Origin of the sequence: Nostoc sp. (assembly GCF_036916735.1) — a bacterium.
GTDB lineage: Bacteria > Cyanobacteriota > Cyanobacteriia > Cyanobacteriales > Nostocaceae > Nostoc.
Map to the genome: position 1 here is coordinate 1 of NZ_JBALFV010000069.1, position 57671 is coordinate 57671.

Consider the following 57671-nt stretch of genomic DNA (forward strand, 5'->3'; position numbering starts at 1 on the left):
TTGAGTCCCAATAGAATTATCAAAGTACTCTAAGACAAATTGATCTTTACCCGCACCACCGTACAAGGTATCACTTCCAGTACCACCTGATAATTGATCGTTTCCACCTAGCCCAGAAAGGGTATCATCACCGCCTGAGCCTTCAATAGTATCATTTCCAGAAGTGCCAACTAAATTATCGTTCTTGTTTGTTCCTTGAATAGCCATAGTTTTACTGTGCTTTTTTTAGGTTTAAAAGGTGCAGACAAAATTTGACATATCATGCAATATCTATTACATGATTTTTGTGGATTCAATAATTAATATTTAATATTAATTATGATATTGTTCTTCACTCTCAATCAATCTATTTGAAAAAAGTACGACAAAATGCAGGGTTAAACTTTACTCGTTTAACCCATGAAAACTATAAAGCGATTGCTTGCTACTGAATTGATCCTGATATTTAATTGATCCTGCTATTTAATTGATGGTATAATGAGCCTATTAATTAACTAGGTTAAGTATACAGATAATGGAAAAATAAAAATAAATTTCAGTATTTATTTAATACTTGATCATTTTCGGTATTTGACTAAAATTTAACCGAACATGATATTACTAATATTAAACTTGCCGTTTTCATAAGCAAATCGCCCACACCTGAATAACAAGTGTGGGCGATTCGTTACTACAAAGAATTAACTAAACAACAGCAGATACTTGCTGCTTAAAAAAAGCTTGCAACACTCTATCTGCTATTTGATGGCTAGTTAAACCTAGTTCTGTTTTAGATTCATTGGGTTCAGCATGATCTACCAACACATCTGGAACACCGAACCGCTTGACAGGAACGAAAATATCTGCATCTAGTAAAGCTTCAGCGATCGCAGAACCAAAGCCACCCATGACACAGCCTTCTTCTAAGGTGACAACGCGGCCGATTTTCTTAGCTAAAGGTAAAATCAACTCGGTATCCAAAGGTTTAACAAAACGCGCATTAATTACAGTTGCTTCAATGCCGTGTTCACTGAGAATTTCCGCAGCTTGCATTCCTGGATAAACCATTGTGCCATAGCCAACGATTAACACGTCATCGCCTGTACGCAGAATTTCTCCTTTGCCGATTTCCAAAGGTTCCCAACCTTCTTCCATCAAGGGGACACCATAGCCATTGCCACGAGGATAACGCATAGCGATCGGGCCACTGGTATGGTTAACGCCAGTTAATACCATACGTTGCAATTCTGCTTCGTCTTTGGGTGCCATTATTACCATATTGGGAATGCAACGCAGATAAGCAATGTCATACATACCTTGGTGGGTGGGGCCATCAGATCCGACAATTCCTGCCCTATCCAAACAGAAGAATACTGGCAAGTTTTGGATGCAGACATCGTGAATTATCTGGTCATAAGCGCGTTGCAAGAAGGTAGAATAAATGGCGGCTACGGGGCGCATTCCTTGAGTTGCAAGTCCTGCTGCTAGGGTAATTGCGTGTTGTTCAGCAATGCCGACATCAATATATTGATTGGGCAGTTTGGCTTGAAGTTTATCTAAGCCTGTCCCCGTTGCCATCGCTGCAGTAATCCCAATGATTTTGGGGTTTTGTTCGGCAAGTTTCACCAGAGTGTGAGAAAAGACTTTGGCATAAGCTGGGGGTTTAGGTTTGCTGGAAGGAATGGCTTTGCCAGTTGCTACGTTGAAGGGGCTTTGGGCGTGGTAGCCAACTTGATCTAGTTCGGCAATTTCATAACCTTTGCCTTTGACTGTTGCTACATGTACCAAAACTGGGCCTGGTATTTGATGTGCTTGTTGAAAGGTGGCAATCAATTCTTCGAGATTATGCCCATCGACTGGCCCAATGTAGGTAAAGCCGAGTTCTTCAAAAACTGCACCTACCTTGGGAACAGCCAAGCGTTTCATACCTTCTTTGATTCGTCCGAGTTCGGGAGACAGGGATTCACCCACGAAGGGAATTTGTTTTAATTGTTCCTCAAGATTATCTTTAATAAATTGCACCGGCTGGCTGAGGCGCATTTTGTTCAGATAGCGAGGAATCGCGCCGACGTTGCGAGATATAGACATGTCGTTGTCGTTGAGAACAACCAACAGGTTAGTTTTTGGCAGGTGTCCAGCATGGTTGATGGCTTCTAAAGCCATACCCCCAGTCAGCGCCCCATCCCCAATCACAGCAACGGCTTTAAATTTTTCCCCTTTCAAGTCTCGCGCTACGGCCATGCCCAATGCTGCTGAAATACTTGTAGAAGCATGTCCCGCCCCAAAGTGATCAAACTTGTTTTCACAGAGTTTGAGATAACCTGCAACTCCGTCTTTTTGTCTGAGGGTGTGGAAGCGATCGTAGCGTCCTGTAAGCAGTTTGTGGGGATAAGCCTGGTGTCCTACATCCCAAATCACTTTATCCCGATCTAAATCTAGTGTCTGGTAAAGTCCTAGTGTTAATTCTACAACACCCAACCCTGGTCCCAAGTGTCCACCATTAACTGCTACGGTTTGGAGATGCTTATCTCGAATCTGACGGGCAATCTGTTGTAGTTGGCGAACAGATAAACCGTGCAACTGATTAGGATGGGTGATTTCGCTCAGATGCATATTATAGGGTTTTCCTCTCTAACTTCAGGTTTTCGGTATTTTGATTTTCCCACGGTCGGGTTGTTCACATAATTCAGACTCTTACATTGTTACTAAGTTGTATCGGAAAGTATAACTTCGTAATTGATAATGGTAAAAAATTTGTTAACCGTTAACAATTCGTGCAAATGAGATTGCAATGAGTTAAAATATAGCCTATTTGTCAATAAGTGATGCTACTTAAATAAATGTACGGATCGTATAAAAAATAAGTTTTCAGAAAAGGTTGCGGAAATTCCTTAACTAAATCGCTCGCTTTTGCCATTTCAAGCTAGTAGAAAATAAAGTTAAATATCTTATTATATGTTCAGTATGATTTCGGGCAAATATTTAGCAATTATTTCTTATTTTATTAAGTAACAGCAGCTAATTTCCTCAGCGATCGCTATTTTATGTAGCATTATAAATATGTACTTAATGCTACTTTATTTATTAAGGAAATTCAGTATTTATTTAATAAATTGAAGAAGAATTCAGAAGTCAGAATGGGCTAAACGCCCCGCTACCGCTAACAGGAGCAAAGCCGGAAATGCTCAGTTCCTAAATTCTATTTTGATAATCTTTAACAACAAGATTACCGACTTCTTAGAGAAGTCGGTAATCTAAGCCTTTGGATTTTTACAAATCCAATAGGATTGTTATATATCTATACTACAATACAGTTCAGTTTACGCTAAAAACCTTAAACTGTGTAGGTTGGGGAGCCACTGCACCCTTGCGGTTTCCCAACTTGTTCGCTCTTAGCGTTCCCGTAGGGTAGCAAGTCGCGTTTGAGGAACGTAGCAAGATTTTGCAGGGTAACCCAATATTTCCAGGGCTTTGCTTAACCCAACCTACACTTTTTCTTAACCTAAGCGTATTGATCTATACTCTATTTACCAAAAGCATCTTTGATAGTATCAACAGTACGTTCAACAACATTCTTTGTGTTATCTACTGCTTCTTTAGTCCGAGCGGAATCTTCGTCTGCTCTTCTCTGAATTGTAGCTGCATCTTTCTTGGCTTTGCGCTCTACAAAACTACCATTGTCTGTTGCTTGATCAACTTTACTGGCATTGCTCTTTGCAGCTTCCTTAACTTTATCTGCCGTATCATCGATGAAATTTTTGGCTCGTCCAGCATCTTTACTGGTTTTTTCTTGAACTTTATCGCCTGCGTCTGCTGATGCGATCAAGGTTGCAGTAGGAGCAGCCATTGCTGAAGTGTTCGATAAAAATGCCCCTTGCCAAACGAAAGCGATCGCTAACATACAAAACAGTGTTGTAGCCATCCAGCGTTTTACGGTAGAAAGCTGTTTTGTAACATAATTCAATTTCATACAATACAATCTCATGTGACTTAGTATACTCTTTTTACTTCATTTAGCTTATTTGCCATATCGTTCCCTAGATATAATTTCTTGCGTCATTAGTAATGAAATGAATTCACTATTTTGATAGATTGAATTTTGAGTAAAGATTTTTTTTGCTGATAATTAAGAAGCGAATTAAACAATTTACAAGTTGGGACGCTTGCGTTTTGATTTTTCTTAAGTCTAACTGCTTGAGCTAGATCGCTATCTGACCGATATTGTCCGTGAGTTAATTGCAGGTTGATGCAATGGCACTGTCAGCCACAACAATCGCATTGTTAGTCAAAACAATGGCATTGTCACCTGCAACAATGGCATTGTCAGCCAAAACAATGCTATTGCAAGAGATTACATTAGATAATGTGACGATGCAATTAGTATTGTATTATTCTGTAAACTTCCTGCACACACAACACTAAAAAACCATTAAGCTGACATTAATTGCTGGAGGCGCTGTGGTTCCTCTCCCAGCCAATCTGGATTTTGGGCAGTGCTATCGAAAATTGATGAGGTTTTGAAAGGCTCAAACTGACCGCGTGATGCCGCTTCTGCCGTTTTTGCTAAAAGCGATCGCACCTGCTGGTCATTCATTGGCTGGAACGTTCGCACTGCTTCAAAGGCTTGTTCTAGAATCTCCATGCTGTCAATTCCGGTAATCACAACCGATGTAGGCAGATTCAAAGCATAGTGTAAACATTCGATTGGCGTTACAGTATTTGACCGTAAAAGAATACCGTTTGCCAAGCTTTTCATACCTAGAACACCGATATTTTGTTTAACCAGTTCTGGCACAACCAGTTTTTCAAAGCTTCGATAGTGAGCATCCATTACATTGAGCGGCATTTGCGCTGTATTAAATTTAAACCCGTTAGTGGCTGCAACTTCGAGCATGTGCAGATGAACATAGGGGTCTTTATGTCCAGTGAAGCCAATATATCGAAGTTTGCCAGCTTCCCGTGCTTCAATCAAGGCAGCATTCGCCCCTTCTTCGTCGAAAACTCGATGTGGGTCTTCGTGCCGAAGGATTTCGTGGTGCTGAACGAGATCGATGCAATCAACTTGCAGGCGTTGGAGTGATTCGTCTAGCTGTTTTGCTGCTGCTTTTTTAGAGCGACCATCGATTTTTGTCATCAATAACACTTTGTCTCGATAACCATCGCGCAGCGCTTTTCCCATGCGAATCTCGCTGGCTCCACCGTTGTAATCCCAACTGTTATCCATAAAAGTGATGCCACGATCAATGGCTGTTCTAACAATTCGGATCGCCAATTGCTCATCAACATGCTTCAAGGCGATATGCCAACCACCCAATCCGATGGCGGAAACTTTCTCTTCTGTATTGCCGAGAACTCGATATAGCATTTCTGAATTTGACGTAGTTCCTGCCATCTATTCTCCAAATCTTTCAACTATTACTTATTTACATACAGCTATGTGCCAATTCAAACACAACGGCAAGTTGACAATATCTTGCTGAAGATACACTTTTCAACCTGATCGGGAAATTATCGAAGAAGCCAAAATACCGATGGCAATTTGGGATGTGTGAGATAAAAAATTGAATGGGTGAATTTCGTTTGAGAAGCGACTTCACACCAATAATAGCTATGTATCCCTAAGAACCTGTTTGTATTCAAAATAAAACCGTTACATAACAAGTACTAACGGTTATAACATATTCAAGTCTTGTCTCAATTCTAAATTTTGCACTATTACCAACTAGTTTTGGCAACAAGAGAAACTATTGGAACCTGTTTTAGGATCAGAATCTACTGATCTTTTTTGTTGTAATATTACCCCGATATGAGCGATCGCTTTGGATCAAAATCCCATTAATGGGGCACGGTTTGCCGTGCCCGTATTAGGGCTTCATACCAGTAGCTATGGGGTGTCTAGTAAATTAGCTGTTGCTGGTGAGTCGGTACAGGGCGTTTCTACTGTAGAGTGGTGGAACAAAGTTTCCAGATAGACTCGAGCAGCACGGCGATCGCTATCTCCATTTTGGAGTAAAAACAATGATAGCGCTGCCGTCAATACTCTGTTTTCATCCCAATCAGGATGGGTTTCTAAGTAGTTTTTTAAGGATTCGTGGAGTGTTTCGGGAATTTCTGTAAATATGCTAACCGTTGCTTTCATGAGATTTTCCTCCTATGAGGATAATCAAGAGGGACAAGTTGCTTGCGCTGAAGCGGCTTAGGGCTACTTCACACGCTCTTTCGCCAGCCCGCCAATCTCCGCTTACATCTGGTGGTAATATATTTTACACATTGGATGCTAACGGTTGAACGGATTACAAAAGCAAGCCGCATCATTGTGCGCCAAGAGGGGGTGGGTTTGTCAATGCTGCGAAATGTTAAAAAAGAGTGTATAAAAAATAAACCAAAACGGTAAAATAGGTATTTGAAGCCATTTTTCGTTACCTAACTTTATAATAACTCAGTCCTTTAAGTTCCTTGCCACTGTTAATCAACAATCCCCAATAAGAGAGTAAGAAGCCCATTAGTTCGTAGAGCGCCTGTGGAAAACTGTTAAAATCCCTGTGGAAACCTTGTGGAATGAGTGAGGAAAATAGCAGCCAATGATAAGAATTACAAAAATGTCATCAAATCATGACATTTAAACTTATGAAATTAGCTTCTCAATCGCAGTTATCATCGTGGTTGCCTTCGATACATCCCCAGATATGGATTTTTGCAATTGGTAGATTTCTATCGGAAGTTGGTACTGGCTGCACCCTGTTTTACGCCCCGATCTTTTTTGTAAATCAAGTTGGTTTATCTGCAATCAGTGTTGGGGTGGCCTTGGGTAGCGCTTCGATTTCCGGCGTTGTAGGGCGGATTGTAGGTGGTTCTTTGGCTGATTCTGAACACTGGGGACGCCGCCGCACTTTGTTGCTAGCCACGGCGATTTTAGCCATTGGTTCTCTTGTTTTAGCTGCAACCAGTAATTTTACTATTTTGGTAATTGGGAGCTTGATTAACGGTTTAGGGATAGGTTTTTATTGGCCGCCTGCTGAAGCTGTTGTTGCTGACGCCAGCCAGATTGAGAATCGCCGGGAAACTTTTGCGATCGCTCGACTAGCTGATAATCTTGGTTTAGCGATCGGAATTATGCTGGCTGGGTTTTTGATCGCGATAATTGGGAGTTATCGATGGCTATTTGTCATTGATGCCATCTCTTTTTTGATGTTTTTTGGGGTTATCTATGTGGGAATTAGTGAAACTGAACAGCAGCAAATAAAGGAATCTGAAAAGACAGAACTTTTTGCTTCTTGGATGGCAGTATTAAGAGATGGGCGTTTCCTAGTCTACATAGCAGTTAATATATTCTTCACAATCTATATTTCTCAAATCCATAGTACCTTGCCACTTTACTTCAAAAACTTTGTTATAAAAAGTACTACCGAAGGATTTGCTCAAACTACGATTAGCGTTCTATTTGCTTGGCATCTGGTGTTCGCCATCATCTGCCAGTTGCCTGTTACTAGCATTTTAAAAAGCTGCTCACACACACTTGCGCTTACAGTTTCCGCTATTTTCTGGGCAATTGGTTTTGGCTTAATTTGGATAAGCGGCAATGCCCCATCTCATCATCTGGTTTGGGTAATATTGGCATTGGCAGTATTTGCTGTGGCGATTGTCTCCTATACCCCATCTGCTGCTTCTTTAGTCACTAAGTTAGCCCCAGAAAATCAACGCGGCGTTTATTTTTCCATCAACGCTTTGTGCTGGGCTGTTGGCTCTTTTATTGGTCATCCCTTGGGTGGATGGGCATTAGATCAACCACAAATTATTACCAGTAGTTACTGGCTATGCTTTATCTTGAGTGTAGCGATCGCTGTAGCAATTTTACAATACCTGAGTCGAATTTTAGCTGAGTAGGGGCGCACATCTGTGCGCTTATTCTTCCCTCTATTGCCGACGTTCTTGCAACTTACGATATACAGATTTTAAATCAACTTGATGGTGAGCTAAGGCGACCAAAGTATGATATAACAAATCAGCCACTTCACCTGCGATCGCATCTGCTTCATCATCCTTAAAAGCCATTACCACCTCAGCAGTTTCTTCACCAATCTTTTTCAAAATTTTGTTATCGCCACCTGCAAATAGTTTGCAGGTATAAGAATTTTCAGTTGGATGATCACGGCGATCGCATATTATTTGAAACAATTGCGACAATGTATCCCCTGGTGGCGGGACAATTTTTCCTTCTATTTGGTGAAAGCAACTACGTTCTCCAGTATGACAGGCAACATCTCCTAATTGCTCTACCCCGATGAGTAGGGCATCACTATCACAGTCATAACGGATACTCTGCACTTTTTGAATATGTCCAGAAGTCGCCCCCTTATGCCAAAACTCTTGCCGGGAACGGCTCCAAAACCAAGTTTCTTCAGTTTCTAAAGTCTTTTGTAACGACTCTTGATTCATCCACGCCATCATTAGGACAGTACCATCCAAATAATCTTGGATAATTGCAGGGACTAGACCTTGTTCATCGTAGCGAATTTGTTCAACAGGGATAGCGTTATGCAGTGAGTGCGAATCGTTAGAAGACATACCAGCTAGTTTGCTCTAATGAGAATAAATCATGGATTCACGATATCATTCTCAATAGGGCAACTGGCATGTTTTTTTGAATTCAATTATCTTATCTAGCTCTAAACAAGAACATTCCGTTCCATAGCAGACTGCATCTTTACAGCACTCAACGCGACTTTGTGAGCTTTTGATGCCTCACCATACCAATGGATGGCCGAGTTAAAAGCTGCTCGGTAAAGATCCTGGTATGTTTCAGATAATCGAGTTTGAATATCTAGAGGCAAGTCTTTATTTGACTTGTATAACATATTGTTATTTTTTGGTTTAGCTATTTTTATAGGATAGAAATTCTAAGCACTTTTTGACCCTATCCTAAGATAGAGCTTTTTATTACCCACTATTTAGGAGAGAACCTTGGTAAATAGCACAATTAAAACAACAAAATCACAAGAAGTCTTTGCGGCTGCTCAAAACCTCATGCCCGGAGGAGTAAGTTCTCCAGTTCGTGCCTTTAAATCTGTGGGCGGACAACCCATCGTTTTTGACCGTGTTAAAGGCGCATATATTTGGGATGTAGATGGCAACCAATACATAGACTATGTAGGCACTTGGGGCCCAGCTATTTGCGGTCATGCTCATCCAGAAGTAATTGCAGCCTTGCATGAAGCTTTAGAAAAAGGCACGAGTTTCGGCGCTCCTTCAGTCTTAGAAAATGTTTTGGCAGAAATGGTCATCGATGCCGTTCCTAGCATCGAAATGGTTAGATTTGTCAACTCGGGAACTGAAGCCTGTATGGGAGTTTTGCGGCTGATGCGGGCTTTCACAAAACGAGATAAAATTATCAAGTTTGAAGGCTGCTATCACGGACACGCCGATACCTTTCTAGTGAAGGCAGGTTCTGGAGTTGCTACACTTGGCTTGCCAGACTCACCAGGAGTTCCAAAATCGGCAACTAGCACCACTTTAACCGCGCCTTTTAACGACTTAGAATCCGTCAAAGCCTTGTTTGAAGAAAACCGCGACGAGATTGCTGGTGTAATTCTTGAGCCAGTTGTCGGCAATGCTGGATTTATTGCACCTGACACTGGCTTTTTAGAAGGATTACGAGAACTTACTCACGAGCATGGAGCGTTATTGGTATTTGACGAAGTAATGACAGGCTTCCGTATTGCTTACGGTGGCGCTCAGGAAAAATTTGGTGTGACTCCCGACTTAACAACCTTGGGTAAGGTGATTGGTGGTGGGTTGCCAGTAGGAGCTTATGGCGGTCGCCGAGATATTATGTCAATGGTTGCCCCCGCCGGCCCCGTATATCAAGCTGGGACTCTTTCTGGTAATCCTTTGGCGATGACTGCTGGTATTAAGACTTTAGAATTGCTGCAAAAGCCAGGTACCTACGAGTATCTCGACCGGATTACTAAAAAGTTAGCAGATGGTTTGGTGCAAATTGCCAAAGAAACTGGTTATGAGGTATGCGGTGGTCAAATCAGCGCCATGTTTGGCTTATTCTTTACCTCTGGTCCAGTTCATAACTACGAAGATGCCAAAAAGTCTGATACAGCCAAATTCGGACGCTTCCATCGGGGTATGTTAGAGCGTGGTATTTACTTAGCACCCTCTCAATTTGAAGCTGGGTTTACGTCTTTCGCTCATACTGAAGAAGATATTGAGCAGACTTTAGCAGTTGCACGGGATGTAATGTCTAGCCTATAACCTGTTAAGGGATTTATAAATAAAAAGTATCCTGTTATACCATTTCATTAAATATCTGATACAAATGATTAGTCTCTAATTCTTTCCCCCTGCTGCCTATTTGTATCAATTTTAAAGTGAAACGGTATTACCTCTTGTGGGATGGGCATCTTGCCTGCCCCACTGGATGATTTATTTGCAAAACTACTCATCTTGGGAGGTCGGCATTAAAGAAATTTTTTAATAGGTTTGCCCTGGGCCGTCATCATTCAAGGAAGGTCACATCTCTGTCATAATTTCGCAATAGCTTTGTCAAGAGAATGTGCAATATTTAACCTACATTAAGGGGTGGCTGCTTGCGCTATAAATAGCAAAGATGCAATCATTCTCTGGTTATTTGACTTTGTAGACTATTCTGGTCCTGCTGTACCAAAATTAATAATGTGTTCAGGAAAGCCAAACCAAGTGAGATTGTGCTGATGCATGATGGTGGTGGAAATCGCTCTAAAACTGTGTAAGCTTTACCAGAAATTATTGCCAACTTTCGGAAACAGGGCTATAGCTTTGTTACTATCCCTGAACTGTTATAAATACAAGATAAAGAGCAAAGGCTGATTGCAAAAAATAATTGTTATTTCGATGGAAATCAGCAGCTCTATCAATCGCCATTTTGCAACTAAAAATAAGTTGAATTTTCTGGCGATTTTTAGTTTATTTATTTAAACTCAACTAATTATAAGGTTTAGCACTTTGGGAAATCATGAATAAAATTGTAATGGCTTTGCTTTGCTGTTCTACCTTTTTTGCCTTGACGTTCCTAACTGTGAATCCAGCTTTTGCCAAAGAGCTTTCTCTTCAGGATTTAACCTCTCCCAAGCTGAACTCAGACAAGACGCCGACAGTTAATACATCTATAACCAAAAAATCCCCCGAATTTTCATCAATCATCTCTACTCAATCACTGGAAGAGCTTGCTATACAGCAGTTTGGCTGTGACTGCCCTGCCTGTCAAGCTCGTGTAAGTCAGATGGTCTTGCAAGGTAGTTTTCCCCAGCTTAAATAAAACTGGTGTGTGAAATGACATTACCACAGATGATATTGAGAATTTTTATGGCAATTTATAGTTTTTTCGTCTAAGCTCAACTTCAAGATCAAGTCTACTATTAGTGTAAATCATGAATAAAATTATCATGGCTTTGCTTTGTGGCTCAAGCTTTTTGGCTTTACCATTACTAACTGTCAATCCAGCTTTTGCTAAAAAGCTTTCTCCCGAAGATTTAGCGAATCCTACCTTAACACCCACTGACACACAGACAGTTGCTACACCCGTTTCACAAGAATATCACCAATACCCATCAATACGTGCTAATGAAAGAGTTAAACAGCTTGCCATGCAGATGTTTGGCTGTGCCTGCGCTAGCTGTCAAGCTAAGGCAAGTCAGATGATACTACAAGGTAGTCTACCTATACCTCAGTGATTTTTCACCATTGTTACAAAAAAACCGTCCAAAATTAACATCTGAACGGAATTTTCTTATTAATATTTAATGCCAACCTAGTGGTCTGTTAGCTTTGAATTGAAGGGTAAACAAGTTTTTAGTCAGGACTTTAATCTTTGTTTTATAAGCACGCTTTGTGCTTACCACAAACCCTCAAAACTAGCTTAACAGACTACTAATCTGTTACAGATTGTACTTGTACCTAAAAACTACAAGTCGGGAGGCAAAATAACTTGATCAATTGCATGGATTACACCGTTAGTAGCTGTGATATCTGCCTGTGTCACTTTAGCTTCATTGACAGTTACACCAGTTGCAGGATCAACTTTAACGTTGATGGTGCCACCTTCAAGGCTTTTAACTTCACCAGATTTCAAATCAGTGGACAATATCTTACCAGATACTACATGGTAATTTAAAATCTTAAGCAATACTTCTTTATTGGCTGGGTTTAATAATTCTTGCAAAGCATCTTGTGGCAACTTAGCAAAAGCTGCATCAGTAGGTGCAAAAATGGTTAAGTTATCTGTGCCTTGCAAAGCTCCGGTCAACCCTGCTGCTTTCAAAGCCTTGGTTAAGGTTGTAAAGGAAGGGTTTGACTCTGCCAACGCTAACAAGTTTTTACCTTGATTGTCGCTTGCCCCTGGCCCTGGTGGAGTTATAGGTGGAGTTGTAGTAGGTATTTCAGTGGGTTGAGTTTGCGCCGGGGTAGGAGGGATAGGACGTGGGGTGCGGCGTGGAACTTCACTAGGTGTAACACTACCACCACCACGGTTATATGGCGGTTCATTGAAAATACTTGGTCTGGGATTTGTTACACCACCTGTCTGTGCTACTTGTTTGCGTTTGGTATTGCCCTTTTCTATTTCGGAAGCAGCTTCAACAGGTGTGTATTGAGCGTTTACTTGCAGACGTTGACCCTTGTTATAGGGGGCTTCGTTGAAAATACTGGGGTTAGGATTTAGTGCCTCTTTCGCTTCAGATGGTAAAGTAATAACGAGGCTGAAACTACTAAATCCTGCCATGCCTGCCAACGCGATCAGCAATTTGCTGTAATTTGTCTTCATAAATTTTGTTTGTCTTTTTGTCCACACATTACATAAAGATTTATAACATTTTGCTATGCACAAAATCTAACTTAACAGGTAAGTAAAGTTTTTCCCAGAACAGTTTGTGCTGGTCAGGTAAAATATCAAACGTCGGCTCACGCTGACAATTATGAAATATATTTAGCACATATTTTATGTAATGAGTATATTTTTATGAGGCCAAAAAGAGTTAAAAAGCTTCACTTGCTCTAGCGTCAACTTTCAGAAAGTGTGAAAATCTTACATCTACAAGGTTTGAGTCATAATAAGCTGTGAGAAATATTTTATTTACTTAAAAGCAAATTTATATACAATATTATACTGAAAAATAAGTGATTCAAAAGCGCTGAATCCCATAATGAATAAGGGAATGTCTCTGAATTAAGTATTAATTATTCAGCAAAAGCACAGAAATTAATTACTTAGATATCTTAAGGAATTTCAAATAAAAAAATAATCAATCGTTTTGGAGAGCAAGGGGAGGAGGGGAGGCAGGGGAGGTCAGGGGAGCAGAGGGAGAAGAAATCTAATACTTGTATTTAGATGCAGAAATTGAGTAATTTAATTTTTGGATGTCCCTAACGTAGTCTAAACAGTGAAGAAATTAAAGTTACTGCTAAAGACTTACAACTGAGCAGTTAAGTTATTTATGTATGCCAAAGTATGCCAAATTCAATTATTTTAATTTTAATATTTTAATTAAAAAATAAGACTTTTTAAATCGATGATTTTACTAAAAATCAGGCATAAGTTCAACCACAATCTCAATTAGATAGACAAAAAGCAACTAATGTAAAGAAAAATTACTTTAACTGAAGATACAATTGTAAAGTTAAGAAGTTGGCCAGTTATAAGGTATACAACATGCTGGAATTATACCAATGGGAACTATCTCAATACTCAGAGAAAGTGCGCCTAATTCTAGATTTTAAAGGACTAGATTACCGCAAAATAGAGGTTACGCCTGGGATTGGACAGGTAGAACTATTCCGGCTGACTGGTCAGAAACAAGTGCCAGTATTAAAGGATCGTAATAGATATATTGCGGATTCTACGGAAATAGCTAAGTATTTAGACTTAGAGTATCCTGATCGCCCAATCATACCACAAGATCCCAAAAAACGGGGTTTAACTTTATTAATAGAAGAATGGGCGGATGAGTCTATAGGCATCAAAGGTCGGAAAGCACTATTTGCAGCTATAAGTCAAGATCAAAATTTCCGCAAGTCTTTATTACCCACTTCAACACCAGATATATTTAAAAGTCTGGTTGGAGGAGTACCTAGTGATTTCCTGTCAGTGCTGGGTTTTGGCGTAGGTTACAGCCCAGATATAGTAAAGTCAGCGATCGCATCTTTAAAACAAGACTTGGAAGCGGTAACGTTATTATTGGCAGATAGTCCTTATTTAACAGGAGATGAGCCGACTTTAGCTGACTTGGCAGTAGCTGGGTTATCGATATTGTTGAAATTCCCTCCTGGTCCCTATTTGGATTTACCAGCTTCTATTAGAGGTAAAGGATTACCAATCTTTTCAGAAAATATAGATTATGAACCATTCTTTACCTGGCGCGATCGCCTTTACGCCCAATTCCGCAAACCATTAATCAGTACCACTCCACCAACGGGAAGTGCGCCAACGTCGATTCAGATTGACTAGTACCGCAAGGCAAAAGTCAAAAGTCAAAAGTCAAAAGTCAAAAGTTTTGTATATCAAGGCTTTTGTAAGTTTTAAAATGGTAGCTTGATTTACGCCAAGCTGTACTAGGTAGTGGGGCATTATTGGGCATGGTGGAAAATAACTAATGACTAATGACAAATGACTAATCAAATGAATTCGGCACAGCCATTAGGTTCGGTCATTCAAGGTTCTTTAACTGAAGGTTTAGAAGTACGATTGCATCCTGACATTTCTGTGGAAGATATGCGGGTAGGTAAGTTTCTTGTTGTGCAAGGGATGCGATCGCGCTTTTTTTGTATGCTGACAGATGTAGCATTGGGGGCTGCTAATGCCCGAATTATTGCAAATCCCCCTAGTTGGGAAGACACCTTTTTACGAGATGTTTTAGCCGGAAGTGGTACTTATGGTACTATTAACCTCGCGCCGATGTTGATGTTCACTCCCGAACCTGAAGAATCTTTCTCTTCAACAAATGGCAAATCGACAAATCCCTTCCTCCCATCCGTGACAGGTTTGGCTTCATTTGTGCCACAAACCAGTACTACAATGGAATTGTTACCTGTTAAAACTATTCCTAGCCACTTTAGCCAAGTTTACGATGCAAGTGTTGACGATTTTCGCCGGGTATTTGGTTGGGAAGATGACCCCCAAAGGCGGAATTTTTCTATCGGCAAACCTTTGGATATGGATGTGCCCGTTTGCATAGATTTAAACCGCTTCGTAGAACGGAGTAACGGGGTTTTTGGTAAATCTGGTACTGGTAAATCCTTTCTAACACGGTTGCTTTTAGCTGGTGTTATCCGTAAAAGTGCGGCAGTAAATTTGATTTTTGATATGCACTCTGAGTATGGCTGGGAAGCCGTTGCAGAAGGGAAGAATGTAAATACAGTTAAGGGTTTAAAGCAACTTTTCCCTAGCAAGGTAGAAGTTTACACCCTCGACCCGGAATCGACAAAGCGCCGGGGTGTGCGTGATGCTCAAGAACTCTATTTGAGTTATGAGCAAATTGAAGTTGAAGATATTAAGTTATGTAGCCGAGATTTAGGACTCTCTGACGCAGCCCTAGATAACGCCAATATTCTGTATAGCGAGTTTGGGAAGTCTTGGATTGTTCAGTTGCTGAACATGACTAACGAAGAAATTGAGATGTTCTGCGAGGAGAAGCGTGGACACAAAGGCTCGATTATGGCATTGCAGCGCAAACTCTTGCGGATGGATAGCTTGAAGTATATGCGAGCGGTTTGCCCTCAGAATTATATTAGTAAAATTGTCCAGTGCCTGGAATCTGGGAAGAATGTTGTGATAGAATTTGGTTCCCAGTCTAATATGCTCTCTTATATGTTGGTGACGAATATGATCACCCGACGTATTCACGAGCATTATGTCAAGAAAGCAGATAAATTCCTGCAAAGCAAAAATCCGAACGATCGCCCCACGCCATTGATGATTACCATTGAAGAGGCGCACCGTTTCCTTGATCCAGGAGTAGTACAAAGTACTATCTTTGGGACTATCGCCAGGGAACTACGAAAGTATTTCGTCACACTTTTGGTAGTTGATCAACGTCCATCGGGTATTGATAATGAAGTCATGTCCCAGATTGGGACTCGGATTACCGCTTTGCTTAATGATGAAAAAGACATTGAGGCGATTTTTACGGGTGTATCTGGTGGTGGCGGACTGCGATCGGTATTGGCAAAGTTAGACTCTAAGCAACAAGCTTTAATCTTGGGTCACGCTGTTCCTATGCCAGTAGTAGTACGTACTCGTCCTTACGACGCAACTTTTTACGAAGAAATTGGGGAACCAGCCTGGGAAGAAAAACCCGATGCAGAAGTATTCGCTGCTGCTGAACTAGCCAAAGCTGACTTGGGATTCTAGTACCGCAAAGCAAAAGTCAAAAGTCAAAATGCTTTAATTTTAGGCTTTATGGCTGTAATGAAATGGTAGATTTATTTTTGCGCTGACCTGTACTAGATAGTTATTTGTCATCTTAAGTTATTGTCTTCCAATGCCCCATGCCTAATTCGTAACATCCCTCCATTCTCACCGCAAATTAAGTTCGGTTATCCGGCTAGTTTTGGGCAACAGAAGAGGGGTTTTTAGCGTCACTATAGATATAGTCAGTAATTTCAAGGAAGTTTATTTTTTTGGCGAATCGGCAATTTTGAATTATAATTAAAGGTTTTATCTTAAATTACTTTACTATTTGCCTGATTTATCGTAATATAAAGATAAATGGAACTCATACCGACTTCGGATTTACCTGGCGATCAGTAACTACCTAAAAGAAGAATTCTCAAAAACAACCAGTGTGCTTATATAGAAATTGAAAATTTAAGAGATTGAAAATTTAGGGAAGGTAGGGGAACCTATCATTGGGAGTTTACGTCTCAACAACGGCTAGATCAATTGACTGATTACTTTTGATAGCTCCCGATATTCCGTGATAGATGTACTACCTTTCTCCAGTGATTATAGTAAGAAAAAATACATTGTGTTTACGGAGTAAAGGATAACACATCAATGCCTACTGTCAACACCCAAACGGAAAACCTCAACACTAAATTCACGGCTGATATGGTGCGAACCTATCTGCGAGAAATTGGTCGTGTACCACTGCTAACCCGAGAACAAGAGATTGTCTATGGGAAGCAGGTGCAACAGATGATGAAGTTCATCGACGCCAAGGAAGATTTGGCAAAGAAACTGCACCGCGAACCGAATATGTCAGAGTGGGCTGACCACGTTAAAGAATCGGAAACCGAGATTCAACAAACGGTGGCACAAGGAAAGCGGGCAAAGCAAAAAATGATCGAAGCGAATTTGCGCTTGGTTGTTGCAATTGCCAAAAAGTACCAAAAACGGAATATGGAGTTTCTGGATTTAATCCAGGAAGGAACACTGGGATTAGAGCGGGGTGTGGAGAAATTTGACCCAATGAGGGGTTATAAGTTCTCAACCTATGCTTACTGGTGGATTCGCCAAGCGATTACTCGTGCGATCGCTCAACAAGGCCGCACCATCCGCTTACCGATCCATATTACCGAAAAACTGAATAAAATCAAAAAAGTGCAGCGCGAATTGGCACAAACCTTGGGGCGATCGCCTAGTCCAGCCGAAATTGCCAAAGAATTGGAAATAGAACCTGCTCAGATCCGCGAGTACCTGAACATGGCGCGTCAGCCAGTATCTTTGGATGTTAAAGTTGGCGATAACCAGGATACTGAGTTGCAAGAAATGCTCGAAGATGATAGCCCATCACCAGAGTATTACACCAACCAGGAATTCTTACGCCAAGACTTGAACAACCTGTTAGCCGAACTAACTCCGCAACAGCGACAAGTTTTAGCCCTGCGCTTTGGTTTAGAAGATGGTAATGAAATGTCATTGGCGAAAGTGGGTGAGAGATTGAATCTCAGCCGGGAACGTGTCCGCCAGCTAGAGCATCAAGCTTTGGCTCATCTGCGTCGCCGTCGTGCCAATGTCCAAGAATACGTTGCTAGTTAAAATGAAAGACGCGAAATGCCGCGTCTTTCCACCACCTTGGTGATGCGCCTCCTGAATTCAGGAGGCTATTTTTTTAGATTAAGAAAATTAATGAAAAGTGCAGTAATTTAACAAATTTTCCCAATTTGGGACGCAAACGTGATGAACTTTTATCTTTGTTACGTGGCTTTGCTGTAGATGATTATCTGATTTTCGACGAGCTACGCCTACGCACTCAGAAGTCAAATTTTACTATGCTGGGGGGAGGCGATCGCGCAAATCTACTAAATTTTCACGAACAGTAACAGTATTAGGATGATTCACCCCTAACTGTTGCTCACAAATATCCAAAGCTTGTATATAAAGGGGTTCGGCTTCGCTGTATCTGCCTTGGGAGTAGTAGAGTAACGCTAGGTTGTTAAGGCTAGTGGCGACAGATGGATGTTCATTTCCGAGCAGTTGACGCCAGAGTGCCAAAGCTTGGATGTAAAGAGGTTCGGCTTCGCCGTATCTGCCTTGGGATTCGTAGAGTCCCGCTAGGTTGTTGAGGCAAGTGGCGACATCTAGATGTTCATCTGCGAGCAGTTGACGCCAGAGTGCCAAAGCTTGGATGTAAAGGGGTTCGGCTTCGCTGTATCTGCCTTGGGATTCGTAGAGATAAGCTAAGTTGTTGAGCCTAGTGGCGATATTTTCCTCTAACCTTAATTCTTTTTGCAATTCCAGCGCTTTATAAGTATACTTAATTGCTAAATCTAATTCTTGTTGATAGTCCTGGGCTTCACCTCTATTTAATCTTTGTTTGTAAATATTTGCCAATGTAGTATACAAACTTGCTAATTTCGCGTCTTTAATTTCGCTTTGCTGTTCTATTTGCTGAATTAATCTTTGTAAATCTTCAATGGGTAAAAAATAGTCATTATCACTATTAAAGTTTTCTAACTCCGTATTTATTAACCCAAAACGTATCGCCTCAACTTCTCTCGCAGAAATTACATTTTTAGCATGGGAAAAAAACCGAAATACTCCATTACGCCAACTCCAAAAATCCGGCGCTTTTTTGATTAAATTAATCATCAATTGATGCGTCACCCATAGGACAATCGCAAAGGTAAATTTACCCAAACCTTCCCTTGTCCACTGCAAATAACCAAAGAACTTTTCTTGTGCTGATTGTTCTTCCCCCACCCTGAGAAAAAGCAACTTTTCTGCACCCGTGACAGTTATCACTGCTGGTTGATACTGTTGTAGACATTCTTCCTTTTCTAAGAGTGTTGAATAGCGGCTTTTAAATTAGGTTTTTGTTCGTCTAATGTAACAGTATAAATACAAAAACGAGGTTTTAATTCTGTTTCATAACGGTCAATTATTTGATTCCGAAAATCAGCATGCTCACAAACACTAATAAGTAAATTAAATTTACCTTCTCCTGCTTCAATAGAGACAATTAAATCATCAAAAGCATCTTGATTTTTTTATCGGGGTTAATATTTTTATTCTGATTATTCGCTGTTATCAATTAACCCCTCCTCATGCAATAATTCGACAACAATAGGATGAACATCATACCAATTTTGACGGTTGCGATATTCAAGGACATAAAGCCCATGTAAGAAATCGATAAATTCTTGCTGTTTTGGGTCTTCTGGTTTAAAATTTTGATAGGTTGTTTGCAATATTCGATAATCTACACTACCTAAAGGCAAAGCAAAATCATTGCGAATATTATTAATTGCTTGGTCTATAATTTCATCATTGATTATTACTTTATCTTCTGGCTTCCGGCGAATTAGCCGCAGACAAATCCGACAACATTCATTAGAAACGCGAATTAATTACCGCAACACACCACCACTATTTAAAACTATTTTTTCTGCTGTTAATGATTCGAGTAAATTATTTGAGATTCGTTTAGTCAATATTTCACAAAGAATATTCAAATTTTTTGTAAATTGTGTAGCATTTGCTAAATGACTCTCTCCTTTTTTAAATAACTTTAAAACAGGCATTGCCACAACTTGGTCATTAGTTTCATTTTCAATAGTTGGTTTGAGTGCTGTTTCCCGCAAAGCCGCAATGGGGATAATATAAATAATCCTATAATTATCACCCATTTCTCCACAGATGGAAATCCAAACTGATCGTTACTGGGCAGAGGCATAATTTTATCCAAACTCCTACAAACTATCAAGATTGCGATTTAATTTGGTCACGATATTTACACCATTCAACTCTTTTTCAATCTGACGCACTTTCACGTCTAAACGCAGTCTTCCTCGATGTACGGAGCTAGCCGTAAGTATCATAGTTGCTTTGACTGTAGAACTATTGCTCATAATAGAGTAAAAAAGTTATCATTAAGACTCAGTACTCAGCTAAGGGGCTTTTCTATAAAAGCAACAAGGGAGCGATGCCTACGGCGGGCTACGCCTACGCAGAAATTGACCAGAAATAAAAAGGCCTCACCCAATGGCATGAATCTATTGAATGAAGAGTAAAGACTCTAAGTGGTGCTAATCTAAGGTTGTTGAGCTAAATTAAGTAAAAATTTCAATTTTTGACAGTTTTATTTTTTGGACAATAGTAATATAAGTTGTGAAGAAAGTCTTTAACAATTAAGACTTGGTGATAAATTAAGTAAGTTATAAAGAAATTAGTTCGTTTTTTAACAGGAGAAGTAGGGTGCTTAACAACTTTCATCAGTTCTTATCTCCCCGTCAATGGGGAATTTCTCTCGCAGGCTTAGGCTTACTTCTCGGTTTGGGCTTTATAGCCAAGCAGACTCAAGTAGTACCAGTTACAAATTCTTCATTATCATCGGCTCAAATTCAGAAAACCACCGACAACTCTCTTTTATCGCAGCTAAAAAGATTTCAAGAGCAGAGAAGTCAACTGAATGCGGCTTCTGGAGATAGAGGATTTTTTGCTCATAAGAGCCCAAAAACATTACCTACAACCACAGCGTTGGTTCCAGATTCTCAGGGAGCGACAAAAGACGCTAGAGTTTTACCAAAAGCGGATTTTCCTGTAAAAGATGGGATTTACCTCTATGGTCAATCCCCAAAATCAAACCAACTTGGTCAAGGTTACATCATATTTCAAAAGCAGCAGGATAAGGTAACGGGTGCATTATTTATGCCCCACTCAGAGTTTAATTGTTTTCAGGGTACACTCAACCCATCAGGAGAGTTGGCGATGACGGTTAATAGTTCGTCAAATGAAGCCAGTTCTACTCAGTCGAATCAGGTAGCTGCAAGCAATAGACTACCTCAAGTCAGTGAAGATGAGTTAAGTAGTTATCCTTACTCAGTGGCTCTGCAAGACTTTTATCATTTAAATTCCATCACTGCTAGCGATCGCCGCACGTTGCAAATGTGCAAGTAATCTTCAATTTAATACTCAATTCCTGGTTGCGCCTTAACGCCTTGATCGCGGAAAGGGTGCTTAATTAGGGTCATTTCAGTTACGAGGTCAGCACGCTCAATTAAAGCAGCAGGTGCGCCTCTACCTGTAAGAATAACGTGTTTGTTACGTGGTTTTTGCGCCAAACCCGCCAAAACATCCTCTACTTCTAAGTAAGACATTTTGAGGGCGATATTGATTTCATCTAACAACACCATGTGAAAGTCTGGGTTGCGAATATATTCTAATGATTTTTGCCAAGCGGCGCTAGCTTTATCGAGATCGCGATCGCGGTCTTGAGTTTCCCAGGTAAAGCCTTCGCCCATTGCGTGAAATTCTAACTGATCTTCCCAATTACTAAAAACCCGTTTTTCTGAAGGTTCCCAACTACCTTTGATAAATTGGATGATCGCTACTTTATACCCGTGACCTAGCGATCGTAACACCATCCCCAAAGCCGCAGTAGTTTTACCTTTACCATTACCAGTATTTACAATAATTAATCCTTTTTCTGGTACAGCTTGTGCTATGCGTTGATCCTGCACTTCTTTGCGTCGCTGCATCTTTTTGCGGTACTGTTCATCAGTCAGAGATGAAGACATTACCTGATCAATCAAGCGCCCAATCTCTTGATCTGCATTCAATTCTTGTGGTGTGTCGTTTGTCATCAACTTTATCTAGAAATAACTGTTAAAAGTGTTGAGAATGAACCAAAATCGTCTTACTTACCTAATTTCACTTAAATCACTTGATTGGAAATGTCCAGTAAGTTTTCATGTGAAATATTAATAGTGTGTTAGCTGGATTAACATGATTTATAGACAAGTATGGAAATCTATATGATATACAAACTCAACTTATAATTTGAGTTTACTATTACTGTTTTAAATAATTTAATATGTTCATTAAAGCACTTTACCACTAAACTTTTGTCATTCTCTGGTTTGGTATAGTCATGAGTTAGACTACCAACTGAGGGCGTTGGTTTAAGTGTCAGGGGTACAATGTTTAATATCGGGAGTTGTGCATTTATGGATGCTGTTGTTTCCATTTTTCCCATAAAGGCTGCATATCCTCTGGTTGCCCATCATAGTTAAGCAATTGGTCTGAAATTATCACCCATGACTGGGCACTGCGTGTCCAAACGTTACCTACTGGGCGTAACCAACTTGTATCATCTAACGTTCCGGGTTTGACGTTGATAGTATTTGGGTTGTAAGTCCGTTCATGGAACAATCGTGTTCCGCAGTCACCGCAAAACAAATTGTTTATTTCACGCCCGCTATCAGCTTTGCGAGTCCAAGCTTTTGGTTGTCCCTGAGCAATCACAACAGCATCTCGTGGTACGGTGAGAGACATTCCAAAGGCACTAGACGATTGTTTCTGACACTCCTTACAGTGGCATACGTAGAGGGTTAACGGTTCGACATGAATTTCATAACGAATCTGTCCACATTGACAACCTCCAGTATATGGAAGACTCACAGGTTTTATCTCCTTAAAATTTGTGTTGCTTCATCATATTAACTATAAATATGGGATAAGAGGAAGCAGGGGGAAGAAGACACAGGGATAGGGGGACATGAAGACATTTTCATTGTCCACATCTCTCTAAATCTCCCTCATTGTTCATCTTTATCCGATTCATCATCCTCACTCCAATACTGTTGAGGTGCATTCCCGTGAACTTCTAAAATCTTTGCTTTTTTGATTTTGTTATCAGGTGAATTAATAGCTTCTAACTGCACATCAAATTTCCAGTTATCACCAAAATCATAAAGATAGGTCATTTTAGCACCCGGTTCTAGAGACAAATCACCTATCTGCACTTGGTCAGCAAATGGGGGTGTTTCCATGTATGGATGACCTATTTTAATTGTGCGACCAAAACGGTCTTTATAACTAAACTCATATAAATGGTCGTAGTCAAAATCAAAAGCATCAAGAATTGTTTCTGCTAGCCAGCCTAATGGTTTTTTTGCTGGTATGGCAATGCGTCTCCAAGCCTGATAAATGGACACTTTAAAAATATAAATACCATCAGTAAAGCTTTGCTGTGGAACAAATAAGTTATGCTCCCATTCTGGAAAAAATAGTTGTAAGTGTGACTGCAATTTTCCAAAATTAACATTTATATCATCCTGTAATTCTCCTCGTATACCTAGCGGGAATAATAATTGCAACAGAGCATCACCAAAAGCCAAGCGCTGTAAACTGGTAATACGCCATCCTTTACCTTCTTGCGGTTTTCCCTGCTTGATAGATAACAATCCAAACAACTCTAACAGGGCAACGTTATGCAAACCTGGGTAATAACTAATATTGTGTTGGTCTTCATATTTAGGAAATTTTAAACCTTTATCTGGGACGCGAGACCAAAGTTGAATACATCTAAATAAATTTCCGAATGAGTCTTGATGTTCACCCAAAATTTCGTTATTTCCCCAAATCAACCAGGCTTCTAATAAGTTGAAATAGCGTTCTGTTGGGTTGAGATTTGACCATGATTCCAAGGTAGCTGTGTCTAATACTAAAATTTGCTTCTTACCTTGGGATCTAATTTGGGCTATCCCAGAACTGCGTAATAACAGATATAGTCCATTTATGTAGGGGTATGATTTCTGTACAGGGCGTTTGAGTTTAGTTTCAATTGGTTGACTTAACTGAAAATTAACTTCTGAGAGTACTTTCAGTGGTAAAAGGTTATTAACACTACTAACTTCCACTCCATTTGGTTGCAAGAAATCTATTAGGGTTTGAAAGTCATGCAGAATCGTACCAGGTTGATTTTCATCAATGCTGAGTTCTTGTAGAAGTTGTTGTTGTGAGTCTGTTAGGGAAGGCAGTTCAGGATTGAATGTGCGTTCTAGCCGCGCAAATAAATCTTCCATAAATAAAAGTTATAAATTCACAATTTAACCTGCCGTAAAACCCTGTTCTCTATACTATGACTTCAGCAGTTACCCTAATAAACCTTTACCTGTTAAGTATTATAGTAGGTCTATCAAGACCGTAAGCTTAATGAGATGTGAATAATAATATTTTCATTTTCTAGTTGATAATTCCAGGAATTTGATATGAATAGTAATACTTGTCTACAGATGATTTTAGCTGATACACCTATTGATACAGTATTAAGAGCGATCGCTCAACTAAATTTACCTAACTGGTGGTTAGTCGGTGGTGCAGTCCGCAACACCGTTTGGTCTGCAATTTTTGGCAATGAGTGTAAATTAGGTATTAAAGATTTTGATATTGCATTCTTTGATAGAGAGGGAAATCGTTCTCAAGAACTAGCAGCAAAGACAACTCTCACAGAACAATTTCCTCATGAACAGTTTGATGTAAAAAATCAAGCTAGTTTTGCTCGTTGGCGGCTTGGTAGCAGACTCTACACTAGTACAGAGGATGGCATTACAGATTGGCTGCACACTGCTACTGCTGTCGGAGTTCGGCTAGATGTACAAGGCCAATGGCAATTTTTTACTCCCTACGGGTTAGATGACCTATTTAGTGGCATTATTCGACCTACGCCAGCACATATTGATAACCTGGATGCCCATAATAAAGCAGCTACATTCTTGCATAAGTGTCCTTATCTGCGGTTGGCATAAAAGTTACAGTTGGGTTGTAGCTACCAGTTTTCTTTACAAGGTAAATCAGCTTTTTAATTTATAATCTAAGGGTTGTGAATCCCAATGTTAATAATTTTCTCCCACTGCAAATAATTAAACTAAAACCCTTTTACAACAAAACTAGTGGTCTGTCCCATTAGTTACGCCACTTAACCAAACTATAAATTTAAAACTTTCGCACTGTACGAATGCATCGTGATGTGAATTAACGATGCTCCCGGAAGTAAACAGGCTTTTCTTATACCATTTCTTTGTGAGGCTGCGCCAAATTTTCTTTCTTCCTTTGTGTCCTTTGCGCCTTTGCGGTTCGTTCCTTGTATAATTTGGCGCATCATTATACAGAATTGGTATTAATTACTCTGCGATTGGAAATAGACCATGCTGTAGGGGCACAGCATTGCTGTGCCCTTACGAAAGATGTGGTTTTTAAACTTATCCAGATTTGGCATTTCTTATCAATGGGTAAGTCCTAAAATCATTCTTTATTCTGTTTGATGCGTGAGTAGAGAAGTTCGCGATCGCTTTGAGGATTTACAATCAAGCATGGACTATTCCCGCCACTTGAATTACTTACAATAACTACAGTAATAGCGGATTTTGGACAAACCCCTAAACAACTGGTGCTAACAACCCGAATTTCTCCCCATAATCCCTCAAATTTTAAACGAGATTTTAACCAATTCTCTAAGTCTTCGGAAGCTGTTGAGCTTTTGCTAGTTGGATGAAAACTATTTGAGCGTTCGTTTGCACATTGTGAACACACAAGTACTAAACCAGATTTCCATCGGGGAGAAACACTCTTGATAGAAGTTTCTAAGGGACGAGAATTTATTAAAGGGGATGTCTGCTGAGAATTGGATGCAAACCTCTTGAAGATACGTTGCAGCAATTTTTTAATACGCTGGATCAGTTTTTTCATGGTTGAACTTTAGTTCAAGGAAGGGAGAGGTTTATTGAACAGGATAGTGTAAATTTCGTATTTAGTCTGTTCTACTAAATCATTAAATAATCAGCGTTTCTGAGCAATTTGCTGCAAGTATGCAATTAGCTGTTCTCCTGCGGTGTCTATGTGTCGTTTCAGTAATCTGACAGCAGCTTTTGTATCCTGCTTTTTACAAGCCTCTAAGAGTTGATAGTGTTCTTTTTGCGATCGCTCTTGGTAATCCATCTGCGCTAATTGTACGCGGACATAGCGATCGCAATTAACGTGTAAAGTTTTAATCATTGTCAGCAACCGGGGACGTTCAGCAGTGGCGTACAGCGTCGCGTGAAATTCCCAGTTGAGTTTCGCCAACACACCTGCATCAGTTGCTTGATCTGTCGCTTCCAGAATCACAGCAGCTTTTTCTATATCTGTTTCCTTAAACTTGGGTATTGCTAACTGCATCGCTTTTACTTCCAAGGCGCTACGAATTTCACAGATTTCTTGCGCCTCTTGTGCTGTCAACACCGATACGATCGCACCACGATTTAAATGCAGTGTTACCAATCCTTCTGCTTCTAGCTGCTTGAGGGCTTCGCGCACGGGAATGCGACTAACGCCAAACCCAGTGGCGATTTCATCCTGTCTCAAGGATTGTCCTTCCTGAAAAATGCCGCGCAGAATCGCTTCTCGCAAAGCATCGGCAATTAAATCTGGGGTACTGCGTTGTTGTTGCAGCACATTCGCTGCCAAGTCATTCAAGTTCATATTTTATATTGTATACAAAATTAGAAAGATTGTATACAATATCCAAAGTAAGTTTTTGAAACATCCCTTCAATACCACGGGAGAGAGTTATGAGCATCGCATCTCAACCAGACCGAGTTATCATCTTCGACACCACGCTACGGGATGGCGAACAGTCACCGGGCGCAACCCTGAATGTAGAAGAGAAATTAGCGATCGCTCATCAACTAGCTCTCCTTGGTGTTGATGTGATTGAAGCAGGTTTTGCCGTTGCTAGTCCGGGTGATTTTCAAGCTGTTAAAACCATTGCTGAACAAGTCGGAATAGCAGGTGGGCCAATCATTTGCAGTTTAGCTAGAGCCATTCGTCAGGATATTCACGCCGCCGCCGAAGCCTTGAAGGGAGCGGCTCGTTCTAGAATCCACACGATGATTTCTACTTCTGATATTCACCTGAAATATCAATTGAAAAAGTCTCGCAGCGAAGTATTAGCGATCGCAGCAGAAATGATTGCTTATGCCAAGTCATTTGTAGACGATGTAGAATTTTCACCAATGGATGCTAGCCGCACTGAGCCAGAGTTTCTTTATCAAGTTTTAGAAACAGCGATCGCAGCAGGTGCAACTACAATCAACATTCCTGATACCGTTGGTTACTGCACACCCAAGGAAATCGGAAATCTAATTCAGGGAATTCGAGAACATGTTTCCAATATCGATGGAGTGATTCTTTCCATTCATACTCAAAATGATTTGGGTTTGGCGACAGCTAACGCTTTGGCAGCAATTGAGTATGGCGTGCGTCAGGTGGAATGTACCATTAATGGTATTGGAGAACGAGCAGGTAATGCAGCATTAGAAGAAATTGTCATGGCCTTGCAGGTTCGCAAACCATTTTTCAATCCTTACTTTGGTCGTCCGGTTGATGCCGATACACCCTTGACTAATATTAAGACTCAGGAGATTTACAAAACCTCGTCTTTGGTTTCCCAATTAACCGGAATGTTGATTCAGCCCAATAAAGCGATCGTAGGAGCAAACGCTTTCGCTCATGAGTCTGGTATTCACCAAGATGGGATTATTAAGCACCGCCAGACTTATGAAATTATGGAAGCTGCTGCGATTGGTTTGCCAGAAAATCGCATTGTTTTGGGCAAGCACTCTGGACGAAATGCTTTCCGTACCAGGCTCAAGGAATTAGGGTTTGAACTGAATGAGGCGGACTTGAACAAAGCCTTCAATCGATTCAAAGATGTCGCTGATAAGAAAAAAGAGATATCAGATTGGGATTTAGAAGCGATCGTTCGAGATGAGACGCAGATTCAAGTAGAAAGTGGGTTCCAAATCGAACATGTTCAGGTAATCTGCGGTGACTGCACTTGCCCAACTGCAACCATTACAATTGTTACCCCCGATGGCAAAATCCTCACAGATGCGAATGTAGGCACTGGCCCAGTTGATGCAGTGTATCAAGTAATCAATCGATTGGTACAAATTCCCAATCAACTGATTGAATTTTCCGTCCAATCTGTGACTGAAGGAATTGATGCACTGGGAACTGTGACAGTTCGCTTGAAGCATAAAGAGCGGATATTCTCTGGACAAGCATCTGATACTGACATCGTGGTAGCCGCAGCTTACGCTCATCTCAACGCCCTGAATCGTCTTTATCGTTACTTGCAAACTGAGAAATCCGAGTTTCATGAGATATCTGCCGTTGTCTCTGGGTAGATCGGATGCGTTGCTAAATACAGACATGAATCGTTGATATAGAGACGTAAAGTTTTACGTCTCTACAAGGGTTTTGGTTGCACAAGTAAGTACAGTTTTGCAAAATCTTAGTGCATTAGTATTGCAGAGAAATGCATTGGCATTGCAGAGCGACGCATTAGCATTGTAGAGCAATGCATTAGTATTGCAGAGCGACGCATTAACATTGTAGAGCAATGCATTGGTATTGCAGAGCGATGCTAATGCATTGCAGAGCGACGCATTAGCATTACCAAATTAAATTTGCTACAAACCTAATAAAATGTTGTACTAAGGCGACTCAAACACGCCCATTGGCCCAAGCCGAATCGTCAGTATTTCTACATCCGTGATGGCTATATGAGGCCCTTGCTGGGTGTGGGCTGGCGTGAACCAAAAAATTCCAGCAGAACAACTCTTTCCCCCAGTTTCCACTACTCCTTTCATCACATAAACATACTCATCACAAGGATGAGTATGAATAGGAATCGTTGTACCTGCCTTCATTGTCAGCAGATGTATTGAACCTTGTGATACAGGCTCGGCTAGGGGGAAAAACTTAGCACCAGGAAACTGCTCAATGTCCAGCAATCGCTCAAAGTCAGTTTGAATAAAAGTCTGTTCTGACATGTTCTTTACCTCTTTGAATCAGTGTTTTAGCATTATGTCAGACAAAAAACACTGTTTATAAGAGAATTATGAATCAACAACTTGATCTAAATGAATATAAGCAACAGATTGCCGATTTATACAGTGGCAGAGGCCAAACTTATGATCAGGGCGATTGGCATCCTCGAATTGCTCATCGTCTAGTTGAATATGCACAGATTAGCCAAGGACAGCATATTTTAGACATTGCAACTGGGACAGGTATAGTGGCAATTGAAGCAGCACAGCTTGTAGGTTTTGCAGGTCGAGTTGTGGGAGTGGACATTTCAACTGGGATGCTTGAGCAGGCAAAACGCAAGATTGAGGCGTTGGGGCTGAATAATATTGAGCTTGTACTTGCGGATGCTGAGAAACTGAACTTTCCAGCCAACAGTTTTGATGTTGTCCTATGTTCCTCAGCCCTGATTTGGATGGCTGACGTTCCTGCCGCATTACGCCTTTGGCATCAATTGCTCAAACCTGGTGGACTAATTGGCTTTCATGCATTCGCAGACACCGCTTTTGTGGGAGGGGTAACTATGCAAAAAGTTGCCCAAAAGTATGGCGTTTCACTCGCATTCAGTAAACCAACAGGCACTATTGAAAAGTGCCATGATCTATTAAAAACAGCAGGCTTTGAGGCGATTGAAATTAAGTCTGAGCAAGACGGTAGTTATATTAGCCTAAAACAGGCAAAGCGGATGTGGTCTGGAGGTTCTCATCCAGCAGCTGGACAATTTCCAAATCCCATGAACCAACTCTCATCTGGGCAACTGGAGAAACTTAAGGCAGAATTTGAAGCAGAATTGGCAGTATTAGTTACAGAACAAGGCATTTGGAACGATGTCACAACTTTTTATACCTTTGGTCGCAAGCCAATAGACTAATACAGTTCAAATTAAAAATGCACTTACCGATAAACCCTGTAAAGAGGCAAAATCGGACTGGGCTGTACTCAGTCTCGCTACGCTAACGCCCCGCTTTTAACGTGTCTCTACACACCTGAAATTCTCCCTTGGTAAAAAAAACTTGACAGCGAAGTGCTTTTATAGTACATTTATACTATAAAAGCACTTAAGTGTTGCATAAAACTTTAATACTTCCGACTACGCCAACAGGAGAGCAGAAAATAAATGAAGCTATCTAAGGTAGACTTGAGCAGTTTAGTAGCGATCGCTCATTCTGATGGATATTTGCAGTTGTTGCTTGATCGAGGCGACGAACTAGAGTTTTTGGAAATTCCAGCACCGATACAAGCTTATGAAGGATTGCAAGAACTGAACGAGGCGATTGCCCAAACACCTGCGCTACCCTTTAAAGAAGAACCAATCGCTATGTTACCAGTTAGCTCATCAATGGCGATCGCTGTAGGCTACGATCACGACGAACACACTTTGCAAGTTGAGTTTCAAAATGGAGGTGTTTATCAGTACTTAGGTGTAGACGAGGATACTTGGGAAGATTTACATTCCTCTGATTCAATTGGCAGCTTTTTCAATCAAGAGATTAAAGGTAGATATGACTGCGATCGTCTAGATCATCCAGATTATACTATTGACTAATAACTGAATGTAAAGTTTTCAATAATTCTTGTGTTGTGTATGGTTTGGGTAGAAAAGCTGTATGTTCATCTGTTTTGTCCATTGGTACTTGTTCGCTTGTTGCAAGTCCACTAACAACAATAATCGGCAATAACGGATTGATATTTTGCAATGTCCGAATAGTAGTTGCTCCATCCATTTTGGACATTATCATATCGATAATTGCAGCACTAATTTTATCTTTATGTTGGGCATAAATTGCTAATGCTTCGACGCCATCACCAGCAGTCATTGCCTTGTAATTATAATTTTCTAGGGATGTTTTAGTAATTTCTTGAATGGTAGTTTCATCATCTACAACCAAAATACATTCTCCAGATCCAGTTGGTATTGCCGTATCTTCTAACAATGGCATTGGAACTTGATTAACTGCTGGTAAGTACACCTTAAACTTTGTTCCCTTGCCGACAAAACTTGATACGGTAATAAAACCACCGTGTTCTTTAATAATTCTCATTGCTGTTGATAACCCAAGTCCTGTACCTTTACCCAACTCTTTTGTTGTAAAAAATGGTTCAAAAATTCTATCTAATATTTCACTGTTGATTCCCAGCCCGGTATCAGCAACTGTCAGAACAATGTAAATACCAACTCTAGCTTCTATATGCATACTGGCATAAGTTTCATCAATCCAAATATTCTCAGCAGATATTGTTAAAGTTCCGCCTGTAGGCATGGCATCGCGTGCATTGACACACAAATTAATCAATACCTGATGTAATTGGGTACTATCAGCACAAATAGGTAACAATTTATCCTGAATTTTTATGAACACTGCGATTGATTTGGGAAATGTTTGTGAGATAATTTGCTGGATTTCTAAAAGGAGGTGTTTAACTTGAAGCACCGTGCTTTGGCGTGTAGTGGCTTGTCCTTGGACATTACCTTCAATTCCCCTAGTAAATGACAGCACTTGCTTTACCAAATCAGCACCACGTTTGGCATTGCTTTCTATTATTGACAGCATCGGATTAATCTGTTGATCGCTAATTTTAGATTTGAGCAGATGCACTGACATCAAAATTGGTGATAACACATTATTTAAATCGTGAGCAATACCACTAGCAAGAGTGCCTATACTTTCCATGCGTTGAGCATGTAAAAATTGTTTTTCTAGTTGTTTTTTGTGGGTAATGTCGGTATCAACAACAAGGATTGATTTGGCTTGAGAATGTTCATCATTTATCAGTGTCCAGCGACTTTCAACGATGAGGTTTTTGCCAGATTTGCTGATTTTCTGTAACTCACCTTGCCAAGATCCATCCTTTAATACAGTCTGATAAATTTCTAAGTTTTGCGGCCAAGATTCAGTGCAAAAAAGTTCATTTGACTGCTTGCCTATAGCTTCTTCTGACTTCCAGCCGTAAAGTTCCTCAGCATTTTTGTTCCATAATAAAATTTTGTTGTCCAAATCTTGTACAACAATTGCATCAGTGACAATATCCAGCAATGCTTCTTGTGCCTGCTTGTATTCCTGTTTAATACTTGCCAGTTTAGCGAATTCCCGCCGGATTTCTAGTTGTCTAACTATCAGGCGGCTAAGAGTTTGCAGTGCTTCTACCTGTTCGGGACTGATTTGGCGTGGTATGCGATCGACTATACACAGAGTCCCGATCGCTTCTCCCCCTGGTGCTAACAAAGGTGCGCTTGCATAAAATCTTATGCAAAGTCCAGGATCACTAACTATAGGATTCGTAGCAAATCGTTCATCAGCTAAGGTATCAGGAATAATTAAAACTTCGCCACTTTCTATACAAATCGATCCGAACCCAGTATCTCGTGGCATTTCCTGTACATCTAAACCCACCTTAGCTTTGAACCACTGACGGTTAGCGTCAATTAAATTAATCAAGGCGATCGGTGTGTTACAAATCTGTGTGGCTAAGAATGCTAGTTCGTCGAATGCTTCTTCTGGTGGAGTGTCGAGAATCTGGTACTGACGCAGAGCCTCAAGCCTCGATCCTTCATTGTTACACACTAAAGATTTCATTAAATTGTTCCTAACTATTGTTGAATGACAACTTGCCCTCGTGTTACTAAAAAACGTCAATTTAAAACGCTTTGCGTAGGAGATTCATCTGTCACTGCACTTGATAGCTCAATGAAATCACTATCAGATTATTTGAATAACTGAGCAAGCATATAGCTTAATAACTTTAATTATAATAATATGCCTTAAGAAGGATGAACAAGAATTTTGCTAATTTTAAGTCAAACTTAGAAGATTTACAGCCTTATAATTTTTTGTTAACAGATAAAATTATCTCCACTCAGATTAAGTAGGCGGTAATATATGCAACTAGTACCGCAAGGCGGAAGTGAAAAGGAGCCAGTGGGTTGGGCGGCTCTCTTGCCGACTTGTTCGTGTCGCGTTTCCCTTGGGAGAAGCAACTGGCTCTTAAAAGTCAAAATGAAAAGTCTTTTTTTTGAATTTGAGCGAAGTAAGTACTCCTACGGCTATACCTGACGTAAACGAAAAGCACTATAGCAAGAGCAACTAAACATACACCAGTAGTGTTTTATTCAGAGAGAATAGAAAAAGCCTACATAATACGATCGCGGTTATGACGACTACACTTATCTCTGCTGTTAAACCAAGAGCCGAAGATAGTTTTGCTATTAGCTTTGCACCATTGTCTCTTGAAGAAATCTATGCCTTGTCTAACGATCCAGCCAACGGTGCTGTGGTTATGATGAGTGGCGTAGTTCGCAATCAAACTGATGGTAAACCTGTAATTGCTCTAGAGTATCAAGCTTACGAACCTATGGCATTGCGGGTATTTTATCAAATTGCTGCTGATATTCGCTTATCTACGCCTGATGTGAATCGGGTAGTGATTCATCATCGCACTGGACGTTTACAAGTTGGAGAAATTAGCGTTTTAGTAGCAGTAGGTTGTCCTCATCGGAGTGAGGCGTTTGAAGCTTGCCAGTATGCTATTGATACCCTTAAACACAATGCACCCATTTGGAAAAAAGAACATTGGGAAGATGGTTCTAGCAGTTGGGTAAGTATTGCTGCTTGTGAAACATCAGAAGAAAATTGTTAAATAATTCGTAATGGGCTGCGCCCCGCTACTAACGTAGTTCGTAATGATGGTCGCAAACTCGCTAACGTAATTAAGTTTTGCAAAGATAAATATTTAGTTTTTATTAAAAATATTTAGATTTGCAAAACAACAATTTATGTTGCATTTGTTTACTGAAAATGCATGATTCTATTGAGGTTTGTAAAGAATTTGTATTTCTACAAGGAATATTCCTTTAGACTGATCTTCAACTGAAAAATGTGGGGATAAACATAAATGCATTCGTTAAATATATTTTGTCACGAATTTGTAGTTGCTGTCTCTTGTGTAGCTTGCATTGTTGGACTGGTGTTACTTTGGGACGGTAAGCAGCAAAAAAATGATATAGAAGAAACAGAACAGATTCTATTTAGAATGAGCTTTACTTACTGGCTAGTTTACTGTGTAGCCTTTGGTATAGAAAAAATAGTTTTACCCGACTGGGAATCTGTACTCATGACTTTGAGAATAACTACGGCTCTGTCATATTTCTTAACTTTTTCTTGCATTGTGAGTCTGCCACTACACAAATTTGCAGTCCACCGTGTCGAGGAATAGTCATGAGGCATGGGGCATGATTAAGATTTCATAGCGATCGCTAATGCCGTTTCCAATTCTGACTGCGCTAAAGGGGTTAAAATGAAGACCTCTTGTACCGTCTTCCCCTGCCGTGCAATTACTTTGTAGCCACCGCGAATCGGTACTGACACACGCAGTTGCATTTTTGGACAATGACCTTTTGCCCGCCCAATTACTCCCGGCGTCACGGTTTGGATCCCATCTTGCTGACAAAGACGTTCTAAAATGGGGATGAGACCAGAAAGGTGAGTCGAGTGATTCCAAACCAGTCTGCCAGCTTTTTGTGAAGCCGCTTGGAGGGAATCTGCGGTAGGTTTGCCCATGATAATTAAGCTGCTTCTAGAGGTGCCATTGTCAAACCTGCTCGGTGCAGCTGCTGATGATAGAGTTCCGCAGGTTCTTGCGGCCCGACCCAGACGATCGCTTGACCTTCATAGTGTACCTGATTAGTTAGATTCCATGCGCGATCGCCACTCATCCCTGGAATATATTTCATCAAACATTCAGCCACATGTTGAAATGTATTAAAATCATCATTTAATACAATCACTTTGTAATTCGGATAAGTTTTACGGATAACTTGATTAGACCGTTCAGGAGCTTTAGTTGGTGCTGTGGCCATTGCGTAAACATCTGCTGAAAGTGTCATAACCATAGAAGAATTAAGCAAGATAATTTTACAAAACTACACTACAAACAACTAGTTTAGTCCATTGTCAGTTGTCATTGGTCATTTGTCCGTTGTTCGTTGTCCTTAACAAATGACCAATACTTCTCTTCTTAGCCTGTGTCCTAAGCGTAGCTATGCCGCAGGCTTTACGGCAACTCTTAAAGACGCACTCGCGTTCGCTCAGTACAAGTGACCAATGACAAATGACTAATGACTAATGACTAATAACTAATAACTATCTACCGCCAATTATCCCAGTTTTCATTAAAAATAGATGTATCTGGGAAGGCTGTAGGGTTGCCATTTTGTTCCAAAAGCCGTTTGAGTGCTTCTAGTTGTGGCTCTTGTTTGGGTAAATTATCCACTAATTGGTAGGGTGCGATCGCATTTTTAAGGGCAAAACTAGCAACAGTTCCCACAGCTGCGCCAGACGACCATTCAAAGGAATGGACTCGATAGGCAGCAGCAGCAATATGACTAGTAGCAATGCTTTTGCCTCCTACCAGCAAATTATCAATTTTCTGAGGAATCATTGCCCTTAAAGCAATTTGGAAGGGATAGGCTTGACCAGCACCACGCCTTTCACCTGGACGTTCTGTATTACCAGGAGCTTCTGGGGGACTATTCACCATGCAAGGATGGAAATCTATGGCGTAGTGACCAATACCCACAGCGTCGGGGAAGATGGTAGAACGAGTCCGTCGCATTGCTTTTTCTGGTGGGACTTTACCTTCAATTACTGATACTGATTCCAAACCTGCAAGTGCTGCTCGTAGCCTCCGATACATATCTGTTGGCAGAGTCTGGGAATAATACTTATCGTTGTAATCTCGGCGAGAAATATCAATTTCCCAAATCCCAAAGCCACCAGGTTGTCCCCAACTGGGGCGGCCAATGATGCGCCGTGCTTCGCGCATATAGGGATATTTCGATAAGCCATGCACTGTGCCCATTGGGGAATTTAAACCTGAAACAAAACGGTTATTGCTTTGCAGCTGTTTGACACCATCCCCCAGTTTGGAATCCGTAATTCCAGCTACCAACCAGTAATAGAAAGAGAGGGCATTTTCTTCAGCTTTCCGGAGAGTTTCTGTTCGTAATCCCCCCATCCAACCACCTGGTTTTAACTGCCCAGTACTTTCTAACTGTTGGCGACTGTAAATCAGGTTATCTTGGGCTGTTCCAGGGCGGTAATCATTACCCCAAGTCCAGTTTTGCATGGAGATGTCCCCTGGTGTAGGAGCAGTAAAACTTACACCACCGAATTTTTCTGGTTTCCCTTTGTTTGGACTCCAAATGCGACGGTAGGTGAAAACTAAATCAAAGTTAGCCAGTCGCGTTAATTCATAGCTAAAATATGGGGCGTATTCTAAATAAAATGGGGGCATTGTCTGCGGTTGGGGTTCCTTAGTTGCCTCCATTGCAAAGGTGTAGGTAAATCCTTGAGGGCAATAAGGGTCGTTATTGGTGTCAGAAGCCGAAGGTTCTAGGTAAGAACGGGCATCAATACCCAATCGGTAAGGGACATCAGCAAGGGCAATAATTTCTCCAGTTTCGCTGGCGTCTACGACATACCACTTAGGAGCATCTCCTTTATCTGCCTTGGGAAGGAAACGGAGAATAGTTTTTGTAAATCGAGATGAGTCTTCATAGCTATAAGAATCTTCAATACTTTGAGATAAAGTAAAAGTATTGAGAGGTGGTGCGCCTTTTGCTGGTTGATGTTGAATAGCAATCGCACTATTAATTATTTTGCCATCAGCAGCGATTTCCAAATCCTTAATTACCGTGTTGGGAAACCATTGCAATTTCCCTTTGCCCTGCTTCTCGGCATCTTTGAGCATCTGAGTCAAAATGTTGTGAGCATCGCGGGGAAGAAAGCAGGATTCACTAACCCAACAGTCACCGGGATTAAGTTTACCGTATTTGCGCCCAATCCGATTTCGCAATTCTAGGTAGCCGCGAGAATAGAATTTCAAAGCTCGTTGAGTTGGGCGTTCGTCTAACGCAGATGTTCCTTGAGCAGAAATTTGTCCTCCCAGCCAGTCAGTAATTTCCGTGAGGCAAACTGTTCGTCCTGCTAGTAACCCCTCGTAAGCTGTGGCGACACCGGATAGTCCACCACCCACAATTAAAATCTCGCAATTCACACTTTTATCTGGGGTTCTCGGTACTGTGGCGAGTGCCTTTGACGTTGGCGCTGCGATCGCAAAATCAAATGCAACTAAACTAGATATTAAATTGAGACTGATCAGCGATGTCAAACTATAAGCTACTTTGTGTCTGTCCTTCATGGTAAAAAAAACCGCTCTAAATCCTGTGTCACCTTGTAGACGGTAGCATTCAGCGAATGTTCATTACAAATGGAAAGAAGCTAAAAACTGGCATATTAATTGAATTTGGACAGCAAAAGCGATATATTCTGCTTGTCAAATTATTATATAGAGTTAATTTCCATTTATTCATGGAAAGTAATCTGATGCATGAAATAGCTCATGTGTTGTTCAATCATAAGCCTGTTATTTGATTCGGTAACCGGACTACCAAAACGTAAACAAAACAACGAAGATGAAGCAACTTATCTATGTAGATGCCTTCAAATTCCCAAAAGTGGTTTATTATGGGTGACACAACGAAAGATATTGTTACTTCAGATTGCAGCACATTTTGGCGCTAGTGAAGCGATGGTGAAGTTTCGCACCAATGTAACTGAAGTGTCTGTCAAATGCTAATATATTACAATATTTGCTCTGCCAACAAACAGAATTCATTAATCAATAATTGATAATCTTTAATTAAAACTGTGATGATTTAATCTCGTTTTCTGAAATTAAAAACTGCTCTTGCTAAAAGTAGACAAGAGCAGTTTTTAATAGTAAAGCAAAGCCCAAAATAAGAATTTAGGCATCTTCAAGCTCAAATTGAGCCACCGTAACGGCGTTAAAAGCGAAAGCCAAAACTAATGGCATCGGCGACTGGAACCAAAAGGTAAAAACAACAGCTAGGATCGTGCCGATTACTGCGGACATCGACCACAATCGTTCTTCAAAAGTCAATCCTTTTTCGGCTTTAATCAATTTGAGAACATGAACTGGAATTGGTTCCGGCATTACCCCACCCGGAGGGAAAGCCCAAAAGTTGTTACGTCGCTCGACAAATAAATCTGTCCAACCATTTTCTTGGCACCATGCCTCAATCCATTGAAGTGAGTAATGATTCATCATCGGCTTTCGGAGTTCGGTTTGTGGAAGTTGTGTACTAGGTGAATGTAAACTCTTGGAGATTCCTGAACAACTAACTAATCGCTATAAAATTAACGCTAATTATCCAACTTTTAAGCTTTGTTAAGCAGTTGAGACGCATATAATTACGCTCAAACCTTGCTTTCATTAATTAAAAGACTAACAGTTGATGGGGGCTGTTGAATTTAAAAGACAATAAACTTTACTTGAAAAATTGAAAGTTAAGAATTGTAAATAAGCTCATAAGTATTACTGCTTAAAAAACTCTTTATATCCAGATATTCAAATCTAACAATGAAGAATTGTAAACAACTCCCCAAGCGTAGGCTCAGTCATAGGGGAAATAGAATTGCAAGTAAGCACAAAACGTAAATTTTTAATTAATTTTCTTTCTTAAGAAAGATGATTTAAATCTCTAGACCTCTCTGAAGGTAAATAGAATCAAAGTGAAGCTAGGGTAAAATATCTAAAGAAATAAAAACTTACTTGATTAAAATCAAATATATGTTGAGTATACTTTGGGGTATTGTTGTTGTACTGATTGCTTTTTGGGCATTAGGACTGGCACTTCATATAGCCGGAAATTTAATTCATGCAGTGTTGCTTTTAGCGATCGCCCTTGCTATCTATAATTTTTTCAAAGCGCGTGATGTGTAAATATAGTGGTTCCCGATTTAGTAAGGTAGGTTTTCAAAGTTACTAACCTTGTTAAAAAAGATTTAGGTGTATTTAAGTTGCTTAGGAAACGCTATATATTAAGTGCGATCGCTTTGCCAACGCCAAAGGCGATCGCTCCTAATATTGCCGTTCTCTGACTAGGGGTGAGAAGCGATGTCTAACACAGGCTACGCATCCACCCTTTTTGCGTTACAAAATATTAAGCTAGGGAAATATACTTCTCCCAAGTCCAGTAGCAAGACTGGGAGTCTCAATTAAGATGATCCGTCTTGCTAATATTCAAATGTGGAATTAAATGCAGCGATTAGACACCAAATTGGCTCTCGATATGTTATGGCAGCAAGGGTTAGCGTTCCTTCTAGGAATTATTATATGGTGCGTGGCTGATCCCGCACTAGCTGTAGACTGGACTCATCCGCTTTCATTTAGTAATGCAGAGTTGTCAAGACGTGATTTTTCTGGTGAAAGTTTACAAGCTGCGGAGTTTTCCAACGCCAATATGGAACTGGCTAACTTTTCTAACGCTGACTTGCGCGGAGCAGTCATGAGTGCTTCGGTGATGACAAATGCAAATCTCCACGGAGCAGATTTAACTAATGCAATGATTGATCAGGTAAACTTGACTAAGGCAGATTTGAGCGACGCAGTTTTCAAAGAAGCTCTTTTGCTCCGCGCCATATTTAATGATGTGAATATAGACGGTGCAGATTTTACAGATGCAATTCTGGATAGAGCGCAAATCAAAGAACTGTGCAATAAAGCCAGTGGTGTGAATTCCAAAACAGGCGTGCAAACTCGTGATTCTTTAGGATGTCAATGAAACGTGTTGGTGTAATTGGTGGCGGACAACTTGCCTGGATGATGGCGGATGCAGCACAGAAGCTAGGAGTAGAATTAGTAGTACAAACTCCTGGTGAACACGACCCGGCCGTGTCAATTGCCAAAGAAACTGTTTTCGCCCCAGTTGATGACGCAACTGCTACGGAAATATTAGCTAACAAATGCGATGTCATCACCTTTGAAAACGAATTTGTTAACTTAAATGCTTTATCTGTTTTAGCACACCAAGGCGTTTTTTTTCGTCCCAGATTAGAAGCCTTAGCTCCTCTTTTAGATAAATATCATCAGCGTTGCTATTTACGCGACTTGGGCTTACCTGTTCCCCAATTTTTCGCCATTGATGAGGTGGAAAATCTCAAATCAAAAATAGAATATCTAGGTTTTCCAGCAGTTCTCAAATCCCGCCGTCACGGTTACGATGGTCAAGGTACTTTTATAATTCAGGATTTTGCTACTTTAGAGCAAAAGCTAAGTTATGAAACCACAACAACTTTAAATCAATCACTTTTATTGTTAGAAGAATTTATCCCTTTTGAAAGAGAACTAGCAATAATAGCAGCTCGTTCTGTAGAGGGAAAAATTGTAACTTATCCAGTGGTAGAAACCCAACAAGAACAACAAGTGTGTCGGCGGGTAATTGCGCCTGCTGAGATTACACCCAATCAAGTAGCAGAAATAGAAGCGATCGCACATACTCTATTAAATAACCTAGAAGTAGTAGGCATTTTTGGAATTGAGCTATTTTTGGGTGCTGACGGTAAAATCCTGGTAAATGAAATTGCACCCCGTACCCACAATTCTGGGCATTTTTCTATTGACGCTTGTGAAACTTCGCAGTTTGAGCAGCACCTGAGAGCTGTTTGTGGTTTACCTTTAGGAAATCCGGCTTTGCTGTGCGCTGGCGCTGTAATGGTTAACCTACTGGGATATGAAAATTCTCACAGCGACTACCAAAGCCAGCGTCAACAACTAGCAGAAATTTCCCAGGCGCACGTTCACTGGTATGGGAAGACAGAATCACGTCCTGGGCGGAAGTTGGGACATGTTACCGTTTTGCTAGATAATCAGAATCGAGAATCGGCAAGTGCGATCGTCATCGCCCACAGCATAGAATCTATCTGGTATTCCAGGTAAGTTTTTCAGAAACTTTTGATGTTGAACACACAACATCTTTTTGAAAGCTATAATGAGTGAAGTTGCACTACGACGTTGGTGACTGCCATCAAGTTTTTTGATCTATGCCTTTAATGACAAGGGAGTCAACTGTTCTCGTGGCAGTAGACCGGGCATGTACCCGGAAACTTTAAACGAGGAATTTAGGTTCCCACCTGGATAAACCCAGGTCATAAACTTAGGTAAAACGGCGTCGCGGTGAACTTAAAATTATTAGCTCCTAAAGTCAATTAGAACTTAGGAGCTTTAACTATTTAAATCAGTAAAACTTATATCACTGCGACAAATGCCACTAGAATTTGGAAAAAATACGACTTTCTAGTAAGCCCTCCAAGCTTTCTAGATTGGTTGAGCCAATTTGTAAGCTCTTGACTTGCGTTTTTAGCGGTCTCAAGCACACCTATACGCTTGAACTAAGTTAAAACGTTGTTACATCAACAGTTCGGCTTCGCTCACTGTTGACCCTAAGCGAAGCCGAAGGGTCAATTTTTTTAACGAACCGCCAAGGCGCAGAGGACGCAGAGAGAAAAAAGAGATGCTTAACCCAAGCGTATTGTCAAGCACACTAGTTTTTACAGAAGTTGAACTTGCCTTTAAAGCATTTTTTCCAATAAGGAAATCAAGTGGTAAACTTTTTTAACTGATGCGCCTGGAAGATTAATAGGCTAGGAAAAGTCGCTATTGAAAGCGTAAAACCTTAAGTAAGAATTAATGCTGGCTGACGCATGTAGAAGCATTTTCAATTGCCGATTCCACGTTCTAGCCCTTTTGTTGACTGTGGAACTGGCCCCCTTGCTCGGTCGTGTCTGTATGTTGTGAAATTCGGGTTATCAGTCTTGTGCTTTATTAATGAATCGGTGTTCTAGGTTGCTCTCCAGCATTGTCTAATAATTTCGACACTTGATGGAACCGCCTAGACCGGGCCGGGTTGTCGCAGCTGCGGAGACTCCAATATACGGGCTTTCGGACTTCGCAAACCCCCTGGTCGGAGACCATTTGGGAGAGTGATCAGAATTAGAAATGTTGCCACTAGGTCCACGCTGCACGAAGCTTCCACTGGAGTTTTGCCATCGGTAGGTAACAAGCGTAATCGGGCGGCCGGTGTAGTTATAAATAGTCACCGATCTCGGTTTTACCTCTGGACTCGAGACACCTGGGGTGAGGTACTCCCAATCAACATATACACGGACGTAGCCGGAAGTTCTATCTTTCCCGTCACGCGTAGCGAGATGGAAGGAACACGGCGGATCTGGATCTGGATGAGGTTCCGCTTTTACAAGACTTGCAGGGAGCAGCATCGCTGCGGCAGCGAACACCGCCAGAGTTTTCTTGAGCATTTTTATCTCTGATTCTCTTAATAAATAATGTTGTATATTAATTGAAAAGGACTTAAATTTTTATTTCAAATTTATACTTATTAATAATTGGTTTTTCAGCTGCTCACGGTGACTACAATCGCTTAATTATTTGTCCTTGCTGAGTTAAACATGATTTTGTTTGAATACAAATATTCTCTGAAAACTTATTAATAATGAGAATCAAATAAAGAAGTTGGGAATGGCGTGGCAGGCTACCATAAAAGCTAGTAACCTGTGGACTAAAAGGTTTTGCGATCGCTAAAAATAGTACTTTATGATACAGTTTTTAGCTCGATAGGGTTTTAAAAAAGTACTTTTGCGATCGCTTGCTCTAGTCAGTCCCAGAAATATCGCCACAAACCCTTATTATTTTGTCAACTTACAAAAGAGTTAGGTCTACCAAATTTAGCGATAATTCTGATAAAAACAAAATTTGTATAAATTGATTCTAAATCAGGTATCATTCAGAGGTAAAATCACAAAATTATCTGAAATTGTGGTTAAAGCTACAGAAAATTGTCACAGCAACTAACTAATACAATATTTCCAGCCTCGGTCTTCCGACTAGACAGTGGTTTAACGTTTATTCATCAAGAAATTCCCACTACTCCTGTAGTTGTGGCGGATGTTTGGGTGCGTGCTGGAGCAAGCCGAGAGCCAGAACCTTGGTTTGGTATGGCGCACTTTCTAGAACACATGATTTTTAAAGGTACGGCGACGCTATCCCCTGGAATGTTCGATTCTAAAGTTGAAAACCGGGGAGGCGTGAGTAATGCGGCGACAAGCTATGATTATGCTCATTATTCCCTCACCACAGCTGCCCCTTATTTAAAAGATACTCTGCCGTACTTGGGAGAAATATTGCTCAATGCGGCAATTCCAGAAGATGAATTTAGCTGCGAACGAGACGTGGTGCTAGAGGAAATTCGTTCTTGTCAGGACGATTCTGACTGGATAGGATTTCAAGCGCTGATTCAAAGCATCTATCCGCATCACCCTTACGGACGTTCTATATTGGGTACTGAGCAAGAACTGATGCAGCAATCCCCAGAAGCAATGCGTTGTTTTCACCGCACTCACTATCAGCCGGAAAACATGACGGTGGTTATTGCAGGGGGTATAGCCCAGCAACCAGCTTGGGAAATGGTAAATCATTCGTTTGCTGATTTTGCCGAACGTTCTAATTGTCCGCAGTTTAAGGAAGTGGCAAAGCCAGTAATAACAGGAATTCACCGTCAAGAACTGTATTTACCACGTATAGAACAAGCGCGATTATTGATGGCGTGGCTAGTTCCTGGAGTAGAAGAAATCCGCGCTGGCTATGGTTTAGATTTGTTGTCAGTGTTATTGGCAGAAGGGCGGACTTCGCGTTTAGTACGTGATTTACGAGAAGATTTGCAATTGGTACAGGGAATTTGCAGTAGTTTTTCTCTACAACGGGAATCGAGTTTATTTACAATTACTGCCTGGTTGGAACCAGAAAATCTGGAGGAAGTTGAGTCCTTAATTTGCGCTCATTTGAATGATTTGCAGACTACAGGAATTAGTGAACAGGAACTTGCTCGTACACGTAGGCTGCTATGTAACGAGTATGCGTTTTCTACGGAAACGCCAAATCAACTTACAGGGCTTTATGGATATTACAATACCATTGCCCAAGCTGAATTAGCTGTGGCATATCCCCAGCAGATTCAGTCTTTTGATGCCAAAGAACTGCAAAAATTAGCTAAACAGTATCTCTCGCCGGAGAATTACGCGGTTACTGTACTTAAACCGTGTTAGTCATTAGTCATTAGTCATTAGCAAAAGACAAATGACCAATACTTCGGCTTTGCTCAGTACAAGTGACAAAGGACAAATACTTCGGCTTTGCTCAGTACAAGTGACAAAGGACAAACAATAAATGATAACCTTGCTGCAAAAATCGCCTATCCATCGTACCGTATTGAACAATGGCATTGTCGTGCTGGTGGCAGAAAACCCTGCTGCGGACATTATTGCAGCGCGAATCTTTGTGCGTGCCGGTAGTTGTAATGAGAATCGGGAGCAAGCAGGACTGGCACATTTGCTATCAGCAGTGATGACAAAGGGATGCGATGGTCTTTCTAGCTTGGAAATTGCAGAAAAAGTCGAGTCTGTAGGGGCGAGTTTAAGTGCAGATGCTAGCACTGATTATTTTTTGCTATCTTTCAAGACGGTAACATCCGATTTTGGGGAAATTTTAACATTGGCAGGGCAGATTCTGCGATCGCCTACTTTCCCCGAAACTCAAGTGGAACTAGAACGGCGTTTAGCACTCCAGGATATTCGTTCCCAAAAAGAGCAACCTTTCAATGTCGCCTTTGAACAAATGCGGCAGGTAATGTATCAAAATCATCCATACTCCATGTCAGTGCTGGGAGATGAATCCACTATGAGCAGCTTAACTCGTAAGGATTTAGTGGAGTATCACCAAACTTATTTCCGTCCAGATAATGTAGTAATTAGTATTGCTGGTAGAGTCACAGCCATAGATGCAGCAGCGTTGGTGGAAGAAGTTTTTGCTGATTGGCAAGCGCCAGCCCAAGCATTACCAATACTGAATCTACCAGAGATTAAGGTGGAACCGCAGGTAAAGCTGAAGCCAGTACAGACACAACAATCAATTGTCATGCTTGGGTATTTGGGAACATCGGTGAGTTCTGTTGACTACCCCGCCCTGAAGTTGCTGTGTACTTACTTGGGAAATGGGCTTTCTAGTCGCTTATTTGTCGAATTGCGGGAAAAACGCGGTTTAGCTTACGAAGTATCCGCCTTTTACTCCACAAGGCTATTTCCAGCCTCATTTGTGGTTTACATGGGTACAGCACCAGAAAATACCAGTATTGCCCTAGAAGGACTGCGTACAGAAGTAGATTTGTTATGTACCACCGAAATATCCCAAAGCGCACTCCAAGCTGCTAAAAACAAGATTCTGGGGCAATACGCCTTGGGTAAACAAACGAACGGGCAAATTGCTCAGATATATGGTTGGTATGAAATTTTGGGCTTAGGAATTGATTTTGACACAAAATTCCAAGAATTGATTGCGGCGGTGAGTGCGAAGGATGCCATCGCTTCAGCTTGTAAGTATTTAAAAGAGCCTTACTTGTCTTTAGTTGGTCAAGAAGAAGCAATTAATCGAGCGATCACATAACTGAAAATGTCTAATCGTAAAATGCAGCAGCTGTTTTTTAGACCAAGCGGCTGTACTATTAGCATGAGAATATTTTGGGAGTGAATTCCATGCAAAGCAGCCTGACAGCAAGTATTTTGAGTTACTTAAAATTACTAGATCCAACTGTAAATCGCTGTAAAATGGAAAAATGGCCAAAAGGTTGGTGGTCAAAGAGGTCTAAATCTTTATTAGCCATTGAAATACTCTTGTTCTCCACTACGCCTTTCTTGATTGCCTCAACGGCTGTAGTATCAATAGCAGCGCCACAAAAAATTGCCCAAGTAAATCCTCAAGATAGCATCAACCGCCCTATCCTCAAAGTTGGTAGCCAAGGCGAACGCGTGTCTGAACTTCAAGCAGCTTTGAAACTTTTGGGTTTTTATTCTGGTGCTGTAGATGGTACATATAGTCAGAATACAGCCAATGCTGTTACCCGGTTTAAACAAGCTGCTGGTTTGAATCCAGATGGCATTGTTGATGCCAGCACTTGGCAACGACTTTTCCCGAATCAACCAGTTGCAGCATCAACCGTTCCTTCATCCCAGCCAAGATTTAACTCAGCTACGAATTTTCCTGTTCCAACCCAAGCTAGCAATGTTACCAACGTTGTAAATTCTAATCCTCCAAGACAAGCTGTAACACAAGTTCCGACTAGCCCCGAACCAAGACCTACTACCCCAAAAAAAGCTGTAACACGAGTTGCGACTAGCCCTGAGCCAAGACCTGCTACCCCAAAAAAAACTACATCAAACACACAAAAAACGCCAAATCAGACTACATCAACTACTCGAACTCAGTCAACTACACGGACTGGGCAAACTACTCGAACTGGGCCAAACACAACTACTAAGCGAACCCCTGGTATTCAATACACCTCAGAAGGATTACCAATTTTGCGTATAGGATTACGTGGTTCTGAAGTTGTTAAATTGCAACAACAATTGAAAAAGCTTGGTTTCTTAAAAGGCGATGCCGATGGAGACTTTGGCCAGACAACCGAAGCAGCTGTGAAAGCTGCACAAACGCGCTATGGTTTAGAAGCTGACGGTGTAGTTGGTGGCTCTACCTGGGAGGTTCTTTCGCGGCGTTAGCCCTAACAGCGTTAGGCTGATACTAAAGTTGCCATCCACTATAGTGCAATTTTGGCAGTTCCCTTAATCACTTTGGAACTTGCTAGTACTAAATACCCTCTTTTAGGTACAGGGGTTTCTCGACAAAGAGAAACCCCTATAGGAGTTTTGCTGCTCATTTCATTTTTAATGAATTTAATTCGTGGTACATCCTGCAATACGATAAAGATACACTCATTAAAAGTATCTCTTTATGCGATCGCTGAAAAATTACATTGCTTTTAGACTGACAAAAAATGATGGCAACTTTAAGAGTCAAGCAGAACGACACCTGGTAGTGTTACAGATCACAACTGGCAATAGTGAAATTAATTAAACTTACTGCTAATTCCTTTAAAAAAACTTATGCAACACTTTTTATTAACTTGGCTCGGTACTGCGGTGGCGTTATTTCTGACCGCTAATATCGTTCCGGGATTCTTTATCAAGAATTTTGTGACTGCCTTGATAGCTGCCCTTGTTATTGGTCTGGTTAATGCATTTGTTAGACCAATTTTGCAGATTTTGACGTTTCCAATTACCTTACTCACCTTTGGTTTATTTACATTGGTGATTAACGCCTTAGCCCTTTGGCTGGCAAGTGTCCTAACTCCTGGTTCTGGTTTTGAGATTCAGGGCTTTCTACCTGCTTTGTTAGGTTCAATTGTGCTAGCTATTGTTTCTAGCATAATTAACTATTTTTTGAGAGTTGTTGACTAGAAAAATTAGAAAAATTTTGTAATACTAAATATTTAAAGCTTGGGCAACAGCAAGAGTTACCGCTCCTGGTTGCCCTTGTATTTGGAAAATTTGTTTAGGAACTAAGAACTTCACCTGCAATTCCTCTATCTTTGTAAACGGAAAAACAGTCAATGATGTAAGTTGAGAGGCTGCAAGAATAGCAGCTGCTTCTGCTACGCTAGGTGTACCTACTTTATCGTCGGTAATTGTGGCAGGGTTGGGGACACAGACAGAGCGAAGGATTTGGGCAGAAAAGGTTTTTAGGGGGAAATTGCGTAGGTTGCAAAGTTCTATCAAACCAACTTCCGAGGCTTTAGTGTCAATGGTAGCAAGACCTGCGATCGCACTTTGAAAAAGTTGATTTTCTCGACATATTTGCTCAATTGCCCAATCAATCAACTGCCACGAGGTTCCCCGTTTACAACCGATTCCTACCCATAAAACCTGTTGCACTTGGTGTATTTCCTTATTCAATTCATCAGGGTTTGGTTTACTCCAACAGCCAACAAAATAAATTTCCTACTGTCAGCCTCAACTCACTTGCAAAATCTGGCACAGGGAGTAAAGCTTCTAATTCATCCAACATTATTGGCTGTTGATTGCGGATGTACACAAATACCGTTTGTTCTTCTGGATCAATCAGCCAACCCATTTGTGTTTCATAATTGAGGCAATGTAAAATATTTTTTGTAACTTTCGTTTGTCTTTGGTCAGGTGATAGAATCTCGATAGTCCAATCGGGAGCTGCTTTGAAGACGTTGGCAACTTGGCCATTTTCATCACGAGGAATTCTTTGCCAAGTAAACACAGAAACATCTGGCACTATTGATCTTCCGCCAAAAGTACACCGCAATTCTGGATACGCTCGTGCAATTCGCTTGGGCTTCACCGTTAAGTTAATAGTGCTAACCATTTCACCTTGAATTGTACTGTGCTTCCCCTGTGCCATTGGTTTTTGAATAATTTGACTATCGATGTATTCACTAGCGGGTTTCGTTTCTGGTAAAATTAGAAACTCTGCCAAAGTTATGTTTTTAGATGATGTCCGTAGCATTTGCGATCGCCTCCAAATCCAAAAATTATGATTAACAAACCGCCAAGACACAAAGTACACAAAGAAAAATCAGCATAACTCTTACTCTGCGTACCTTTGCGTTACCTCAGTACACCTTAGCGTTAAAAAAATTACATCCTCTCCAATACCTGAATTCCCAACAAAGATAATCCCAACTTCAAAGTTCTAGCAGTCAAATCACATAAAACCAAGCGTGATGTCCGTTGCGGTTCCTGTGCCTCCAACACTTGAACTCCCTGATTGCGATCGTAAAACTGATTAAACTTTTTACTCAGTTCATACAAATACTCACACAAACGATTAGGCAGCAAATCTTGCTCTACACTACTAATAACTTCATCCAGTTGAAGTAGATATTTTGCCAGCGCTAATTCTGTTTCATGCTCCAACAAAACAGCATTGTTTCCCAACTCCTTAAAGTTAATATTACCCTTGCGGCTAATTCCCTGAATCCGCGCATAAGCATACAACATATAGGGCGCAGTATTACCTTTGAAATCCAGCATTTTGTCGTAGCTGAAAATGTAGTTACTGGTGCGGTTTTGGCTTAAGTCTGCATATTTAACTGCACTGATCCCAACAACAGAAGCAACTTCATTAATAAATTCTTCAGTTTCAATACGTTCTTCTTCTTGTAATCTAGTTTTTAGGTCAGCATGGGCACGAGCGATCGCTTCATCTAATAAATCCCGTAACCGCACAGTATCCCCAGAACGAGTTTTGAATTTCTTCCCATCTTCTCCTAACACCAACCCAAAGGGCACATGCACTAATTCCACATCATCGGGAATCCATCCGGCTTTGCGTGCAACCTGGAAAACTTGAGCAAAGTGGTTCCCTTGTCCAGAATCTGTTACATAAATTATCCGCTTTGCTTCATCCTTCTCAATCCGGTAGCGGAGGGATGCTAAATCAGTTGTGGCATAGTTATACCCGCCATCTGATTTCTGCACAATTAAGGGTAAAGGTTCACCTTCTCTATTTGTAAACCCTTCCAAGAAAACGCATTTTGCGCCCTGATTTTCTACCAGTAACCCAGATTTTTCTAAATCTTCCACAACGCCAGATAGTAAAGGGTTGTAGAAAGATTCACCTCGTTCAATTAATTGGACATCCAACAAATCATAAATTACTTGAAACTCCCGCCGTGATTGTTCACACAGCAGTTTCCAAGCATGAAGTGTATCCTCTGCACCTGCTTGTAATCTTACGACTTCTTGCCGTGCTGTTTCTTGAAAAGCTGCATCTGTATCAAAGCGTTGTTTGGCTTTGCGGTAAAAAGAGACTAGATCACCAATATCTAAAGCATTAGCGGTAGTAAGCGCGTCTGGGTAAACTTCCCGGAGATAGGCAATTAACATACCAAATTGCGTACCCCAATCACCTACATGATTTAACCGCAAAACATCGTGTCCAAGAAAATCTAAAATCCGGGCGATGGAATCACCAATAATCGTAGAACGTAAGTGTCCAACGTGCATTTCTTTGGCAATATTCGGACTAGAAAAATCCACAATTTCTTTTCTTGGCGTTTTTGCGACTGGAACTCCTAATCTGGGATCAGCTTGAATATGATTCAGTTGTGCTTCCAGGTACGCCGTTTTCAGTTTCAGATTGATAAATCCAGGCCCAGCGATTTCTGGCGGTTCGCAGATTTCGGATACATCTAGTTTATCAACGATCGCACCTGCGATCGCTCTTGGTTGCAATCCTTTCTTTTTACTCAGCGATAAAGCCACATTCGCCTGATAATCACCAAATTTAGGATTGCTAGCAGAAACCAAAATTGGATCTACTCCAGCAAAATCAGCGCCAAAAGCCGCAACTATTGCCTGTTCAAGCTGAACTTTTAGTTTTTCTTGTGTAGCGTTCATATATAAATTTTATCTAAGAGAGAGGGAATCTAGCTCTGCAAAAGCTTGATTATTAACTTTAGCATTTCATTTTGAGCCACTAGATTCATGAGAGATATTTTTGTCCCTCTACTTAGCAATGCTGAAACCCATGATAAAATCTGGCGTTGCTGATTCCATGTATGAAAATGATTTTGCATAATACCAAAATCCCTGTAGAGACGTAGCAGTGCTACGTCTCTACGTCGTACCACTTTGTGGAAGCTAGCAAGAGCGTCTCATAGAGAAGTGCGGGCTACACCAACGCATTTGTTATTTCGGCGAACGCATTTGTTATTTTGGCGAACTCATTTGTTATTTAGGCGAACGCATTTGTTATTTTGGCGAACTCATTTGTTATTTCAGCGAACTCATTTGTTATTTCGGCGAACTCATTTGTTATTTTGGCGAACTCATTTGTTATTTTGGCGAACTCATTTGTTATTTTGGCGTACGCATTTGTTATTTCGGCGAACTCATTTGTTATTTCGGCGAACTCATTTGTTATTTTGGCGTGGACATAACGCACCCTACGAAACTACTAAAAGAGTTGAAACCTATGCTGGTCATACTTGTGTGTACACGGTAGCCTTTTAGGAGAGAGATTTAGAGAGAGGTTTTCCAGATGCTGTGAAAAGTTATACCATTTCTTTGTGAGGCTGCGCCAAACCCTTTTAACTTCTTTCTTTGTGTGCTTTGCGTTCTTCTCTAACGAGACGCTGTGCGAATGCGGTTCGTTTTTCTTGCTTCTTAGTCCGGTAAGCCAAATGTGGATGTGCCAATTGGTACTCTTAAAAATATCTGGAGACAAGCTCAATTGGAGGAAGAGTAATGCGTTATACAGTTGTGATTGAAAAGGGAGAAACTAGCTACGGCGCTTATGTCCCTGATTTACCAGATTGTGTAGCTGTGGGTGAAACTTTAGAAGAAGTCAAGCAGATGATTACAGAAGCTATTGAATTTCATCTAGAAGGAATGTTAGAAGATGGTTTACTTATTCCTAAACCTACAAGCATCGCTCATGAGGTTGAAGTTGCAAACTACATCAAAATATAATTATCGGAAATCATTAAACTACTACTTTATCTGTAACGGAAATTTCAACTGTATAGATAAGTAGTGATATGAAAGTACGTGATGTAATCAAGGGAGTGGAAGCTGATGGTTGGTATCTTGATAGAACTAAAGGTAGTCATCGACAGTTCAAGCATCCTGATAAACCAGGTTTAGTTACAGTTCCAGGTAAATTGTCTGACGACTTAGCCCCTGGTACTCTCAGTAGCATTTGGAGGCAAGCACAGTTATAAGGAGAACGGCAATGCATTACGTAGTGGTGATTGAAAAGGCGGATAGTAATTACTCTGCTTATGTCCCTGATTTACCAGGTTGTGTAACTACAGGTGCAACCTTAGAAGAAGTCAAGCAGATGATTGCAGAAGCTATTGAATTTCATCTAGAAGGAATGCTAGAAGATGGTTTACCTATTCCTAAACCTACAAGCATCGCTTATGAGGTTGAAGTTGCAAACTACAGCAAAACATAATTATAGGAAATCACTAAATTAGCGCTAAACAATCCTTCTAGAATATTTAAGTTTATGTAAAATGCGATCGCATTTTACATAATTCATTCAGTGTGTAGCTGCAAGTCACACAGTAAATGAATTAGGCAAAGGAGATGAAAGAATCGAGTTGTATTTAAGTTTCTCTGCTTTTGCCCAATCAAGGCATAACTGACGGAAACGATCGCCCCGCACCTCAAAATTCGGGTACTGATCGAAACTCGCACAAGCCGGAGATAGCAGAACCACAGGCGCTTCATACTCCTTAGCTAATTCCGCCGCTCTAGGAACTGCCCTTTCCATAGTTTCCACAATATGGTAAGAATAATACCCCACCTCTTGGAGACGTTGGGCAAATGCAGAAGCAGCAGAGCCAATCAATAAAACAACAGCAGCTTTAGTTTGAATTTGTGCTAGCCAGCCAGTATCATCACCTGCTTTAGCTTCTCCACCAGCAATTAAAATCACTGGACTGTTAACGGATGCTAAACCAACTTCGGCAGCATCGTAGTTAGTAGCTTTACTATCGTTAATGAAATCAATACCTTCCCAAGTGCAGATATGCTCCAAACGATGAGCAACACCGGGGAATTCAACAATAGCACGCGCGATCGCATCACAATTAATTCCGGCTAATCTTGCCGTTGCTACTGCCATCAAAAGATTTTGTTGGTTATGTTCTCCCACCATCCGCAAAGTAGATACTTTCACAATCGGTTCTGGTGCAGAGGTTGCAGTCAATTTTTCCACAACCCAGTCGTCCTCGATGTAAAAGCCTTTTTCGCTAATCAGAAAATCTTTTCCTTTGACACTTGTCCAATAAGCATTAGGCCAAGCACTTAAACCTTGCTTCCTCAAGTAAGCATCATCGCCATTAAATACTTGTAACTCTGACTGACGCAACAACTTGGCTTTGATATCGTAATAATTCTCTAAAGTCTTATGGCGACTAAGATGATCCGGTGTGAAAGTCGTCCAAACACCGATACGTGGTGCAAGAAAGACGGAAGATTCTATTTGATAGCTGCTAATTTCTGCAATCACCCAATCAATATAATTTTGGATTTTAGATTTTGGATTTTGGATTAGAGTTTCTCCACCTGTCCCCTGAGATAGGGCAACATCACAAGCGGCATAGCCAATATTACCGCAGGCGGGTGCATTTAAACCTGCTGCTTGGAAAATGGCAGCAATTAAAGCTGTGGTAGTAGTTTTGCCGTTAGTGCCAGTAATTCCTACCCAAGGTAGCGATTGCAAATTTCGCCAAGCCAGTTCCATTTCCCCAATGGTTTCAATACCTAATTGACGTGCCTTGATTAACACCGGAATATCCCAAGGTACACCAGGACTAACGACTATTAACTGGGGTAAATTAGCACTATTCAATTCTAAGGATTGGCATAGTTTTACGGTTATTTGCTCGGCAGCGAGTTCTTGTTGTTGTTGTAGGAGGGTTTCGGAGGTGTTGCTATCACTTAGCTCTACCTCCCAACCTTCCCGTTTCAACAATCTCGCCGCAGCAACACCGGACTTTCCTAATCCAATTACAGTAGCTCTGGACATAGATTGCAGCAGAGTGTCCCTGGTTAAGCACTCCTTATAGTAGCGTTTATTGGCAAAAATTACACAATTTTTTGTTGATCTACGCTACAGATTTTTGACGATCGCCCCAAAATCAGCTAAAACACGCGCATGATTGCGAACTAATCCCAGCAGATGTAATCGATTACGCTTAACTTCTGGATCAAAGTCCATAACTAAAACGCTATCTGGCCCATCGAAGAAGTTACTAACTGTCGGAGCAATTTTTGTTAGTGCTGCTACTAATAGTTGATAATTTCGTGTCTGCTGTGCTCCTGAGGTAAGCGGTACTGATTCGATTAAGGCTTTATACAAAGCTTCTTCAGAGGGCTTTTGGAATAATTCTTGACGGACTACGGTGGTTGGTTCTAGCTGTTTTGTATCCAAATCACCTTGAGCGGCTAATCGTGTAGAACGGTTAACGGTTTCGTAGATGTTATCTAAGGTACTGTCATTGCGGATTTTTTGTAAGTATAAGGCGCGATCGCGTACATCCAATAAATCTTTTAGTGCCCGTTCTGTGTATTCTGGATCATTTTCTCCCAAAACTGCATTTACCAAGTCGTAATCAATCTGCTTTTCTTCTTGTAGTAAAGTGCGGATACGTTGCAAGAAAAACTCTTGTAATGCTACGGTTAATAATCCTTTATCTTTGTGATATTTCGCTGCAAATTCTGTGGATATTTGTGCTAATAAATCATCTAACTTTATCGGCAAATTATAGAACCAAGTAATTTTAACTACAGCATTGGCAGCACGGCGTAAGGCGAAGGGATCAGAGGAACCAGAGGGAATTAAACCTAAACCAAAGATACTCACCAAGGTATCTAATCTATCTGCCAAACCGACAATTTGACCTGTGAGTGTTTCGGGTAAAATATCACCTGCTCCTGTTGGCAAATAATGTTGATAAATTGCCTTTGCGACTTCCGCATCTTCACCACTGGCTAAGGCATATTTTTCTCCCATTATCCCTTGTAATTCAGGGAATTCATACACCATTTGGGTAACTAAATCGGCTTTACATAATAAAGCAGCGCGTTGGATTCTTTGGCTTTGATTTTTCGCTAATTCTAATTGGGTGCTGATTAGCTCGGCAATCTTAACTACTCTATCTACTTTGGTACGCACAGAACCCAATTCTTCTTGAAACGTGACTTTTTCTAACTGTGGTAAAAAGCTTTCTAAGGGCTTAGTTAAATCAGCTTCGTAGAAAAATCTGCCATCAGCTAATCTAGCACGAATTACCCTTTCATTTCCAACGGCAACAATATCTGATTTATTGGGATCAGCGTTAGAAATTGTGATGAAATTGGGCAATAATTCTTGCTCAAAACTATCTGGTTTGAAGACAGGGAAATAACGCTGGTGAGTAACCATCACTTCAGTAATTACCTCAGTTGGTAATTCTAAAAATTCTGGTTCAAATTTACCGACAACTGTAGAAGGATATTCTACAAGATTGGTTACTTCCTCTAACAAATCGGGGTAAATTAATGTATACCCGCCTAAATTCTTTGCTACTGCCTTTACTTGCTCTTTGATAATATTTGCCCGTTCTTCTGGGTCAACGTTGACATAAGCAGACTTGAGAGCGGTAACATAATCAGTAGCTTGAGCAATTGTCACAGGATCAGGATGCAAGACCCGATGACCTTGAGAAATGCGATCGCTTTGAATCATTTTAGAACCATTAACTAATTCTAGAGGTAGCACCGTCTCGTCTAATAAAGCTACCAGCCAGCGAATTGGTCGGGAAAACCTCGCATCCCCATTTCCCCAACGCATTAACCGCTTACCTTCTAAACCCCAAATCCATTGGGGAATAAGTTCTGTCAAAATTTCCGCCACTGGACGACCGGGAATTCTTTTTTGCACAAAGACAAATTCCCCTTTGTCAGTGGGGCGAAGGAACAACGCATCCAGTTCCACGCTTTGCTTTTTGGCAAAGCCTACAGCAGCAGCAGTGGGCTGACCATCTTTAAAGGCAGCTTGGGCGGGGGGCCCTTTAATTTCTTCTTCTCGGTCTGGTTGCTGGGATGGTAGACCTTTAATCACTACTGCTAAACGCCGGGGAGTACCGTATACCTGGACACTTTCGCCCTTGAGGCTGTTTGCTTCCAGGCTTTGGGGAATGCGCTTTTGCCATTGCACTAAAGCATCACTGAGAAAACTTGCAGGTAGTTCTTCTGTACCAACTTCTAATAGAAACGCAGGCATATAACACTGTTTTCAACTTTGCGTAGCTCAACTTTATCAGTTATTCTCAAGCGATCGCTCGTGATTTTTAGTCAGCCTTGCCAGATACATCTTGCTTGATGAAGTCGAGCTTAGGTTTGTTAAATAGATTTGGTATTTTATCCAAAACTTCATAAAAAAGTGTTTACCTTTATAAATTTATTACATTTATTACCTTAATTTTATGCGGTATTTACGTATACATATTTCTATCGTAAGCTTAGTTTTGTTTGATGCATTGATATCTGCATCATTTCAACCAACTTTGGAGTTATGACCATGAAAAACATTTTCACCAAAATCGCCGCGATCGCAGCCACCAGTGCTGCTTTTAGTGTTGCGCTCGTTGCTGCTAACAACTCAGCCCAAGCTATTGAATTAAACTTTAACTGGCTAGGTGATGCTGGTTACTCAGCAACAGGGTCATTCAGCTACGACGAAACTACAGCACCTACAATTATTTCAGAAAGTGGTAGTGGAGCCACCAACTTTTTACAATCCTTGAATGTCTCCTTCTTAGATCCATCTAAAAATCTATTGGGAACTTATAACACCGTTGCTGGTGGAGTATCACAATCTGATTTCTTTAATTTCAATTTTGATACTTCCACTCAAACATTGTTTGGCCCCTTTAATGTAGCAGGAGGAACAGGTGTAGTTGGAGAATATTTCTTTCAGGGAACGGTTGGCGACTCTTTGTTCTTACGTCAGGATATCGATCAACAGTCAGCATTTAGAACATTAGATCAAAATTCTGGTTCTATTCAGGTATCCAAAGTCCCTGAACCTGCTTCTCTGTTGGGTTTGGTAGCATTTGCTGCCTTGGGTGTAGGTTCATCTTTGAAGAAAAAGCAAGCCTCTTGCTAGAAATTAGGGCTTTCTAGTGAGAGCTTGCTAAATTTACTGAATTTCTATTCTAGCCCTATTAGTTTAGTTAACTGGTAGGGTTATCATTCAAACTCATTAATTCTCATTAACACTATGTGCCAGTTTAAAGGGCGGAATACGGGTTATATGCACGAGCTTAAATATGATGGTACAATCCCTCAAGTGTAAATTTAAGCATTAGTTCATAAACAACCAAGACAAATATTGTCATAAATAACCAGAAACTAAAAACTATGTCAAGAAGAGGATGTTTTAAAAGGGTATTTTACTCTTCTTGTGAACACAGCGAAGCAGTTCAGTATATAACTGAAAGCTGATGTTTTCGTTGTAGTTCACCCAAGTCAGAACCAAAAAATTATACCTTCTGAAACTTTTAAAACAACCTCTAAAAACCTAAGCTGTTTACACACAATGATATTTTAATTTTTAAGGATTTTATGCAGGATAAAAATTCTCTTTTAAAAATAACTAAAAAATTCATCAACAATGTTTAACGCGCTGTTAATGAAGCCAAGTTACTAATTTAAATAAGTAATAAAAGTAGCAGCCCATACTGACTATTAAGGAATAAATCCGATTATATCCGGCTGTCTTCACAAAATTCACAAATAGCTCATGCACATTCTGATTTATTCCTATAACTATCATCCAGAGCCGATTGGTATTGCTCCGTTAATGACTGAATTAGCAGAAGGATTAGTAAAGCGAGGTCACCAAGTGCGGGTGATTACGGGAATGCCCAACTATCCTCAGCGCGAAATTTACGATGAGTATCGCGGTAAATGGTACGTTACTGAACAAATAAATGGCGTCACCATTCAACGAAGTTACTTGCGAATTAAGTCTAAACCGAATCTTCTAGATCGGCTGTTATTAGAGTTAAGCTTTGTTTTCACGAGCTTACCCCAAGCCTTTAAAGGTGGACGCCCTGATGTGATTATCTTAACAGTTCCACCTCTTTTTGGTACTTTACCAGTAACAATATTTAGCTGGTTATACGACTGCCCAGTAGTTCTGAATGTGCAAGATATTCTACCAGAAGCTGCGGTACGGATCGGGCTATTGAAGAACAAGTGGATGATCCGAACTCTTGCAGCCCTAGAAAAAT

Annotated in this window: 53 protein-coding genes, 1 other RNA gene and 3 pseudogenes (1 of these 57 running past the window's edge); 30 read left to right on the forward strand and 27 right to left on the reverse strand. The window is 40.7% G+C overall.

The window, feature by feature from the left end; genetic code table 11:
• The 3 genes and pseudogenes from V7L20_RS16320 to V7L20_RS16330 all read right to left on the reverse strand — a co-directional run.
• Positions 1–207 (reverse strand): annotated as a pseudogene (locus V7L20_RS16320) (calcium-binding protein); the annotation flags it as partial.
• Between the two features lie 477 nt (positions 208–684).
• Complete coding sequence (dxs, locus tag V7L20_RS16325; protein ID WP_334745088.1) at positions 685–2592, reverse strand: 1-deoxy-D-xylulose-5-phosphate synthase; 1908 nt, start codon at positions 2590–2592, stop codon at positions 685–687.
• 910 nt (positions 2593–3502) lie between these two features.
• A complete protein-coding gene (locus tag V7L20_RS16330) occupies positions 3503–3949 on the reverse strand; it encodes a hypothetical protein (RefSeq protein WP_334745089.1) in 447 nt (148 codons plus the stop codon).
• Positions 3950–4230: 281 nt separating this feature from the next.
• Between V7L20_RS16330 and V7L20_RS16335 the strand changes: the two genes are divergently transcribed.
• Complete coding sequence (locus V7L20_RS16335) at positions 4231–4401, forward strand: hypothetical protein (protein ID WP_334745090.1); 171 nt, start codon at positions 4231–4233, stop codon at positions 4399–4401.
• 7 nt (positions 4402–4408) lie between these two features.
• Here V7L20_RS16335 and V7L20_RS16340 read toward each other — a convergent pair whose 3' ends face one another.
• Entirely contained in the window at positions 4409–5371 is a 963-nt protein-coding gene (locus V7L20_RS16340) for an aldo/keto reductase (RefSeq protein WP_334745091.1), read from the reverse strand.
• 555 nt (positions 5372–5926) lie between these two features.
• Positions 5927–6118 (reverse strand): annotated as a pseudogene (locus V7L20_RS16345) (DUF2811 domain-containing protein); the annotation flags it as partial.
• A 488-nt stretch (positions 6119–6606) separates the two neighbouring features.
• On the opposite strand from V7L20_RS16345, the gene V7L20_RS16350 reads away from it, so the two are divergent.
• On the forward strand, positions 6607–7863 hold the full coding sequence (locus V7L20_RS16350) for an MDR family MFS transporter (protein ID WP_334745092.1): 1257 nt from the start codon (positions 6607–6609) through the stop codon (positions 7861–7863).
• A 30-nt stretch (positions 7864–7893) separates the two neighbouring features.
• On the opposite strand, the gene hisIE is transcribed toward V7L20_RS16350, so the two are convergent.
• Together hisIE and V7L20_RS16360 are read right to left on the reverse strand one after the other, a co-directional pair.
• Complete coding sequence (hisIE, locus tag V7L20_RS16355; protein ID WP_334745093.1) at positions 7894–8544, reverse strand: bifunctional phosphoribosyl-AMP cyclohydrolase/phosphoribosyl-ATP diphosphatase HisIE; 651 nt, start codon at positions 8542–8544, stop codon at positions 7894–7896.
• A 101-nt stretch (positions 8545–8645) separates the two neighbouring features.
• Positions 8646–8834 (reverse strand): ChaB family protein, encoded by a 189-nt coding sequence (locus tag V7L20_RS16360; RefSeq protein ID WP_334745094.1) that lies wholly within the window; start codon positions 8832–8834, stop codon positions 8646–8648.
• Positions 8835–8940: 106 nt separating this feature from the next.
• Here V7L20_RS16360 and hemL point away from each other — a divergent pair, with 106 nt between their 5' ends.
• The 4 genes and pseudogenes from hemL (at position 8941) to V7L20_RS16380 (ending at position 11696) form a co-directional block, all read left to right on the forward strand.
• Positions 8941–10239, forward strand: a complete 1299-nt coding sequence (hemL, locus tag V7L20_RS16365) for a glutamate-1-semialdehyde 2,1-aminomutase (RefSeq protein WP_334745095.1) — start codon at positions 8941–8943, stop codon at positions 10237–10239.
• 324 nt (positions 10240–10563) lie between these two features.
• Positions 10564–10898: pseudogene (locus V7L20_RS16370) on the forward strand (polysaccharide deacetylase family protein); the annotation flags it as partial.
• A gap of 80 nt (positions 10899–10978) precedes the next feature.
• The gene (locus tag V7L20_RS16375; RefSeq protein WP_334745096.1) at positions 10979–11281 is read left to right on the forward strand and encodes a hypothetical protein; all 303 of its coding nucleotides are present in this window, start codon (positions 10979–10981) and stop codon (positions 11279–11281) included.
• A 112-nt stretch (positions 11282–11393) separates the two neighbouring features.
• Positions 11394–11696 carry a hypothetical protein gene (locus V7L20_RS16380; protein ID WP_334745097.1) on the forward strand — a complete coding sequence of 101 codons (303 nt, stop codon included), beginning with the start codon at positions 11394–11396 and terminating at the stop codon, positions 11694–11696.
• A 230-nt stretch (positions 11697–11926) separates the two neighbouring features.
• Here V7L20_RS16380 and V7L20_RS16385 read toward each other — a convergent pair whose 3' ends face one another.
• Positions 11927–12784 (reverse strand): fasciclin domain-containing protein, encoded by an 858-nt coding sequence (locus tag V7L20_RS16385; protein ID WP_334745098.1) that lies wholly within the window; start codon positions 12782–12784, stop codon positions 11927–11929.
• An 885-nt stretch (positions 12785–13669) separates the two neighbouring features.
• Here V7L20_RS16385 and V7L20_RS16390 point away from each other — a divergent pair.
• The 3 genes from V7L20_RS16390 to V7L20_RS16400 all read left to right on the forward strand — a co-directional run bounded on the left by V7L20_RS16390 (position 13670) and on the right by V7L20_RS16400 (position 17995).
• The gene (locus tag V7L20_RS16390; protein WP_334745099.1) at positions 13670–14464 is read left to right on the forward strand and encodes a glutathione S-transferase family protein; all 795 of its coding nucleotides are present in this window, start codon (positions 13670–13672) and stop codon (positions 14462–14464) included.
• A 171-nt stretch (positions 14465–14635) separates the two neighbouring features.
• Positions 14636–16366: an ATP-binding protein gene (locus V7L20_RS16395; RefSeq protein WP_334745193.1), complete on the forward strand. Its 1731-nt coding sequence runs from the start codon at positions 14636–14638 to the stop codon at positions 16364–16366.
• 645 nt (positions 16367–17011) lie between these two features.
• Positions 17012–17995 carry an RNA polymerase sigma factor, RpoD/SigA family gene (locus V7L20_RS16400; protein WP_334745100.1) on the forward strand — a complete coding sequence of 328 codons (984 nt, stop codon included), beginning with the start codon at positions 17012–17014 and terminating at the stop codon, positions 17993–17995.
• A 231-nt stretch (positions 17996–18226) separates the two neighbouring features.
• On the opposite strand, the gene V7L20_RS16405 is transcribed toward V7L20_RS16400, so the two are convergent.
• The 3 genes from V7L20_RS16405 to V7L20_RS16415 form a co-directional block, all read right to left on the reverse strand.
• Positions 18227–19201 carry a tetratricopeptide repeat protein gene (locus V7L20_RS16405; protein ID WP_442943563.1) on the reverse strand — a complete coding sequence of 325 codons (975 nt, stop codon included), beginning with the start codon at positions 19199–19201 and terminating at the stop codon, positions 18227–18229.
• Positions 19202–19473: 272 nt separating this feature from the next.
• A complete protein-coding gene (locus tag V7L20_RS16410; protein ID WP_334745101.1) occupies positions 19474–19677 on the reverse strand; it encodes a hypothetical protein in 204 nt (67 codons plus the stop codon).
• A gap of 129 nt (positions 19678–19806) precedes the next feature.
• Positions 19807–20085 carry a hypothetical protein gene (locus V7L20_RS16415; protein WP_334745102.1) on the reverse strand — a complete coding sequence of 93 codons (279 nt, stop codon included), beginning with the start codon at positions 20083–20085 and terminating at the stop codon, positions 19807–19809.
• A gap of 568 nt (positions 20086–20653) precedes the next feature.
• Between V7L20_RS16415 and V7L20_RS16420 the strand changes: the two genes are divergently transcribed.
• A complete protein-coding gene (locus tag V7L20_RS16420) occupies positions 20654–21355 on the forward strand; it encodes a hypothetical protein (protein ID WP_334745103.1) in 702 nt (233 codons plus the stop codon).
• A gap of 8 nt (positions 21356–21363) precedes the next feature.
• On the opposite strand, the gene cobO is transcribed toward V7L20_RS16420, so the two are convergent.
• The 3 genes from cobO to V7L20_RS16435 all read right to left on the reverse strand — a co-directional run bounded on the left by cobO (position 21364) and on the right by V7L20_RS16435 (position 24264).
• Positions 21364–22041, reverse strand: a complete 678-nt coding sequence (gene cobO / locus V7L20_RS16425) for a cob(I)yrinic acid a,c-diamide adenosyltransferase (RefSeq protein WP_334745104.1) — start codon at positions 22039–22041, stop codon at positions 21364–21366.
• Positions 22042–22402: 361 nt separating this feature from the next.
• Positions 22403–22858 (reverse strand): GFA family protein, encoded by a 456-nt coding sequence (locus V7L20_RS16430; RefSeq protein ID WP_334745105.1) that lies wholly within the window; start codon positions 22856–22858, stop codon positions 22403–22405.
• A 137-nt stretch (positions 22859–22995) separates the two neighbouring features.
• Positions 22996–24264 carry a plasmid pRiA4b ORF-3 family protein gene (locus tag V7L20_RS16435; RefSeq protein WP_334745106.1) on the reverse strand — a complete coding sequence of 423 codons (1269 nt, stop codon included), beginning with the start codon at positions 24262–24264 and terminating at the stop codon, positions 22996–22998.
• 186 nt (positions 24265–24450) lie between these two features.
• Between V7L20_RS16435 and V7L20_RS16440 the strand changes: the two genes are divergently transcribed.
• On the forward strand, positions 24451–24987 hold the full coding sequence (locus V7L20_RS16440) for a nucleotidyltransferase family protein (RefSeq protein ID WP_334745107.1): 537 nt from the start codon (positions 24451–24453) through the stop codon (positions 24985–24987).
• Between the two features lie 496 nt (positions 24988–25483).
• On the opposite strand, the gene V7L20_RS16445 is transcribed toward V7L20_RS16440, so the two are convergent.
• Entirely contained in the window at positions 25484–25927 is a 444-nt protein-coding gene (locus tag V7L20_RS16445) for a (2Fe-2S) ferredoxin domain-containing protein (protein WP_334745108.1), read from the reverse strand.
• A 90-nt stretch (positions 25928–26017) separates the two neighbouring features.
• The gene (locus tag V7L20_RS16450; RefSeq protein ID WP_334745109.1) at positions 26018–26698 is read right to left on the reverse strand and encodes a GntR family transcriptional regulator; all 681 of its coding nucleotides are present in this window, start codon (positions 26696–26698) and stop codon (positions 26018–26020) included.
• Positions 26699–26787: 89 nt separating this feature from the next.
• Here V7L20_RS16450 and V7L20_RS16455 point away from each other — a divergent pair, with 89 nt between their 5' ends.
• Positions 26788–28407 carry a 2-isopropylmalate synthase gene (locus V7L20_RS16455; RefSeq protein ID WP_334745110.1) on the forward strand — a complete coding sequence of 540 codons (1620 nt, stop codon included), beginning with the start codon at positions 26788–26790 and terminating at the stop codon, positions 28405–28407.
• 309 nt (positions 28408–28716) lie between these two features.
• On the opposite strand, the gene V7L20_RS16460 is transcribed toward V7L20_RS16455, so the two are convergent.
• The gene (locus V7L20_RS16460; protein ID WP_334745111.1) at positions 28717–29055 is read right to left on the reverse strand and encodes a cupin domain-containing protein; all 339 of its coding nucleotides are present in this window, start codon (positions 29053–29055) and stop codon (positions 28717–28719) included.
• 68 nt (positions 29056–29123) lie between these two features.
• Here V7L20_RS16460 and V7L20_RS16465 point away from each other — a divergent pair, with 68 nt between their 5' ends.
• Together V7L20_RS16465 and V7L20_RS16470 are read left to right on the forward strand one after the other, a co-directional pair.
• Positions 29124–29960 carry a class I SAM-dependent methyltransferase gene (locus V7L20_RS16465; protein WP_334745112.1) on the forward strand — a complete coding sequence of 279 codons (837 nt, stop codon included), beginning with the start codon at positions 29124–29126 and terminating at the stop codon, positions 29958–29960.
• A 246-nt stretch (positions 29961–30206) separates the two neighbouring features.
• Positions 30207–30635, forward strand: coding sequence for a KTSC domain-containing protein (locus V7L20_RS16470; RefSeq protein WP_334745113.1), 429 nt, complete (start codon positions 30207–30209; stop codon positions 30633–30635).
• Here the strand turns inward: V7L20_RS16470 and V7L20_RS16475 are convergent.
• Positions 30625–32664: a hybrid sensor histidine kinase/response regulator gene (locus tag V7L20_RS16475; protein WP_334745114.1), complete on the reverse strand. Its 2040-nt coding sequence runs from the start codon at positions 32662–32664 to the stop codon at positions 30625–30627. The genes V7L20_RS16470 and V7L20_RS16475 overlap by 11 nt on opposite strands.
• Before the next feature lie 574 nt (positions 32665–33238).
• Between V7L20_RS16475 and V7L20_RS16480 the strand changes: the two genes are divergently transcribed.
• Together V7L20_RS16480 and V7L20_RS16485 are read left to right on the forward strand one after the other, a co-directional pair.
• Positions 33239–33724, forward strand: coding sequence for a molybdenum cofactor biosynthesis protein MoaE (locus tag V7L20_RS16480; RefSeq protein ID WP_334745115.1), 486 nt, complete (start codon positions 33239–33241; stop codon positions 33722–33724).
• 255 nt (positions 33725–33979) lie between these two features.
• Positions 33980–34300: a hypothetical protein gene (locus V7L20_RS16485; RefSeq protein WP_334745116.1), complete on the forward strand. Its 321-nt coding sequence runs from the start codon at positions 33980–33982 to the stop codon at positions 34298–34300.
• A 20-nt stretch (positions 34301–34320) separates the two neighbouring features.
• On the opposite strand, the gene V7L20_RS16490 is transcribed toward V7L20_RS16485, so the two are convergent.
• The 3 genes from V7L20_RS16490 to V7L20_RS16500 all read right to left on the reverse strand — a co-directional run bounded on the left by V7L20_RS16490 (position 34321) and on the right by V7L20_RS16500 (position 37285).
• A complete protein-coding gene (locus V7L20_RS16490) occupies positions 34321–34644 on the reverse strand; it encodes a DUF2103 domain-containing protein (protein WP_334745117.1) in 324 nt (107 codons plus the stop codon).
• Between the two features lie 5 nt (positions 34645–34649).
• Positions 34650–34976, reverse strand: a complete 327-nt coding sequence (gene clpS, locus V7L20_RS16495) for an ATP-dependent Clp protease adapter ClpS (protein WP_334745194.1) — start codon at positions 34974–34976, stop codon at positions 34650–34652.
• Between the two features lie 254 nt (positions 34977–35230).
• Entirely contained in the window at positions 35231–37285 is a 2055-nt protein-coding gene (locus V7L20_RS16500) for an FAD-dependent oxidoreductase (RefSeq protein WP_334745118.1), read from the reverse strand.
• Positions 37286–37486: 201 nt separating this feature from the next.
• Here V7L20_RS16500 and V7L20_RS16505 point away from each other — a divergent pair, with 201 nt between their 5' ends.
• Positions 37487–37723 (forward strand): ImmA/IrrE family metallo-endopeptidase, encoded by a 237-nt coding sequence (locus tag V7L20_RS16505; protein ID WP_334745119.1) that lies wholly within the window; start codon positions 37487–37489, stop codon positions 37721–37723.
• A 168-nt stretch (positions 37724–37891) separates the two neighbouring features.
• Here V7L20_RS16505 and V7L20_RS16510 read toward each other — a convergent pair whose 3' ends face one another.
• Positions 37892–38215, reverse strand: coding sequence for a hypothetical protein (locus tag V7L20_RS16510; protein WP_334745120.1), 324 nt, complete (start codon positions 38213–38215; stop codon positions 37892–37894).
• A 522-nt stretch (positions 38216–38737) separates the two neighbouring features.
• On the opposite strand from V7L20_RS16510, the gene V7L20_RS16515 reads away from it, so the two are divergent.
• The 8 genes from V7L20_RS16515 (at position 38738) to V7L20_RS16550 (ending at position 47307) form a co-directional block, all read left to right on the forward strand.
• Positions 38738–38890, forward strand: coding sequence for a lmo0937 family membrane protein (locus tag V7L20_RS16515; RefSeq protein ID WP_096607063.1), 153 nt, complete (start codon positions 38738–38740; stop codon positions 38888–38890).
• A gap of 349 nt (positions 38891–39239) precedes the next feature.
• Positions 39240–39731 carry a pentapeptide repeat-containing protein gene (locus tag V7L20_RS16520; RefSeq protein ID WP_334745195.1) on the forward strand — a complete coding sequence of 164 codons (492 nt, stop codon included), beginning with the start codon at positions 39240–39242 and terminating at the stop codon, positions 39729–39731.
• Positions 39728–40885: a 5-(carboxyamino)imidazole ribonucleotide synthase gene (locus V7L20_RS16525; RefSeq protein ID WP_334745121.1), complete on the forward strand. Its 1158-nt coding sequence runs from the start codon at positions 39728–39730 to the stop codon at positions 40883–40885. The genes V7L20_RS16520 and V7L20_RS16525 overlap by 4 nt, the downstream gene beginning before the upstream one ends.
• A 61-nt stretch (positions 40886–40946) precedes the next feature.
• A non-coding RNA gene (ssrS, locus tag V7L20_RS16530) (6S RNA) lies at positions 40947–41130 on the forward strand.
• Between the two features lie 1692 nt (positions 41131–42822).
• Positions 42823–44064: a M16 family metallopeptidase gene (locus V7L20_RS16535; RefSeq protein WP_334745196.1), complete on the forward strand. Its 1242-nt coding sequence runs from the start codon at positions 42823–42825 to the stop codon at positions 44062–44064.
• 121 nt (positions 44065–44185) lie between these two features.
• Positions 44186–45457, forward strand: coding sequence for a M16 family metallopeptidase (locus V7L20_RS16540; RefSeq protein WP_334745122.1), 1272 nt, complete (start codon positions 44186–44188; stop codon positions 45455–45457).
• Positions 45458–45546: 89 nt separating this feature from the next.
• Positions 45547–46569, forward strand: coding sequence for a peptidoglycan-binding domain-containing protein (locus V7L20_RS16545; protein WP_334745123.1), 1023 nt, complete (start codon positions 45547–45549; stop codon positions 46567–46569).
• Between the two features lie 384 nt (positions 46570–46953).
• Positions 46954–47307, forward strand: a complete 354-nt coding sequence (locus V7L20_RS16550; protein WP_334745124.1) for a phage holin family protein — start codon at positions 46954–46956, stop codon at positions 47305–47307.
• A 24-nt stretch (positions 47308–47331) separates the two neighbouring features.
• Here the strand turns inward: V7L20_RS16550 and V7L20_RS16555 are convergent, their stop codons facing one another.
• The 3 genes from V7L20_RS16555 to argS form a co-directional block, all read right to left on the reverse strand.
• Positions 47332–47781, reverse strand: coding sequence for a cobalamin biosynthesis protein (locus tag V7L20_RS16555; RefSeq protein WP_334745125.1), 450 nt, complete (start codon positions 47779–47781; stop codon positions 47332–47334).
• Between the two features lie 37 nt (positions 47782–47818).
• The gene (locus V7L20_RS16560) at positions 47819–48382 is read right to left on the reverse strand and encodes a Uma2 family endonuclease (RefSeq protein WP_334745197.1); all 564 of its coding nucleotides are present in this window, start codon (positions 48380–48382) and stop codon (positions 47819–47821) included.
• Between the two features lie 131 nt (positions 48383–48513).
• Entirely contained in the window at positions 48514–50277 is a 1764-nt protein-coding gene (gene argS / locus V7L20_RS16565; protein WP_334745126.1) for an arginine--tRNA ligase, read from the reverse strand.
• A gap of 849 nt (positions 50278–51126) precedes the next feature.
• Here argS and V7L20_RS16570 point away from each other — a divergent pair.
• The 3 genes from V7L20_RS16570 to V7L20_RS16580 all read left to right on the forward strand — a co-directional run bounded on the left by V7L20_RS16570 (position 51127) and on the right by V7L20_RS16580 (position 51838).
• The gene (locus V7L20_RS16570) at positions 51127–51351 is read left to right on the forward strand and encodes a type II toxin-antitoxin system HicB family antitoxin (protein WP_334745127.1); all 225 of its coding nucleotides are present in this window, start codon (positions 51127–51129) and stop codon (positions 51349–51351) included.
• 68 nt (positions 51352–51419) lie between these two features.
• A complete protein-coding gene (locus V7L20_RS16575; RefSeq protein WP_334745128.1) occupies positions 51420–51602 on the forward strand; it encodes a type II toxin-antitoxin system HicA family toxin in 183 nt (60 codons plus the stop codon).
• Positions 51603–51613: 11 nt separating this feature from the next.
• Positions 51614–51838, forward strand: a complete 225-nt coding sequence (locus tag V7L20_RS16580; protein ID WP_334745129.1) for a type II toxin-antitoxin system HicB family antitoxin — start codon at positions 51614–51616, stop codon at positions 51836–51838.
• Positions 51839–51943: 105 nt separating this feature from the next.
• Here the strand turns inward: V7L20_RS16580 and murD are convergent, their stop codons facing one another.
• The gene (gene murD, locus V7L20_RS16585) at positions 51944–53419 is read right to left on the reverse strand and encodes a UDP-N-acetylmuramoyl-L-alanine--D-glutamate ligase (RefSeq protein WP_334745130.1); all 1476 of its coding nucleotides are present in this window, start codon (positions 53417–53419) and stop codon (positions 51944–51946) included.
• Positions 53420–53503: 84 nt separating this feature from the next.
• Positions 53504–55657, reverse strand: a complete 2154-nt coding sequence (gene glyS / locus V7L20_RS16590; RefSeq protein ID WP_334745131.1) for a glycine--tRNA ligase subunit beta — start codon at positions 55655–55657, stop codon at positions 53504–53506.
• 297 nt (positions 55658–55954) lie between these two features.
• Here glyS and V7L20_RS16595 point away from each other — a divergent pair, with 297 nt between their 5' ends.
• Both V7L20_RS16595 and V7L20_RS16600 read left to right on the forward strand, forming a co-directional pair.
• A complete protein-coding gene (locus V7L20_RS16595; protein WP_334745132.1) occupies positions 55955–56542 on the forward strand; it encodes a PEP-CTERM sorting domain-containing protein in 588 nt (195 codons plus the stop codon).
• A gap of 636 nt (positions 56543–57178) precedes the next feature.
• Positions 57179–57671: the 5' portion of a glycosyltransferase family 4 protein gene (locus V7L20_RS16600; protein ID WP_334745133.1), read on the forward strand. Its footprint extends 797 nt past the window's final position; 493 of the gene's 1290 nt are visible here — the first part of the coding sequence; the start codon lies at positions 57179–57181; its stop codon lies off the right edge, out of view.

What these genes read in the sequence shown, in the direction of transcription:
- V7L20_RS16525 (WP_334745121.1), top strand. Translation starts at nt 39,728, where the DNA reads ATGAAACGTGTTGGTGTAATTGGTGGCGGACAACTTGCCTGGATGATG.
- V7L20_RS16380 (WP_334745097.1), top strand. Translation starts at nt 11,394, where the DNA reads ATGAATAAAATTATCATGGCTTTGCTTTGTGGCTCAAGCTTTTTGGCT.
- V7L20_RS16350 (WP_334745092.1), top strand. Translation starts at nt 6,607, where the DNA reads ATGAAATTAGCTTCTCAATCGCAGTTATCATCGTGGTTGCCTTCGATA.
- V7L20_RS16335 (WP_334745090.1), top strand. Translation starts at nt 4,231, where the DNA reads ATGGCACTGTCAGCCACAACAATCGCATTGTTAGTCAAAACAATGGCA.
- V7L20_RS16360 (WP_334745094.1), bottom strand. Translation starts at nt 8,834, where the DNA reads ATGTTATACAAGTCAAATAAAGACTTGCCTCTAGATATTCAAACTCGA.
- V7L20_RS16575 (WP_334745128.1), top strand. Translation starts at nt 51,420, where the DNA reads ATGAAAGTACGTGATGTAATCAAGGGAGTGGAAGCTGATGGTTGGTAT.
- V7L20_RS16510 (WP_334745120.1), bottom strand. Translation starts at nt 38,215, where the DNA reads ATGATGAATCATTACTCACTTCAATGGATTGAGGCATGGTGCCAAGAA.
- V7L20_RS16475 (WP_334745114.1), bottom strand. Translation starts at nt 32,664, where the DNA reads ATGAAATCTTTAGTGTGTAACAATGAAGGATCGAGGCTTGAGGCTCTG.
- V7L20_RS16520 (WP_334745195.1), top strand. Translation starts at nt 39,240, where the DNA reads ATGTTATGGCAGCAAGGGTTAGCGTTCCTTCTAGGAATTATTATATGG.
- argS (WP_334745126.1), bottom strand. Translation starts at nt 50,277, where the DNA reads ATGAACGCTACACAAGAAAAACTAAAAGTTCAGCTTGAACAGGCAATA.
- V7L20_RS16385 (WP_334745098.1), bottom strand. Translation starts at nt 12,784, where the DNA reads ATGAAGACAAATTACAGCAAATTGCTGATCGCGTTGGCAGGCATGGCA.
- V7L20_RS16580 (WP_334745129.1), top strand. Translation starts at nt 51,614, where the DNA reads ATGCATTACGTAGTGGTGATTGAAAAGGCGGATAGTAATTACTCTGCT.
- V7L20_RS16415 (WP_334745102.1), bottom strand. Translation starts at nt 20,085, where the DNA reads ATGGGTGATAATTATAGGATTATTTATATTATCCCCATTGCGGCTTTG.
- V7L20_RS16340 (WP_334745091.1), bottom strand. Translation starts at nt 5,371, where the DNA reads ATGGCAGGAACTACGTCAAATTCAGAAATGCTATATCGAGTTCTCGGC.
- glyS (WP_334745131.1), bottom strand. Translation starts at nt 55,657, where the DNA reads ATGCCTGCGTTTCTATTAGAAGTTGGTACAGAAGAACTACCTGCAAGT.
- V7L20_RS16460 (WP_334745111.1), bottom strand. Translation starts at nt 29,055, where the DNA reads ATGTCAGAACAGACTTTTATTCAAACTGACTTTGAGCGATTGCTGGAC.
- V7L20_RS16390 (WP_334745099.1), top strand. Translation starts at nt 13,670, where the DNA reads ATGCTGGAATTATACCAATGGGAACTATCTCAATACTCAGAGAAAGTG.
- V7L20_RS16485 (WP_334745116.1), top strand. Translation starts at nt 33,980, where the DNA reads ATGCATTCGTTAAATATATTTTGTCACGAATTTGTAGTTGCTGTCTCT.
- V7L20_RS16465 (WP_334745112.1), top strand. Translation starts at nt 29,124, where the DNA reads ATGAATCAACAACTTGATCTAAATGAATATAAGCAACAGATTGCCGAT.
- V7L20_RS16595 (WP_334745132.1), top strand. Translation starts at nt 55,955, where the DNA reads ATGAAAAACATTTTCACCAAAATCGCCGCGATCGCAGCCACCAGTGCT.
- murD (WP_334745130.1), bottom strand. Translation starts at nt 53,419, where the DNA reads ATGTCCAGAGCTACTGTAATTGGATTAGGAAAGTCCGGTGTTGCTGCG.
- V7L20_RS16450 (WP_334745109.1), bottom strand. Translation starts at nt 26,698, where the DNA reads ATGAACTTGAATGACTTGGCAGCGAATGTGCTGCAACAACAACGCAGT.
- V7L20_RS16550 (WP_334745124.1), top strand. Translation starts at nt 46,954, where the DNA reads ATGCAACACTTTTTATTAACTTGGCTCGGTACTGCGGTGGCGTTATTT.
- V7L20_RS16515 (WP_096607063.1), top strand. Translation starts at nt 38,738, where the DNA reads ATGTTGAGTATACTTTGGGGTATTGTTGTTGTACTGATTGCTTTTTGG.
- V7L20_RS16330 (WP_334745089.1), bottom strand. Translation starts at nt 3,949, where the DNA reads ATGAAATTGAATTATGTTACAAAACAGCTTTCTACCGTAAAACGCTGG.
- hisIE (WP_334745093.1), bottom strand. Translation starts at nt 8,544, where the DNA reads ATGTCTTCTAACGATTCGCACTCACTGCATAACGCTATCCCTGTTGAA.
- V7L20_RS16570 (WP_334745127.1), top strand. Translation starts at nt 51,127, where the DNA reads ATGCGTTATACAGTTGTGATTGAAAAGGGAGAAACTAGCTACGGCGCT.
- V7L20_RS16435 (WP_334745106.1), bottom strand. Translation starts at nt 24,264, where the DNA reads ATGGAAGATTTATTTGCGCGGCTAGAACGCACATTCAATCCTGAACTG.
- V7L20_RS16375 (WP_334745096.1), top strand. Translation starts at nt 10,979, where the DNA reads ATGAATAAAATTGTAATGGCTTTGCTTTGCTGTTCTACCTTTTTTGCC.
- V7L20_RS16395 (WP_334745193.1), top strand. Translation starts at nt 14,636, where the DNA reads ATGAATTCGGCACAGCCATTAGGTTCGGTCATTCAAGGTTCTTTAACT.
- V7L20_RS16545 (WP_334745123.1), top strand. Translation starts at nt 45,547, where the DNA reads ATGCAAAGCAGCCTGACAGCAAGTATTTTGAGTTACTTAAAATTACTA.
- V7L20_RS16455 (WP_334745110.1), top strand. Translation starts at nt 26,788, where the DNA reads ATGAGCATCGCATCTCAACCAGACCGAGTTATCATCTTCGACACCACG.
- clpS (WP_334745194.1), bottom strand. Translation starts at nt 34,976, where the DNA reads ATGGTTATGACACTTTCAGCAGATGTTTACGCAATGGCCACAGCACCA.
- cobO (WP_334745104.1), bottom strand. Translation starts at nt 22,041, where the DNA reads ATGACAAACGACACACCACAAGAATTGAATGCAGATCAAGAGATTGGG.
- V7L20_RS16490 (WP_334745117.1), bottom strand. Translation starts at nt 34,644, where the DNA reads ATGGGCAAACCTACCGCAGATTCCCTCCAAGCGGCTTCACAAAAAGCT.
- V7L20_RS16445 (WP_334745108.1), bottom strand. Translation starts at nt 25,927, where the DNA reads ATGAAAAAACTGATCCAGCGTATTAAAAAATTGCTGCAACGTATCTTC.
- V7L20_RS16480 (WP_334745115.1), top strand. Translation starts at nt 33,239, where the DNA reads ATGACGACTACACTTATCTCTGCTGTTAAACCAAGAGCCGAAGATAGT.
- V7L20_RS16400 (WP_334745100.1), top strand. Translation starts at nt 17,012, where the DNA reads ATGCCTACTGTCAACACCCAAACGGAAAACCTCAACACTAAATTCACG.
- V7L20_RS16540 (WP_334745122.1), top strand. Translation starts at nt 44,186, where the DNA reads ATGATAACCTTGCTGCAAAAATCGCCTATCCATCGTACCGTATTGAAC.
- V7L20_RS16470 (WP_334745113.1), top strand. Translation starts at nt 30,207, where the DNA reads ATGAAGCTATCTAAGGTAGACTTGAGCAGTTTAGTAGCGATCGCTCAT.
- V7L20_RS16500 (WP_334745118.1), bottom strand. Translation starts at nt 37,285, where the DNA reads ATGAAGGACAGACACAAAGTAGCTTATAGTTTGACATCGCTGATCAGT.
- V7L20_RS16560 (WP_334745197.1), bottom strand. Translation starts at nt 48,382, where the DNA reads ATGCTACGGACATCATCTAAAAACATAACTTTGGCAGAGTTTCTAATT.
- V7L20_RS16505 (WP_334745119.1), top strand. Translation starts at nt 37,487, where the DNA reads ATGTGTTGTTCAATCATAAGCCTGTTATTTGATTCGGTAACCGGACTA.
- V7L20_RS16440 (WP_334745107.1), top strand. Translation starts at nt 24,451, where the DNA reads ATGAATAGTAATACTTGTCTACAGATGATTTTAGCTGATACACCTATT.
- dxs (WP_334745088.1), bottom strand. Translation starts at nt 2,592, where the DNA reads ATGCATCTGAGCGAAATCACCCATCCTAATCAGTTGCACGGTTTATCT.